This window comes from Mycolicibacterium peregrinum (assembly GCF_001665625.1).
Lineage (GTDB): Bacteria > Actinomycetota > Actinomycetes > Mycobacteriales > Mycobacteriaceae > Mycobacterium > Mycobacterium peregrinum_B.
In genome coordinates, this window is sequence record NZ_LZSY01000122.1 from 1 (window position 1) to 50,090 (window position 50,090).

Annotated in this window: 46 protein-coding genes; 37 read left to right on the forward strand and 9 right to left on the reverse strand. The window is 65.4% G+C overall.

All coding sequences use genetic code 11. The annotated features are described in order from the left end of the window. Positions 1-133 precede the first annotated feature (133 nt). From mftC to mftG, 5 genes are all read left to right on the forward strand, one after another. Positions 134-1,336 (forward strand): mycofactocin radical SAM maturase, encoded by a 1,203-nt coding sequence (mftC, locus tag A5779_RS20550; RefSeq protein WP_064885113.1) that lies wholly within the window; start codon positions 134-136, stop codon positions 1,334-1,336. A gap of 4 nt (positions 1,337-1,340) precedes the next feature. Next, on the forward strand, positions 1,341-2,525 hold the full coding sequence (gene mftD / locus A5779_RS20555; protein WP_055109998.1) for a pre-mycofactocin synthase MftD: 1,185 nt from the start codon (positions 1,341-1,343) through the stop codon (positions 2,523-2,525). A gap of 130 nt (positions 2,526-2,655) precedes the next feature. Further along, the gene (mftE, locus tag A5779_RS20560) at positions 2,656-3,399 is read left to right on the forward strand and encodes a mycofactocin biosynthesis peptidyl-dipeptidase MftE (RefSeq protein ID WP_064885115.1); all 744 of its coding nucleotides are present in this window, start codon (positions 2,656-2,658) and stop codon (positions 3,397-3,399) included. Beyond that, positions 3,396-4,808: a mycofactocin biosynthesis glycosyltransferase MftF gene (mftF, locus tag A5779_RS20565; RefSeq protein ID WP_064885117.1), complete on the forward strand. Its 1,413-nt coding sequence runs from the start codon at positions 3,396-3,398 to the stop codon at positions 4,806-4,808. Before mftE ends, mftF begins: the two co-directional genes overlap by 4 nt. 6 nt (positions 4,809-4,814) lie before the next feature. Beyond that, positions 4,815-6,233, forward strand: coding sequence for a mycofactocin dehydrogenase MftG (mftG, locus tag A5779_RS20570; protein WP_064885119.1), 1,419 nt, complete (start codon positions 4,815-4,817; stop codon positions 6,231-6,233). On the opposite strand, the gene A5779_RS20575 is transcribed toward mftG, so the two are convergent. Continuing rightward, entirely contained in the window at positions 6,163-7,794 is a 1,632-nt protein-coding gene (locus tag A5779_RS20575; RefSeq protein ID WP_064885121.1) for an MFS transporter, read from the reverse strand. The two genes, mftG and A5779_RS20575, sit on opposite strands and share 71 nt — an antisense overlap. A gap of 84 nt (positions 7,795-7,878) precedes the next feature. Here A5779_RS20575 and A5779_RS20580 point away from each other — a divergent pair, with 84 nt between their 5' ends. Continuing rightward, positions 7,879-8,508: a TetR/AcrR family transcriptional regulator gene (locus A5779_RS20580; RefSeq protein ID WP_064885123.1), complete on the forward strand. Its 630-nt coding sequence runs from the start codon at positions 7,879-7,881 to the stop codon at positions 8,506-8,508. On the opposite strand, the gene A5779_RS20585 is transcribed toward A5779_RS20580, so the two are convergent. Further along, a complete protein-coding gene (locus tag A5779_RS20585; RefSeq protein WP_064885125.1) occupies positions 8,493-9,746 on the reverse strand; it encodes a cytochrome P450 in 1,254 nt (417 codons plus the stop codon). The two genes, A5779_RS20580 and A5779_RS20585, sit on opposite strands and share 16 nt — an antisense overlap. A 106-nt stretch (positions 9,747-9,852) precedes the next feature. On the opposite strand from A5779_RS20585, the gene A5779_RS20590 reads away from it, so the two are divergent. After that, positions 9,853-11,466, forward strand: a complete 1,614-nt coding sequence (locus A5779_RS20590) for a carboxylesterase/lipase family protein (RefSeq protein WP_064885127.1) — start codon at positions 9,853-9,855, stop codon at positions 11,464-11,466. A gap of 5 nt (positions 11,467-11,471) precedes the next feature. After that, on the forward strand, positions 11,472-11,825 hold the full coding sequence (locus A5779_RS20595; RefSeq protein ID WP_064885178.1) for a nuclear transport factor 2 family protein: 354 nt from the start codon (positions 11,472-11,474) through the stop codon (positions 11,823-11,825). A 62-nt stretch (positions 11,826-11,887) separates the two neighbouring features. Here A5779_RS20595 and A5779_RS20600 read toward each other — a convergent pair whose 3' ends face one another. Continuing rightward, positions 11,888-12,376 carry a hotdog fold domain-containing protein gene (locus A5779_RS20600; RefSeq protein ID WP_064885129.1) on the reverse strand — a complete coding sequence of 163 codons (489 nt, stop codon included), beginning with the start codon at positions 12,374-12,376 and terminating at the stop codon, positions 11,888-11,890. Between the two features lie 502 nt (positions 12,377-12,878). On the opposite strand from A5779_RS20600, the gene rpsJ reads away from it, so the two are divergent. Genes rpsJ through rpsQ form a run of 11 tightly spaced genes read left to right on the forward strand, consistent with a single transcriptional unit; the run spans position 12,879 to position 18,236 of the window. Beyond that, positions 12,879-13,184: a 30S ribosomal protein S10 gene (gene rpsJ, locus A5779_RS20605; RefSeq protein WP_003883485.1), complete on the forward strand. Its 306-nt coding sequence runs from the start codon at positions 12,879-12,881 to the stop codon at positions 13,182-13,184. 14 nt (positions 13,185-13,198) lie between these two features. Then, a complete protein-coding gene (gene rplC, locus A5779_RS20610) occupies positions 13,199-13,849 on the forward strand; it encodes a 50S ribosomal protein L3 (RefSeq protein ID WP_064885131.1) in 651 nt (216 codons plus the stop codon). After that, positions 13,849-14,514 carry a 50S ribosomal protein L4 gene (gene rplD, locus A5779_RS20615; protein ID WP_064885133.1) on the forward strand — a complete coding sequence of 222 codons (666 nt, stop codon included), beginning with the start codon at positions 13,849-13,851 and terminating at the stop codon, positions 14,512-14,514. The genes rplC and rplD overlap by 1 nt, the downstream gene beginning before the upstream one ends. Beyond that, a complete protein-coding gene (gene rplW, locus A5779_RS20620) occupies positions 14,514-14,816 on the forward strand; it encodes a 50S ribosomal protein L23 (RefSeq protein WP_064885135.1) in 303 nt (100 codons plus the stop codon). The genes rplD and rplW overlap by 1 nt, the downstream gene beginning before the upstream one ends. 28 nt (positions 14,817-14,844) lie before the next feature. Beyond that, positions 14,845-15,681: a 50S ribosomal protein L2 gene (gene rplB, locus A5779_RS20625; RefSeq protein WP_044516133.1), complete on the forward strand. Its 837-nt coding sequence runs from the start codon at positions 14,845-14,847 to the stop codon at positions 15,679-15,681. Between the two features lie 21 nt (positions 15,682-15,702). Beyond that, positions 15,703-15,984, forward strand: a complete 282-nt coding sequence (rpsS, locus tag A5779_RS20630; RefSeq protein WP_003883480.1) for a 30S ribosomal protein S19 — start codon at positions 15,703-15,705, stop codon at positions 15,982-15,984. Further along, positions 15,981-16,454 (forward strand): 50S ribosomal protein L22, encoded by a 474-nt coding sequence (rplV, locus tag A5779_RS20635; protein ID WP_064885137.1) that lies wholly within the window; start codon positions 15,981-15,983, stop codon positions 16,452-16,454. Before rpsS ends, rplV begins: the two co-directional genes overlap by 4 nt. Then, positions 16,454-17,287, forward strand: a complete 834-nt coding sequence (gene rpsC, locus A5779_RS20640) for a 30S ribosomal protein S3 (RefSeq protein ID WP_055109980.1) — start codon at positions 16,454-16,456, stop codon at positions 17,285-17,287. Before rplV ends, rpsC begins: the two co-directional genes overlap by 1 nt. A 3-nt stretch (positions 17,288-17,290) precedes the next feature. Beyond that, positions 17,291-17,707, forward strand: coding sequence for a 50S ribosomal protein L16 (gene rplP / locus A5779_RS20645; protein ID WP_019348878.1), 417 nt, complete (start codon positions 17,291-17,293; stop codon positions 17,705-17,707). Then, positions 17,707-17,940: a 50S ribosomal protein L29 gene (gene rpmC / locus A5779_RS20650; RefSeq protein WP_055109978.1), complete on the forward strand. Its 234-nt coding sequence runs from the start codon at positions 17,707-17,709 to the stop codon at positions 17,938-17,940. The genes rplP and rpmC overlap by 1 nt, the downstream gene beginning before the upstream one ends. Continuing rightward, positions 17,940-18,236: a 30S ribosomal protein S17 gene (gene rpsQ, locus A5779_RS20655; protein WP_055109976.1), complete on the forward strand. Its 297-nt coding sequence runs from the start codon at positions 17,940-17,942 to the stop codon at positions 18,234-18,236. The genes rpmC and rpsQ overlap by 1 nt, the downstream gene beginning before the upstream one ends. 78 nt (positions 18,237-18,314) lie before the next feature. Here rpsQ and A5779_RS20660 read toward each other — a convergent pair whose 3' ends face one another. Further along, complete coding sequence (locus A5779_RS20660) at positions 18,315-18,959, reverse strand: fasciclin domain-containing protein (protein WP_064885139.1); 645 nt, start codon at positions 18,957-18,959, stop codon at positions 18,315-18,317. A 132-nt stretch (positions 18,960-19,091) separates the two neighbouring features. Between A5779_RS20660 and A5779_RS20665 the strand changes: the two genes are divergently transcribed. From A5779_RS20665 to A5779_RS20695, 7 genes are all read left to right on the forward strand, one after another. Then, complete coding sequence (locus A5779_RS20665; protein WP_064885141.1) at positions 19,092-20,807, forward strand: cytochrome c biogenesis protein DipZ; 1,716 nt, start codon at positions 19,092-19,094, stop codon at positions 20,805-20,807. Positions 20,808-20,849: 42 nt separating this feature from the next. Further along, positions 20,850-21,413: an ECF RNA polymerase sigma factor SigK gene (gene sigK / locus A5779_RS20670; protein WP_064885180.1), complete on the forward strand. Its 564-nt coding sequence runs from the start codon at positions 20,850-20,852 to the stop codon at positions 21,411-21,413. Continuing rightward, positions 21,410-22,096: an anti-sigma factor gene (locus tag A5779_RS20675; protein WP_064885143.1), complete on the forward strand. Its 687-nt coding sequence runs from the start codon at positions 21,410-21,412 to the stop codon at positions 22,094-22,096. The genes sigK and A5779_RS20675 overlap by 4 nt, the downstream gene beginning before the upstream one ends. A gap of 311 nt (positions 22,097-22,407) precedes the next feature. Beyond that, complete coding sequence (locus A5779_RS20680) at positions 22,408-24,336, forward strand: cellulose biosynthesis cyclic di-GMP-binding regulatory protein BcsB (RefSeq protein ID WP_236734830.1); 1,929 nt, start codon at positions 22,408-22,410, stop codon at positions 24,334-24,336. Then, positions 24,306-25,856: a hypothetical protein gene (locus A5779_RS20685; RefSeq protein ID WP_064885145.1), complete on the forward strand. Its 1,551-nt coding sequence runs from the start codon at positions 24,306-24,308 to the stop codon at positions 25,854-25,856. Before A5779_RS20680 ends, A5779_RS20685 begins: the two co-directional genes overlap by 31 nt. Continuing rightward, a complete protein-coding gene (locus tag A5779_RS20690) occupies positions 25,853-27,343 on the forward strand; it encodes a glycosyltransferase (protein WP_064885148.1) in 1,491 nt (496 codons plus the stop codon). Before A5779_RS20685 ends, A5779_RS20690 begins: the two co-directional genes overlap by 4 nt. Then, entirely contained in the window at positions 27,343-29,031 is a 1,689-nt protein-coding gene (locus A5779_RS20695) for an ArnT family glycosyltransferase (protein ID WP_064885150.1), read from the forward strand. The genes A5779_RS20690 and A5779_RS20695 overlap by 1 nt, the downstream gene beginning before the upstream one ends. 12 nt (positions 29,032-29,043) lie before the next feature. Here the strand turns inward: A5779_RS20695 and A5779_RS20700 are convergent, their stop codons facing one another. Continuing rightward, a complete protein-coding gene (locus A5779_RS20700) occupies positions 29,044-30,237 on the reverse strand; it encodes a lipase family protein (RefSeq protein ID WP_064885152.1) in 1,194 nt (397 codons plus the stop codon). A gap of 120 nt (positions 30,238-30,357) precedes the next feature. Between A5779_RS20700 and A5779_RS20705 the strand changes: the two genes are divergently transcribed. Continuing rightward, positions 30,358-31,512, forward strand: a complete 1,155-nt coding sequence (locus A5779_RS20705) for a glycosyl hydrolase family 28-related protein (RefSeq protein WP_165609808.1) — start codon at positions 30,358-30,360, stop codon at positions 31,510-31,512. Positions 31,513-31,654: 142 nt separating this feature from the next. Here A5779_RS20705 and A5779_RS20710 read toward each other — a convergent pair whose 3' ends face one another. Next, positions 31,655-34,015 (reverse strand): arylsulfatase, encoded by a 2,361-nt coding sequence (locus tag A5779_RS20710; RefSeq protein WP_064885156.1) that lies wholly within the window; start codon positions 34,013-34,015, stop codon positions 31,655-31,657. Between the two features lie 501 nt (positions 34,016-34,516). Between A5779_RS20710 and A5779_RS20715 the strand changes: the two genes are divergently transcribed. Beyond that, positions 34,517-35,563 (forward strand): NAD(P)-dependent alcohol dehydrogenase, encoded by a 1,047-nt coding sequence (locus A5779_RS20715; RefSeq protein ID WP_064885158.1) that lies wholly within the window; start codon positions 34,517-34,519, stop codon positions 35,561-35,563. Between the two features lie 2 nt (positions 35,564-35,565). On the opposite strand, the gene A5779_RS20720 is transcribed toward A5779_RS20715, so the two are convergent. Beyond that, complete coding sequence (locus A5779_RS20720) at positions 35,566-37,035, reverse strand: DUF1254 domain-containing protein (protein ID WP_165609809.1); 1,470 nt, start codon at positions 37,033-37,035, stop codon at positions 35,566-35,568. A gap of 324 nt (positions 37,036-37,359) precedes the next feature. On the opposite strand from A5779_RS20720, the gene A5779_RS20725 reads away from it, so the two are divergent. From A5779_RS20725 to A5779_RS20750, 6 genes are all read left to right on the forward strand, one after another. Continuing rightward, positions 37,360-39,000: a DUF1254 domain-containing protein gene (locus A5779_RS20725; RefSeq protein ID WP_236734831.1), complete on the forward strand. Its 1,641-nt coding sequence runs from the start codon at positions 37,360-37,362 to the stop codon at positions 38,998-39,000. A 140-nt stretch (positions 39,001-39,140) separates the two neighbouring features. Then, positions 39,141-41,732, forward strand: a complete 2,592-nt coding sequence (locus A5779_RS20730) for a helix-turn-helix transcriptional regulator (RefSeq protein WP_131811667.1) — start codon at positions 39,141-39,143, stop codon at positions 41,730-41,732. Positions 41,733-41,741: 9 nt separating this feature from the next. After that, positions 41,742-42,266: an NUDIX hydrolase gene (locus tag A5779_RS20735; protein ID WP_064885164.1), complete on the forward strand. Its 525-nt coding sequence runs from the start codon at positions 41,742-41,744 to the stop codon at positions 42,264-42,266. Positions 42,267-42,321: 55 nt separating this feature from the next. Beyond that, positions 42,322-43,746: an NAD(P)/FAD-dependent oxidoreductase gene (locus tag A5779_RS20740; RefSeq protein ID WP_064885166.1), complete on the forward strand. Its 1,425-nt coding sequence runs from the start codon at positions 42,322-42,324 to the stop codon at positions 43,744-43,746. Beyond that, the gene (locus A5779_RS20745) at positions 43,743-44,072 is read left to right on the forward strand and encodes a cupin domain-containing protein (protein WP_064885168.1); all 330 of its coding nucleotides are present in this window, start codon (positions 43,743-43,745) and stop codon (positions 44,070-44,072) included. Before A5779_RS20740 ends, A5779_RS20745 begins: the two co-directional genes overlap by 4 nt. Before the next feature lie 77 nt (positions 44,073-44,149). Then, positions 44,150-44,857, forward strand: coding sequence for a TetR/AcrR family transcriptional regulator (locus tag A5779_RS20750; RefSeq protein ID WP_064885186.1), 708 nt, complete (start codon positions 44,150-44,152; stop codon positions 44,855-44,857). Positions 44,858-44,861: 4 nt separating this feature from the next. Here the strand turns inward: A5779_RS20750 and A5779_RS20755 are convergent, their stop codons facing one another. Beyond that, positions 44,862-45,563 carry a TetR/AcrR family transcriptional regulator gene (locus tag A5779_RS20755; protein ID WP_064885170.1) on the reverse strand — a complete coding sequence of 234 codons (702 nt, stop codon included), beginning with the start codon at positions 45,561-45,563 and terminating at the stop codon, positions 44,862-44,864. Positions 45,564-45,617: 54 nt separating this feature from the next. Between A5779_RS20755 and A5779_RS20760 the strand changes: the two genes are divergently transcribed. Continuing rightward, a complete protein-coding gene (locus A5779_RS20760; protein ID WP_064885172.1) occupies positions 45,618-46,283 on the forward strand; it encodes a DUF2306 domain-containing protein in 666 nt (221 codons plus the stop codon). Here the strand turns inward: A5779_RS20760 and A5779_RS20765 are convergent. Continuing rightward, on the reverse strand, positions 46,266-46,811 hold the full coding sequence (locus A5779_RS20765; RefSeq protein ID WP_064885174.1) for a TetR/AcrR family transcriptional regulator: 546 nt from the start codon (positions 46,809-46,811) through the stop codon (positions 46,266-46,268). The genes A5779_RS20760 and A5779_RS20765 overlap by 18 nt on opposite strands. 78 nt (positions 46,812-46,889) lie before the next feature. On the opposite strand from A5779_RS20765, the gene A5779_RS20770 reads away from it, so the two are divergent. Both A5779_RS20770 and A5779_RS20775 read left to right on the forward strand, forming a co-directional pair. Then, complete coding sequence (locus A5779_RS20770) at positions 46,890-48,122, forward strand: MFS transporter (protein WP_236734832.1); 1,233 nt, start codon at positions 46,890-46,892, stop codon at positions 48,120-48,122. A gap of 64 nt (positions 48,123-48,186) precedes the next feature. Beyond that, positions 48,187-50,090 (forward strand): arylsulfatase (locus tag A5779_RS20775; RefSeq protein WP_064885176.1); only part of this gene is annotated, 1,904 nt, incomplete at its 3' end.

Consider the following 50,090-nt stretch of genomic DNA (forward strand, 5'->3'; position numbering starts at 1 on the left):
GCCAGTGAGTTGACCACCTCGACGCCCGGTCCGCGTGTCGCGCGGTCGGTATCGCCGACTCCGACCAAGGCCCTTACCTGCACGCGCTGAGCGTGCTGGTGTCGTCGAAGATGCTCATCCCCGGGAATCCACAATGACTTCTGTTGCGCCCGTGCGCACGCCTGTTCCAAGGCTCGTCGAGCAGTTCGAACACGGACTCGACGCCCCCATCTGCCTGACCTGGGAGCTCACCTACGCCTGCAACCTGGCGTGTGTGCACTGCCTGTCCTCGTCGGGGAAGCGCGATCCTCGTGAACTGTCCACCCAGCAGTGCAAGGACATCATCGACGAACTAGAACGCATGCAGGTGTTCTACGTGAACATCGGCGGTGGGGAACCGACTGTGCGCCCGGACTTCTGGGAACTCGTCGATTACGCGACCGCCCACCACGTCGGCGTCAAGTTCTCGACCAACGGGGTGCGCATCACGCCCGAGGTGGCTGCGAAACTCGCTGCCAGCGACTACGTCGATGTGCAGATCTCCCTGGACGGCGCCAACGCCGAGGTCAACGACGCGGTGCGCGGCAAGGGTTCGTTCGACATGGCTGTGCGTGCACTGGAAAACCTTGCCGCCGCCGGCTTTTCGGACGCCAAGATCTCGGTGGTGGTCACCCGCCACAACGTCGATCAGCTCGACGAGTTCAAGGCGTTGGCAGATCGCTACGGTGCCACGCTGCGGATCACGCGGCTGCGCCCGTCGGGCCGTGGCGCCGATGTCTGGGATGAGCTGCACCCGACCCCGGATCAGCAGCGCCAGCTGTACAACTGGCTGGTCGCCCGCGGTGAGCGGGTGCTGACCGGTGACTCGTTCTTCCACCTGTCGGGGCTGGGTGAGCCCGGTGCACTGGCCGGGCTGAACCTGTGCGGCGCCGGCCGCGTGGTGTGCCTGATCGACCCGGTGGGCGACGTCTACGCCTGCCCGTTCGCCATCCACGACAAGTTCCTGGCCGGAAACATTCTGGAAGACACCGGTTTCGGCGCCGGATTCCAGAACGTCTGGCAGAACTCCCCGCTCTTCCGCGAACTGCGCGAGCCCCAGTCGGCCGGCGCCTGCAGCGGCTGCGGACACTACGACGCCTGCCGCGGCGGCTGCATGGCTGCCAAGTTCTTCACCGGTCTGCCGATGGACGGGCCGGATCCCGAGTGCGTCGAAGGCTGGGGTGAGCCTGCCCTCGCGGCCGAGCGCGTCAAACCCAAGCCCAGCGGTGACCACTCCCGCGGCACCAAGCAGGGCCCGGTCGCACTGAAGTTGCTGACCAAGCCGCCCGCCCGCATCTGTAACGAAAGTCCGGTGTAACCCCATGGCTCGTGATACCTGGTTCGAGACCGTCGCCATTGCCCAGCAGCGGGCGAAGAAGCGGCTGCCCAAGTCCGCCTACTCCTCGCTGATCTCTGCCAGCGAGAAGGGCGTGACGGTCTCCGACAACGTGGAGTCGTTCGCCGAGCTCGGTTTCGCGCCGCACGTGGTGGGTGCCACGGAGAAGCGTGAAATGGCGACAACGGTGATGGGGCAGGACATTTCGATGCCCGTCATCATCTCGCCGACCGGCGTGCAGGCCGTCGACCCCGACGGTGAGGTGGCCGTCGCCCGGGCCGCCGCAGCACGCGGCACGGCCATGGGACTGTCCTCCTTCGCCAGCAAGCCGATGGAGGAAGTCACCGCCGTCAACGACAAGATCTTCTTCCAGATCTACTGGCTCGGGTCGCGCGACGAGATCGCCGAGCGCGTGCAGCGGGCCAAGGACGCCGGCGCCGTCGGGCTCATCGCCACGACCGACTGGAGCTTCAGCCACGGCCGCGACTGGGGTAGCCCGAAGATCCCGGAGCGAATGGATCTGCGCACGATGCTGCGGATGTCTCCGGAGGTGCTCACCAAGCCACGCTGGCTCTGGAGCTTCGGCAAGCACCTGCGTCCGCCGGACCTGCGGGTGCCGAACCAGGGTCGCGCCGGCGAGCCGGGGCCGACGTTCTTCGAGGCCTACGGGCAGTGGATGGGTACCCCGCCCCCGACCTGGGAGGACATCGCCTGGTTGCGGGAGCAGTGGGGCGGTCCTTTCCTGCTCAAGGGAATGGTGCGGGTTGACGACGCCAAACGTGCCGTGGATGCGGGTGTTTCGGCGATCACGGTGTCCAATCACGGCGGCAACAACCTGGACGGCACGCCCGCGGCGATCCGCTGCCTGCCTGCCATCGCCGACGCGGTGGGGGATCAGGTCGAGGTTTTGCTGGACGGTGGGATCCGCCGGGGCAGCGATGTCGTGAAGGCCGTGGCGCTGGGCGCCCGGGCCGTCATGATCGGCCGCGCCTATCTGTGGGGTCTGGCCGCCAACGGCCAGGCGGGTGTCGAGAACGTGTTGGACATCCTCAGCGGCGGCATCGACTCCGCGCTGCGCGGGCTGGGCAAGTCGTCGATCCACGACCTGACGCCGGAGGACATCCTGGTTCCGGAGGGCTTCACCCGAACCCTCGGTGTGCCGCGCGCCTGACACTGACGTTCACCCTGAGGTGCAGCGTGACAGGGGTGGCGGGAGAGACGTACGTGATGTTCACGACCGGTGCCGGGAAAGCTACGGCAAATCAATTGCTGCCTGTGCTCCAACAATTGGCGCACAGTAGGTGAATTGGGCCTACCATCGGCACGTGGCTTTCCCCAGCGGGCTCGGGAACTCAACGTCGAGACAGCTACGCAGCATGTCGCCAATGTTGATCGTCCCAGTGGGCTCTACCGAGCAACATGGCCCGCACCTGCCTCTGGACACCGACACGCGCATCGCCGCCGCAGTCTCGCATGCGCTGCTCGAGCACGTCGATGACGCGTCGTCCGGTGACTGGGTGGTCGCGCCGCCTGTCCATTACGGGGCCAGCGGCGAGCACGAGGGGTTCCCCGGCACGGTGTCGATCGGCACCGCGGCCCTGCGGTTGTTGCTGCTGGAGTACGGGCGTTCCGCATTGAGTTGGACGTCGCGTCTGGTGTTCGTCAATGGTCACGGGGGGAATGTGGAGGCGCTGGCCGCTGCGGTGGCCCTGTTGCGCCAGGAGAGCCGCGACGTCGGCTGGGTCCCGTGCATCGCCGCGGGCGCCGACGCACACGCGGGGCATACCGAAACATCTGTATTGCTACATATTTCGCCCGGCGATGTCTGGGCTGACGGCCTAGCTCCCGGGAACACCGCCCCGCTGGCCGAGCTCATGCCGGCGATGCGCAGTGGCGGGATCGCGGCCGTCAGCGAAGTCGGGGTGCTGGGTGACCCGACAACCGCCACGGCTGCCGAGGGGGAGCGTATCTTTGCTGAGATGGTCAACGGCTGTGCCGGTCGGATACGGCGGTGGCAACCGGACCGGAACGGATTGCTGACATGACCGGACCGAGGCTGCCCGACGGTTTTGCCGTACAGGTGGATCGCCGTGTCAAGGTGCTGGGGGCCGGCGCGGCCCTACTCGGCGGGTCGCCGACCCGGTTGCTGCGGCTGGCGCCGACGGCGCAGACCATGCTCAACGGCGGCCGTCTCGAGGTCCACGACGCGCAGAGTGCGCAACTGGCCCGGACTTTGCTCGACGCCACGGTCGCCCATCCCCGTCCGCCCAGCGGTCCGTCCCACCGTGATGTGACGGTCATTATCCCGGTGCGCGACAACGTATCCGGTCTGCACCGGCTCATCTCGGCGTTGCGGGGCCTTCGGGTGATCGTGGTCGACGACGGCTCGGCGGTTCCGGTCTCGCAATCAGAATTCGCCGGGATGCACTGCGACGTGCAGGTGCTCCGGCACTTCCGCAGCAACGGCCCGGCGGCCGCCCGCAACACCGGCCTCGCCGCGACGGAGACCGATTTCGTCGCATTCCTCGACTCGGACGTCGTGCCGCGGCGTGGGTGGCTCGAGGCGTTGCTCGGCCACTTCTGCGACCCGGCCGTGGCGCTGGTCGCACCCCGCATCGTCGGACTGCACACCGCCGACAATGTGGTGGCCAGGTACGAGGCGGTGCGTTCGTCCCTGGACCTCGGGGTGCGCGAGGCACCGGTGGTGCCCTATGGCCCGGTGTCCTACGTACCCAGCGCGGCGATCATCTGCCGGCGCGCGGCGCTGGCCGCGGTGGGCGGCTTCGACGAGACCATGCAGTCCGGTGAGGATGTCGATCTGTGCTGGCGCCTGGTCGAAACCGGGTCCCGCCTGCGTTATGAGCCCATCGCGCTGGTTGCCCACGATCACCGGACAGACCTGCGAGAGTGGTTCAACCGCAAGGCTTTCTACGGCACTTCGGCAGCTCCGTTGACGGTCCGCCATCCAGGTAAGACGGCCCCTGTGGTGATCTCCGGGTGGACGCTGATGGTCTGGCTGCTGCTCGCGATGGGGTCGTGTTTCGGGTACCTGGGCTCGGTGGTGATCGCGATCTTCACCGGCCGGCGCATCGCGCGGTCCCTCAGTACGGTCGATACCGAACCCACCGAGGTCGCCGCAGTGACCGCGCGGGGGCTGTGGTCGGCGGCTCTGCAGCTGTGTTCGGCGATCTGTCGGCATTACTGGCCGGTCGCCCTCGTCGCCGCCCTGATGTTCCGGCGGGCCAGACACGCGGTCCTGGTGGCCGCGGTGCTGGACGGCGTGGTCGACTGGGCGACCCGACGCGGCAATGCCGACGAAGACACCAAGCCCGTCGGCCTGCTGACCCACATCCTGCTCAAGCGTCTGGACGATCTCGCCTACGGGATCGGCCTGTGGACCGGTGTGGTGCGTGAACGTCAGCTGGGCGCGCTCAAGCCACAGCTTCGGAGCTAACCCGAGTTGGAGCGAGACGTCCTGATCGTCGGTGCCGGAAGCGCCGGATCAATTCTGGCTGAACGGCTTTCCGTTGATCCAAGCTGCCATGTCACGGTCGTGGAAGCCGGTCCGGAGCCTAGTGACCCTCGGGTGGCGGCGCAGATCACCGATGCGCTGCGCCTGCCGATCGGGGCGGCGAGTTCGGTGGTCCGTCACTATGCCTCGGTACTGACCGAACACCCGCCCCGGCACGCCGAGATCATCCGGGGATCGGTGGTGGGTGGCTCCGGTGCGGTCAATGGCGGTTATTTCTGCCGGGGGCTGCCAGGAGACTTCGACCGGTGGGCCGTGCCGGGGTGGGGCTGGGACGATGTACTGCCGCACTTCCGTGCCATCGAGACGGATCTGGATTTCGACACCTCCCTGCATGGCGATGCCGGGCCGATCACCGTCCGGCGGGTCCGCGAATTTGACGGTTGCACAGCATCTTTCGTCGACGCAGCGATAGGTACCGGATTCGGCTGGATCGATGACCTCAATGGGTCCACCGCTGCGGCGGCACTCCCGGCGGGGGTCGGTGCCGTTCCGCTGAACATCAACGGCGGCAACAGGGTTGGTCCGGGTGGTGCCTATCTGCAACCCGCGCTGGGGCGGCCCAATCTCCAGCTGGTGACCGACACCCGGGTCCACCGCGTGCTGTTCCGCGCGAACCAGGCCGTCGGAGTGCAGTGCGAAGACGGCTCTGTGCTCGGTGCCGATCGAATTGTGCTGTGTTCTGGAGCAATTGGATCAGCCCACCTGCTGCTGCTGTCGGGCATCGGGCCGGCGGCAGAGCTCGAAGCGCTCGGCATCGAGGTGGTTTCCGATCTGCCGGTCGGCATGCACACTGTGGACCATCCGGAATGGGTACTGCCGGTCTCGTGGACGCCGACTCACGACCTGCCGCCGCTGGAGGCTGTGCTGACCACCGACGACGGCATCGAAGTGCGTCCCTACACCGCAGGTTTTTCGGCCATGGTGCACGGGCCGGGGCACGATCCTGCCGAACTTCCGCACCTCGGGGTGGCGCTGATGCGCCCGCACTCACGGGGCCGGGTCGGGTTGGCATCGGCCGACCCGACGGTGGCACCGGTGATCGAGCATCGGTATGACACGGTGGCAGAGGATGTCGACGCTTTGCGCCGTGGCGCGGAACTGGCTCGTGAATTGGTCAGTAACACAGCAGAAGTCGGTGAGGCTTCGTGGTCGACATCGCAGCATCTGGCCGGTACGGCGCCGATGGGCACCGGCGTGCAGGCAGTGCTGGATCCGACCTGCCGGGTGCTGGGCGTCGAGAATCTGTGGGTGGTCGACGGGTCGATCATGCCGGCCATCACCAGCCGCGGCCCGCACGCGACCATTGCCATGATCGGTCATCGGGCTGCGGAGTTCCTGGCGACCTGAGCCGCCGGATCACTCGGAGCTGCTCACCGTCGCGGCCCGGAGCCCAGATCCCGACGAACACCGCCGCCACCGCCAGGACCGCTGCCATCACCAGCAGGGCCGAGTTCGTCGCTTCCAGGAATGCCTGCTTGGCCAGCCCGCCTACGGCTGTGCCCTGCGGACCCAGTTGCCCGGCCACGGTGAGTGCCTCGGCCAGTGAGCTGAGGATGTGCTCGCGTACTTCGGCGGGTAGTCCGGTCAACTTGGACCCCAGGTGATTCTGATACTGGGCGGCCAGGATCGAGCCGGCCACCGCGATGCCCAGGGCGGCACCGACTTCCCGAGTGGTGTCGTTGACCGCGGAGGCCACGCCTTGTTTCTCGTCGGGAACGGCTCCCATGATGGCCGAAGTCGTTGGTGCGGTACACAATCCCATACCAGTGCTCATGATTAACAGGGGCCAGGCGTAGTCGAGATAGGTGGAGTCCACTTCGAGCAGCCGCATGCACATCAGCCCGACCGCGATCATCAGTAGCCCGATCGACACGCACAGGCGCAATCCCAGTCGTGGCAGGTAGAGGTGGGTGGTGGTGCTCAGGAGGAGTAGCGGAAGTATCAACGGGCACAGGGCGATTGCCGTCTGAATCGGGCTGTACCCCATGACGAGTTGGATGTACTGCATGCTGACGAAGAAATAGCCGAAGTTTGCGAAGAACAGGAACGTCACTCCCACCGCGCCGGTGGCGAAGTCGGGTTTCCTGAACAGCCGGACATCGAGCAGCGGGTGCCGGCTCTTGAGCTGCGCGCCGGTGAACGCCGCCGCCAGGGCGATTCCACCGGTCATGCAGCCCCACACCATCGGGTGAGTCCAACCCCGCACCGGGGCCTCGAGCACCCCGAGCACGAAGGCCGCTACCGCCGTGCCGATGAGCAGCGCGCCGATCCAGTCCAGCGGTGTCGCGTCCTCATCCCGGGAGGAGGACACGGTGCAGGTCAGGATGAACAGCCCGACACCGGCGACGGCGAAGGTTGTGAAGATGGACTGCCATCCCCAGAAGTGCAGCAACCCACCGGTGATCAGGAAGCCGAAGACGGCGCCCGATCCGACGACGCCGGCCCAGATCCCAACTGCCTTGTTGCGCTCGGATTTCGGAAATGCCGCGGTGAGTAGGGACAGGGTCGCCGGCATGATGAAGGCGGCGCCGGCCCCGGCCACCGCACGGGAAATGATCAGGTGTAAGGGATCGTCGAAAAGCAGGGGTGCCGCCGAGGCCAGGACGAAGACCACGAGGCCGGTCAGCAGCGCGCCGCGGCGGCCATAGCGGTCGCCGATCGCCCCGGCCGGGAGCAGCAGGCAGGCCAGCACCAGGGTGTAACCGTCGATCACCCAGGTGAGTTGTGCCTGGGTGGCGGCGGTCAGTCGGGCGATGTCGGGCAGCGCGGCGTTCAGGGCCACCATCGAGGCGATCACGATGGAGACGTCCATGCAGGCGACCGCGAGCAGCCAGTATCGCTTCCGGATCGACAGATAGGACAGGCCGGGATCTATATCCTGGCCAGAATCGACGAGGGTGTCAGACATGCTGCGCCTCCTCCGTCGGTGAAGTTTCGAGACTATCAGTCTCGTAGCGAGACGGTAAGTCTGTTTTTATGGAGGTGTTGGCGCATGACCGCCGAAAGCAGTGACCCGCGTCCGGCCCGATCCCGGGCCCGGTTGCTCGAGGCGGCGACGACGCTGTTGCGGTCGGGCGGTCCCAGTGCGGTGACGGTGGACGCGGTCACCAGGGCCGCGAATGTGGCCAGGGCAACGCTGTACCGACACTTCCCGAGCGGAAATGACTTGCTGGCAGCGGCATTTCGCGCACTCATCCCGGCCGCGCCGATGCCGCCGGCGGACGGCACGCTCCGCGATCGGCTGATCGCCCTGGTTCAGGCGCAGGCCGACTTGATCGCCGAGGCGCCGATCAGCATCACCGCGATGTCCTGGCTGGCACTGGGTGGCGACATGGAGCAATTGCCCTGGCGGTCGGGTGACAGCCCGGAGGTGCGGACCCTGCGTGAGCGAGTGGCCGAGCAGTACGCGCTGCCGTTCGAGGCGATTTTCGACAGTCCCGAGGCGGTCGACGAACTCGGCGAGGTGGATCGGACGCAGGCCGCCGCGCTACTGCTGGGGCCGATCGTGTTGGGTAAGCTCAGCACGCTGGCCGAGTTCGATTACACCAGTTGCGTGCAGTCCGCGGTGGATGGCTTCCTGGCCACCCACCGGCGGACCGAGCAGGCTCAGCGCAGCGAGTAACGAATCGGCAGGTGCTTGAGCCCACCGACGAACGTGGTCGCGGAAAGCTCTGGCGTCCCGGCCAATTCGATGGAATCCAGCCGACTGAGCAGCTCGGTGAACAAGCTGTTCATCTCCATCCTGGCCAGCGCAGCGCCCAGGCAGAAGTGCACGCCGTATCCGAATGCCAGGTGCTTGTTCGGATCCCGCCCGACGTCGAAGCGATGCGGGTTGTCGAAGATCTCTTCGTCACGATTGCCGGAAACGTAGGCCAGGTAGACGGATTCGCCCTTGGCGATCGGTACACCGCGCACGGTGGTGTCGGCGGTGGCGGTGCGCATGAACTCCTTGACCGGGGTGGACCACCGGATCATCTCTTCGACCGCGGTGCCCATCAGATCGGGTTGCGCCTTCAGTCTGGCCAGCTGGTCGGGGTTCTCGATGAGTGCATGGAGTCCGCCGGAGATCGCGTCCTTGGTGGTGTCGTGCCCCGCGCTGGCGACGATCACGTAATACGACGCGGTGTCGACGTCGGACAGCGGTACCCCGTCGATGGTGCCGTTGGCGATCGCCGACGCCAGGTCCGCGGTCGGGTTGGCGCGGCGGGACGCGGTGAGCGTCGAGAAGTAGGCGAAGAAGTCCATCAGTACGGCGAGCTGGTCTTCCAGTGAGCCCCCCTCGCGCTTGTACTCGTCGTCGTCGCCGCCGAACATCTCCTGGGTCAGCATGTGCATGCGGGCGAAGTCCTCTTCGGGGAGCCCGAGCAGGGACATGATCACGTAGAGCGGGAAGTCGACGGCGATCGCGGTGACGAAATCGCACTCGGGCCCGATATCGCGCATCTTGTCGACATACCGCTTGGCGAGCTCGTCCACCCGGACCTTGAGGTCACGCATTGCCTTGGGGCGGAACCAATCTGCCCCGATCGCCCGGACCTTGCGGTGGTGCGGGTCGTCCATGTGGATCAGTGTGCGCAGGCCCATGCCGGCCTCGAGCTGTTGCTTGGCGAGATCGTCGGCGGCCGCGGTGGCCAGCAGGGGCCGGGGCTCGCTGATGAACAGCTCGTTGTCCCGCTCGATGGCCATGATGTCGGCGTGCTTGGTGATGGCCCAGAACGGCCGGTAGGGCCGATTGTCGACCCAGGCCACCGGGTTGTTGGCGCGCAGGTGGGTCAGCGCGGTGTGCAGGCGTGCATCGTCGGCGTAAGCCGTCGGATCGGCGAGCACCTTCGCGGCGTCATCCATTGTCGGCGCGCTCATACAGACTCCTCACTGGCAGAACTTGACGGGTGTCAATTGCCACCATATGTGATCGGCGCCACGTAAGGGAGTCGATTATGCCGATCGGCCCCGTACGCTCGCAGCCATGCGGTCCGGGCGTCGCGTCGTCGCGTTGCTGGCAGTGTTGGCCATGCTGGTGGGAGGCTGTGCCCGAGGTGGCGGCCGGGCGGCGACGCCCAGCCGTTCAGCTGACCCTCCGCCCGGCCTGGTGCAAGGGCCGGACCCGGCAGTGGTCCGGACCGCGGCCGGAACCTTGCGCGGCACAGTGGTATCCGACCATCGGTTGTTCGCCGGGGTGCCGTACGCCGCCGCGCCGGTGGGCGCCATGCGATTCGCGGCACCGGTCCCCACGCCGGGTTGGCCGGGTGAGCGCGACGCCACCCGCCCGGGCCCGCGGTGCATCCAGGACCCCGATTCCGATCCCGAACGCGGAGCCAACACGGCCGAGGACTGCCTGAACCTGAACGTGTGGACGCCGCCGGTCTCGGAGGAGAAGCGTCCCGTCATGGTCTGGATCCACGGCGGCGCGTTCGCCGGCGGCAGCAGTGGCATCTACGACGCGGGACGACTGGCCGCGCGCGGCGACATCGTCGTGGTGACGATCAACTACCGCCTCGGCACACTGGGCTTCCTGGCCCACCCTGCCCTGGGCGTCGGTGGGGACGTCGGCAACTACGGTCTGGCCGACCAGCAGGCGGCGCTCCGCTGGGTGCGCGACAACATCGCCGACTTCGGCGGCGATCCGGAAAAGGTCACCGTCGCCGGTGAATCCGCGGGCGGCATGTCGGTGTGTGACCACCTGGTGTCGCCGGGCTCGGCGGGATTGTTCCGAGCCGCGATCCTGATGAGCGCACCGTGCCAGGCTCAGGCCGACCTCGCCTCCGCGGCTCGCCGATCGCTCGATTACGCGGCCGCTGCCGGATGTCCCGATCCTGCGGTGGCGGCCACCTGCCTGCGGGCCCTGCCGGTGGACAGCCTGCGGAAACCGGTGTGGTTCTTCAATATCGGCAGTGACGAGCTGACCGGTCCGGTCACCGGGTCGACTGTGATTCCGCAGGCCCCGCTGGCGGCGTTCGCATCGGATCGGGCCGAACCGGTGCCGGTGCTCATCGGCACCACCCGCGATGAGTTCACGCTCTTCGTGGCGTTGCGCTACCTGCGTCTGGGGCAGCGCTATGTCGCGGGGGATTACCCGCGGCTGCTGTCCGAGACGTTCGGTGCCGATGCCGCGGCCGTCGGCGCACACTACCCCGTCGACCGGTACGGCGGTGTGGCGCAGGCATATTCGGCGGCGGTCACCGACGGCGAATTCGCCTGCGTGTCGGAGCGGATGGCCGGTGAGCTCTCGCGCACCGGACCGGTCTACGCCTACGAGTTCAACGATCGCTCTGCCCCGGCGCCGGAGGTCATGCGAACGCTGCCCTTCCCGGTCGGAGCCAGTCACTCGCTGGAGCTTCGCTACCTGTTCGACGTCGGCGGGGCGCCGCCGTTGGACCCGGCGCAGCAGCGACTTTCGGACCAGATGATCGACTACTGGAGCGCTTTCGTGCGCACCGGCGAGCCGGCGGTCGAGGGGCAGCCCGATTGGCCTGAATTCGACGGCGGCCGAATTTCGTTGCAGGCCGACGGTAGTCGCGTCGACAATGGTTACGCACAGGAGCATCAATGCCCGTTCTGGGCCGGTCTGAGGGAGAAGTGAACTCGATGGCGACACCGGATCCGCAGGCGTTCGCCGAGGAATGGGTGCGTGCGTGGAACGCGCACGACGTGGACGCGGTACTCGCCCACTTCCACGACGATGTGTTGTTCAGTTCGCCGGTAGCGGCGCGCCTCTTTCCCGAGACCGGGGGTGTGGTGCGGGGCAAGGACTCGTTGCGCCACTACTGGACGACGGCGCTGGCCGGCATGCCGGATCTGCAGTTCGAGGTGCTGGCGACCTACCGCGGCGAATCGGCCTTGGTGATCCATTACCGCAATCAGAACGGCGGGCTGGTCAACGAGGTGCTGCTGTTCGACGGTGTACTCGTGCGCGAGGGGCACGGCACCTATCTGGACTAACGCGACTGTGCGCTCAGATCGCGGTTTCGGCGCAAATCGCGATCTGAGTGCACGCTCAGCGCCTAGGCCGGCGTCACCCAGGAGGTGATGTCGGCGTGCACCACCTCGACGCCGTGGCGGTCGGTGATGCTGACCGGCACCACGATGTCGGTGCCTTCGGTGATGCTGCCGAAATCCGGGGGCGTCAGCTCGGCGCGGGCCCGCAGCGAGGTGGTGGCCTTGGCGAGGTACTGCACGTTCATGGCCTTGGGGATCCAGCGGTGCGTTGTCGGCACAGTGGCCTCCATCAGCATGCCCATCGCCATCTCGGCGGCATTGCACGACGCGATGGCGTGCACGGTGTGCAGATGGTTGTAGACGTAGAACCACTTCGGCACCGTCACCTCGGCCAGCCCCGGTTCCATCCGGACGACGTGGGGGAGGATCGACGCGAAGTAGGGCACCCGGGCCATGGCTGCGGCGGAGAAGGCCCAGCTGCCTCCGGGAAGCGGTGACAGCTTCTTCCATGCTCTATAGGTAGCGCTGGGTGTCCTCACGGGAGACTGCGTCATGCGCCATACCTTACTCAGAAGTAAGTTCGGTCGAGCGGTCCGCAGCGCGATCTTCTTCCGCCGCGGCGCCACCTGCGCGGACAGGGCCGGCCGGCGGGTGTCCGAGGTCGGAAAACACTGGGAAATCCGCGAGTTGGAGGCTCGATGCGTCTGGCCGCATCGACGGGCCCCGACCTGCTCGATCGCGGATTTGGAGCACGCCCGGATCTAAGGCATACTGTTCGGGTTGCCTTGAGCCGGGTATTCCTGGCCGGGCATCCGACCCGCGCCCCCACGGGCGCATCCGGTCCCAACATTAGATCGCGACTGATTTTCAGGGCGAGAAAATGTGCGCGAAGGCGACACGCCCGACCGCGGGGGCCGGTGGACCACAGACAGGTAAACAGCGGCGGCAAATACTCGGCGCACCCGCGCCGGGGACCAGGCCCGACGGGTTTCGGTGGGTTTTCCCATCGAGGCTTCGATACGGCCGGCCGATGTACGAAGTAGAGGTAGGAGAAGCGTGGCGGGACAGAAGATCCGCATCAGGCTCAAGGCCTACGACCATGAGGCCATTGATGCCTCGGCGCGCAAGATCGTCGAGACGGTCACCCGTACCGGTGCCAGTGTGGTGGGCCCCGTGCCGCTGCCGACCGAGAAGAACGTGTACTGCGTGATTCGGTCGCCGCACAAGTACAAGGACTCGCGGGAGCATTTCGAAATGCGTACCCACAAGCGACTGATCGACATCCTCGACCCGACGCCGAAGACGGTTGACGCGCTCATGCGTATCGATCTGCCGGCCAGTGTCGACGTCAACATCCAGTAGGAGACCCGAGAAAAATGGCTAGAAAAGGCATTTTGGGCACCAAGCTGGGCATGACGCAGGTGTTCGATGAGAACAACAAAGTCGTCCCGGTGACGGTCGTCAAGGCCGGCCCCAACGTGGTGACCCTTATCCGTACCCCCGAGCGCGACGGCTACAGCGCCGTGCAGCTTGCTTATGGCGAGATCAGCCCGCGCAAGGTCAACAAGCCCGTCAGCGGTCAGTTCGCCGCCGCGGGTGTCAACCCGCGCCGCCACCTGGCTGAGCTCCGGGTCGACGAGGCTGCTGCCGCCGAGTATGAGGTGGGCCAGGAGCTGACCGCCGAGATCTTCGCCGACGGTGCTTACGTCGACGTGACCGGCACCAGCAAGGGCAAGGGCTTCGCCGGCACCATGAAGCGTCACGGCTTCGCCGGCCAGGGCGCCTCGCACGGCGCCCAGGCAGTGCACCGCCGCCCCGGCTCCATCGGTGGCTGCGCCACCCCGGGCCGCGTGTTCAAGGGCACCCGGATGTCGGGCCGCATGGGCCACGACCGGGTGACCACGCAGAACCTCAAGGTTCACAAGGTCGATGCCGAGAACGGCGTGCTGTTGATCAAGGGCGCCATCCCCGGACGCAACGGTGGTCTGGTGGTTGTCCGCAGCGCAATCAAGCGAGGCGAGAAGTAATGACTCTCAAAATTGATGTGAAGACGCCGGCAGGCAAGAAGGACGGCTCCGTGGAGCTGCCCGCCGCGCTGTTCGACGTCGAGCCGAACATCGCTCTGATGCACCAGGTCGTCAACGCACAGTTGGCCGCCAAGCGCCAGGGCACGCATGCCACCAAGACGCGGGCCATGGTGTCCGGTGGTGGCAAGAAGCCGTACCGCCAGAAGGGCACCGGCCGCGCCCGCCAGGGTTCGACCCGCGCACCGCAGTTCACCGGTGGTGGCGTCGTCCACGGCCCGCAGCCGCGCGACTACAGCCAGCGGACCCCGAAGAAGATGATCGCCGCCGCTCTGCGCGGTGCGCTCTCGGACCGGGCCCGCAACGAGCGCATCCACGCGATCACCGAGCTCGTCGAGGGTCAGACCCCGTCGACCAAGAGCGCCAAGGCGTTCCTGGGCTCGCTGGTTGCCGAGAACACGGCCAAAAACAAGAAGGTGCTCGTCATCATCGGTCGCACCGATGAGGTCGGCGCCCGCAGCGTTCGCAACCTGCCTGGTGTGCACGTGATCTCGCCGGATCAGCTGAACACCTACGACGTGCTCAACGCCGACGACCTGGTGTTCTCGGTCGAGGCGCTGAACGCCTACATCGAGGCCAACACGAAGAAAGAGGAGGTGTCGGCCTGATGGCTACCGTGACCGACCCCCGCGACATCATCTTGGCCCCGGTCATCTCGGAGAAGTCGTACGGGCTGATCGAGGACAACGTGTACACGTTCGTCGTGCACCCGGACTCCAACAAGACGCAGATCAAGATCGCCATCGAGAAGATCTTCGACGTCAAGGTGAGCTCGGTGAACACCGCCAACCGGCAGGGCAAGCGCAAGCGCACCCGCTCGGGCTTCGGTAAGCGCAAGGACACCAAGCGCGCCATCGTGACCCTGGCCGCCGGCAGCAAGCCGATCGAGCTTTTCGGAGCCCCGGCGTAACGCCGGGAACTAAGAGGATTTAACTGATATGGGAATTCGCAAGTACAAGCCGACGACCCCGGGTCGTCGCGGTTCGAGCGTCTCCGATTTCGCCGAGATCACTCGCTCGACTCCGGAGAAGTCGCTCATCCGTCCGCTGCACGGCACCGGTGGGCGTAACGCGCACGGCCGCATCACCACCCGGCACAAGGGTGGCGGCCACAAGCGTGCTTACCGCCTCATCGACTTCCGTCGCCATGACAAGGACGGCGTCAACGCCAAGGTCGCTCACATCGAGTACGACCCCAACCGCACCGCGAACATCGCGCTGCTGCACTACCTGGACGGCGAGAAGCGCTACATCATCGCGCCGCAGGGTCTGAAGCAGGGCGACGTCATCGAGCAGGGGCCGAACGCCGACATCAAGCCCGGCAACAACCTGCCGCTGCGCAACATCCCTGCCGGCACCGTGATCCACGCTGTGGAGCTGCGGCCCGGTGGCGGTGCCAAGCTCGCCCGCTCGGCCGGCGTGAGCATCCAGCTGCTGGGTAAGGAAGGTACCTACGCCTCGCTGCGTATGCCGTCCGGTGAGATCCGTCGTGTCGACGTGCGCTGCCGCGCAACCGTCGGCGAGGTGGGCAACGCCGAGCAGGCCAACATCAACTGGGGCAAGGCCGGCCGTATGCGGTGGAAGGGCAAGCGCCCGACCGTCCGTGGTGTCGTCATGAACCCGGTTGACCACCCGCATGGTGGTGGTGAAGGCAAGACCTCCGGTGGCCGCCACCCGGTCAGCCCGTGGGGCAAGCCCGAGGGCCGCACCCGCAAGCCCAACAAGCCGAGCGACAAGCTCATCGTCCGTCGCCGGCGCACCGGCAAGAAGCGCTAGGCCGCGGAAGGAGTAGCAGCGATGCCTCGTAGTCTCAAAAAGGGTCCGTTCGTCGACGACCATCTGCTCAAGAAGGTCGACGTTCAGAACGAGAAAAACACCAAGCAGGTCATCAAGACCTGGTCGCGTCGGTCGACCATCCTCCCCGACTTCATCGGGCACACCTTTGCGGTGCATGACGGCCGCAAGCATGTCCCGGTGTTCGTCACCGAGGCGATGGTCGGGCACAAGCTCGGCGAATTCGCCCCGACGCGCACCTTCAAGGGTCACATCAAGGACGACCGGAAGAGCAAGCGGCGATGAGTACCACAGTCAGCAATGTCATCGAATACCCGTCGGCAACCGCCAGGGCGCGCTTCGTGCGCGTCTCGGCGAGCAAGGCCCGCCGTGTCATCGATCTGGTCCGCGGCAAGAGCGTCGAGGAAGCCCTCGACATCTTGCGGTGGGCGCCGCAGGGTGCCAGCGAGCCGGTCGCCAAGGTGATCGCCAGCGCTGCGGCCAACGCGCAGAACAACGACGGCCTGGACCCGACGACGCTGGTGGTTGCGACCATCACCGCCGACGAGGGTCCGACCGCCAAGCGCATCCGTCCGCGTGCCCAGGGGCGCGCGTTCCGGATCCGCAAGCGGACCAGCCACATCACGGTGATCGTTGAGAGCCGTCCGCCCAAGCAAAAGGGTGCGGCCGCCGCATCCGCGCGCAGCCGTCGTGCGCAGGGCAGCAAGGCTGCTGCTGCGAAGGGCACGGCCGAGACGAAGGGAGGCTCGGAGTAGTGGGCCAGAAGATCAATCCCCACGGTTTCCGGCTCGGTATCACCACCGAGTGGAAGTCCCGCTGGTACGCCGACAAGCAGTACAAGGACTACGTGAAGGAAGACGTCGCCATCCGGCGTCTGCTGGCCACTGGTCTTGAGCGTGCAGGCATCGCCGACGTGGAGATCGAGCGCACCCGCGACCGGGTTCGCGTTGACATCCACACCGCGCGTCCCGGCATCGTCATCGGTCGCCGCGGCACCGAGGCCGACCGCATCCGTGCCGACCTGGAGAAGCTGACCGGCAAGCAGGTTCAGCTCAACATCCTCGAGGTGAAGAACCCTGAGTCGACGGCACAGCTCGTTGCCCAGGGTGTTGCCGAGCAGCTGAGCAACCGTGTGGCGTTCCGCCGCGCGATGCGCAAGGCGATCCAGTCGGCGATGCGTCAGCCCAACGTAAAGGGCATCCGGGTGCAGTGCTCGGGCCGCCTCGGTGGTGCTGAGATGAGCCGCTCGGAGTTCTACCGCGAGGGTCGGGTTCCGCTGCACACGCTGCGCGCGGACATCGACTACGGCCTGTACGAGGCCAAGACCACCTTCGGCCGGATCGGCGTGAAGGTGTGGATCTACAAGGGCGACATCGTCGGTGGTAAGCGTGAGCTGACCGCCGCCGCACCGGCCAGCGACCGGCCGCGTCGTGAGCGTCCGTCGGGCACCCGGCCGCGTCGTAGCGGTTCCTCGGGCACCACGGCGACGAGCACCGAAGCCGGCCGCGCCGCCACCGGAGATGCGCCCGCCGCTACTGAGGTTGTCGCTGCTGAGGCAGCGCCGGCCGCTGAGAGCACGGAGAGCTAAACCATGCTGATTCCCCGTAAGGTCAAGCACCGCAAGCAGCACCACCCGCGCCAGCGTGGCATCGCCAGCGGTGGCACGTCGGTGAGCTTCGGTGACTACGGCATCCAGGCCCTCGGCCACGCCTACATCACCAACCGGCAGATCGAGTCCGCTCGTATCGCCATCAACCGGCACATCAAGCGTGGCGGCAAGGTGTGGATCAACATCTTCCCGGACCGTCCGCTGACCAAGAAGCCCGCCGAGACCCGCATGGGTTCCGGTAAGGGTTCGCCGGAGTGGTGGGTCGCCAACGTCAAGCCGGGCCGCATTTTGTTCGAGATCAGCTACCCGGACGAGAAGATCGCCAAGGAAGCACTGACTCGCGCAATCCACAAGCTGCCGATCAAGGCACGCATCGTGAGTCGAGAGGAGCAGTTCTGATGGCAGTGGGAACTACGCCTGGTGAGCTGCGTGAACTGTCCGACACCGAGTTGACGGCGAAGCTGCGCGAGTCCAAGGAAGAGCTGTTCAACCTGCGCTTCCAGATGGCGACCGGTCAGCTGGCCAACAACCGTCGGCTGCGCGTCGTGCGCCAGGAGATTGCACGGGTTTACACCGTGCTGCGTGAACGTGAGTTGGGTCTGGCTTCCGGACCCGTTGGTGAGGATTCGTAATGGCAGAGACCAAGGGCCCCAAGCACACCCCGGCCACCGAGAAGCCGCGCGGCCGTCGTAAGACCGCCATCGGCTACGTGGTGAGCGACAAGATGCAGAAGACCATCGTGGTCGAGCTGGAAGATCGTAAGAGCCACCCGCTCTACGGCAAGATCATCCGGACCACCAAGAAGGTCAAGGCGCACGACGAGAACGGCGACGCCGGTATCGGCGACCGCGTCTCGTTGATGGAGACTCGGCCGACGTCGGCCACCAAGCGGTGGCGGCTGGTCGAGGTTCTCGAGAAGGCGAAGTAGCGAAAGCTCAACTCGCCGCGCGAGCAGACGCCAAAAGTGCCCCAAGCCTTCGGGTTTGGGGCACTTTCGTGTGTGGGGTCAGCCGGCGGGCGGCATCAGCACCGTGTCGATGAGGTAGACGGTGGCGTTGGCGGTGTGGACTCCGCCGCACACCACGGATGCGTCGTTGACTTTCAGTGCGTCACCCGAGCCGGTCACCGTCACGGGTGCGCCCTGCACGCTTGGCCGGCTGCCGACGACCTTGGCCGGGCTGGCCTGCCCCGGTACGACGTGATAGGTCAGGATGTTGGTCAGCATCGCGGAGTCCGTCTTCAACACCTCGATGGTGGCCGGGTCGATCTTGGCGAATGCGTCATCAGTGGGCGCGAAGACGGTGAACTCACCTCCGTTGAGGGTGTCCACCAGGTTCACGTTCGGATTCAGCTTTCCCGACAGCGCCGCGGTGAGCGTCGTCAGCAGCGGGTTGTTCGACGCGGCGACGGTGACCGGATCCTGTGCCATCCCCATCACCGACCCGGGGCCCGACGGCACCTTTTCCGCGTAGGACGCGCAGCCCGGGCCCACCAGGTCTGATGCCGGGTCGGCGGCCATGGCGGGCGCACTGGTGGCCTCCGGTGTCGCGGGTGCGGACCGCGCGGTGTCGCTTGAGCAGGCGGGCAGCGCGAACATGACGGCGGCTGACATCCCCGCCACCGCGGCCAACTTGTATTGAGAAATCAACATTTTCCGACTCCTGTGGCTGATTGACGGTGACCCCCGTCACTTTCTCGGTCACTGGGTATTCGGAGCGGGCCCGCATTCGGATGGGTGTCGATTTCGACCAATCCGGCACAGCGTCGGTGCCGAATACCCGGCATGTACACCTTGGTGCTCATCGGATTCCTCGGCGGACTCATCACCGGCATCTCGCCGTGCATCCTGCCGGTATTGCCCGTGATCTTCTTCTCCGGAGCGCAGAGCGCCCGTGTCACCGAGTCGGACGGCACGACAGTCGTTGCGACGAAGCCGACACTGGCCGAGACGCTGCGCCCCTATCGGGTGATCGCCGGCCTGGTGCTGAGTTTCAGCGTGGTGACCCTGGCGGGCTCGGCGCTACTGCAGCTGTTGCACCTACCTCAGGACGCACTCCGCTGGGCGGGCCTTGTCGCACTGACACTGATCGGGCTTGGCCTGATCTTCCCGCGCTTCGAGCAGCTGCTGGAGAAACCGTTCAGCTGGATCCCGCAGAAGCAGTTCGGCTCGGGCAGTAGCGGTTTCGGACTGGGTCTCGCGCTCGGCGTGCTCTATGTGCCGTGCGCGGGACCCGTGCTCGCAGCGATCGTCGTTGCCGGCGCCACCGGCTCGATCGGTGCCGATACCGTTGCATTGACCCTGTCGTTCGCCGTCGGTGCCGCGCTTCCCCTACTCGCCTTCGCGCTCGCCGGGCGTCGGGTTGCCGAGCGGGTCAATGCCTTCCGCCGTCAGCAGCGCAAGATCCGGCTGATCGGAGGAGTGGTGATGCTGGTTTTCGCGGTGGCGTTGGCCACCGACGTGCCTGCGAAGCTGCAGCGGGCGATCCCGGATTACACCAGCGGGTTACAGGACCGGGTCGCCACCGCAGGTGAGGTCCAAGACCGGCTGAGCCCGACCGCAGGAGGGGAACTGTCGAATTGCCCAGAAGGCGCGGAAGAACTCCAGAACTGCGGTGCTGCACCGGAGATCACCGGCATCACCGGTTGGCTCAACACCCCTGACGGCGCACCTGTCGACCTCAAGTCCTTGCGCGGCAAGGTGGTACTCATCGACTTCTGGGCGTACTCGTGCATCAACTGCCAGCGAGCGATTCCCCACGTCGTCGACTGGTACGACAGATACAAGGACTCCGGTCTGACGGTGGTCGGCGTCCACACCCCGGAATACGCCTTCGAGCGGGTACCCGGCAATGTGGCCAAGGGTGCGGCGGACTTGGGTATCACCTACCCGGTCGCCCTGGACAACTCGTACTCCACCTGGACGAACTACCACAATCGCTACTGGCCGGCCGAGTACCTCATCGATGCGAATGGCGTTGTGCGGCACGTGAAGTTCGGTGAGGGTGGCTACGACACGACCGAGCGGCTGATTCGCGAGTTGCTCATGGACGCGAAGAACGCCGCGTTGCCCGCGCCGGTGAACTCGCCCGACACGACGCCGACGTCGGCACTCACCCCTGAGACGTACCTCGGAGTCGGCAAGGAGATCAACTACGCCGGTGGTGGCACGTACGACGAGGGCGACGCGGTGTTCGGCTACCCGACGAGTCTGCCTGCCGACTCGTTCGCGCTGGATGGGCCGTGGCACCTGGACTACCAGGGCGCGACCGCCCAAAGCTCAGATTCGGCCATCAAGCTCAATTACCAGGCCAAGCAGGTCTATCTCGTCGTGGGTGGGACCGGCGCCGTGACCGTGCTTCGCGGCGGCGAGACTACGACGGTGCCGGTGAGCGGCCCGCCCACCCTGCACCAGATCGTCGACGATCGTGAAGCGCATCGTGGCGAGATCGAGTTGCGGTTGAGTCAAGGGCTGCAGGCTTTCTCGTTCACCTACGGGTGACCGGCGATGACCACCGTCTATTCGGCGCTAGGCTACCGGTCGATGGCACGTACGCCGGAGGTGAGTAACGTCCTCGACGCGCAGCTGCGTCGGGTGGCCCGAGGCGACGCCGAGGCGTTCGCCGGGCTGTACGACGCCACGAGCGCCCGGGTATACGGATTGGTGATCCGCATCCTGCGGGATCCTGGATACAGCGAGGAAACCACGCAGGATGTCTACGCCCAGGTGTGGCGCTCTGCCGCCGACTATGACCCGGAGCAAGGGTCTGCGCTGGCGTGGCTCATGACCTTGGCGCATCGCCGCGCGGTGGACCGGGTGCGGGCCGAGGTGGCCTCTAGCCGGCGCGAGGCGCGTTACGTCGCGGCGAGCGCAGAGCCCGACACCGACGTGGTCGCCGACTCGGCCATCCGGTCTGACGAGCAGCGGCAGGTGGCCGACTGTCTGGGATCACTGACGGACCTGCAGCGGCAGGCCATCGAGCTGGCGTACTACGACGGCCTGACCTATCCACAGGTGTCCGAACGGCTGTCGGTCAGCCTGGGCACCGTCAAAACCCGGATGCGCGACGGGCTCCGCAGGCTTCGTGATTGTCTGGGGGTGGCATGACCAGCGACTCCGAGCTGCCAGACCTGGCCACGGCCTACGCACTGGATGCGGTTACCGACGCCGAGCGCGCCGACATCGAGCGCCGGTTGGCCGAGTCTCCCGCTGAGATCGCCGAGGCGTTCCGCGCGGAGGTTCGTGCGGTGCACGAGACGATGGCAGAGGCCTCGACTGCGACCGCTGTGACCCCGCCGGTGTGGCTCCGACAGCAGGCACTTGCGGTCTCACGCGGTGCTCGACCCGACCGTTTCGGTTGGCGCAAAGGAATATTGGCTACCGCCGCTGCGGTGGTGGTCGCCGCGGGCGGCTTCGGAGCGGGGTTGGCGCTGCGCCCGGCGAATGCGCCGACCCCCGCCGAGCAGGTGCTTGCAGCGGGCGATGTCCGCACGGTGACCGGACAACTCCGTGTCGGTGGTACTGCGACGTTCATGTACTCACGCGATGAGCGGACGGGTGTGTTGGTGATGAACAATGTCGCGCCGCCGCCGCCCGGCATGGTCTATCAGATGTGGCTCATGACCGATCAGGGGCCGCAGTCGGCGGGCACGATGGGAAGCATGGCTCCCTCGATGACTGCCATGGTGCGCGACATCGGGAACTCGAGCGCGTTGGCATTCACCATGGAGCCCGGCGGCGGGTCGCCGAAGCCGACGGGGGAGATGGTGGCCAGGCTTTCGCTCGCGTGAGGTCGACGCGAGGTGAGCGATGCGGCAGAGCCATGCGTTTCGGTGCCGTCTGCCGAAGGTCTTGATTGGCCTATCAGAAATTGCCGCGTCCGCAAAAAGGTCGCAGCGGTTTCGCGATGCAGCCGCAGACAAATCCGCCCGGTGGGCGAATTCGCGATGATCGTTGGTTGCCGAGAGGTAAACGCAGCGGATTCCCGGGCCGTTTTTTGCCATGCGATCCGGTCAATATCCGGGCTACGTCGCGAACAGGTTGGGATAACGATTGCGGTAAAGGTGGGCGTCTTCGCGACGCCCAATCTAAACTGACGCGGGTGACTTCCCGCATATTGTCCCTGCTTGCGGCAACGGCGCTCATCGCAGGAACCGCGGTTGGTCCCGGGGTCGCTGCAGCCGCTCCGGAAGACGACCCGTCGCTGGTGAGTTCCCCGACATTGAACCTGCGAACACTCGGTGCGAATCCGGATATCGCGTTATACGGAATTCAGGGTTCGCAGACGCTGACAATTCCGGTGCCGCGCGGTCTGATTCCCGCCGAGCTGGTTGCCACGGTGCAACTTCCGGTCAATACCCGCGGCGGCACTCTCGAGGTCAGCCAGGACCAGCGGGTGTTGTCGCGTGTGCCGCTGCCGCCGGATCAATCACCGATCACGATTCCTCTGGGCGGCGCCCGGGTGGTGGAAAACGCTGTGACGGTGCAGCTGACCGCCTACCTCACCGTGCCCGACGGGTATTGCGTGTACGACCCGACCAATCCGTTACGGTTGATCAACAGTGATGTTCGGTTCACCGGTACCGAACAGCCCCCGACGGTGATCGCCGACTTCCTTCCGCCGGTGCTGGGCAAGCTCACGCTGTTCGTCCCACCGAATCCGTCGCAATCCGAATCAGACGCCGCAATCCGGATCGCGACGTCAGTCGTGGCCCGGTACGGTCTGCAACGTCCTGCCGTCGACATCGTCACCACCGACGGCGGCCCGGTCGCACCGCCGCAGCCGATGGAGCGGCAAGTCATCGTGCGCGAGGGGGACGCGCCCGGATTGAGTCTGCAGGGGCCCAATGCAGTACCGGCCCTGCTCATTTCAGGTCCTGCCGGAGAGGTCACCAACCAGGCCCGGTTGCTGTCGAGTGACATCTCGAGGCTCGCCGTGCAGTCGAAGGCCGTGGTGGGACCGCTGTCCAACACTCCGCAGCTGCCGTCGGACCACACCACCATCCGTCAGCTCGGTCAGCCTGGGGTCAACGCCACGTCGCTGGTCAATCCCCGGGTCACGGTTCCGCTGGATCAGACCCGGCTGGGCCGCGCGGTGCATGATGTCCGCGTTCATCTGCAGGGTTCCTACACCCCGTTGCCTGCGAGCATCGCAGGGCAGGTGGTGGTCAGCATCGGGGGACAGACCGTAGACCGCTGGCCAACGGAGGCCAACGGCCGCATCGACAAGTGGGTCGACATACCCGACCGGCACCTGCAGCGCTACACCAATCTGGACATCGCGATAGACGCGGCGGGCAACACCGGCCGGTGCGGCGAGTTCCAGCCGATCACCCTGACCATCGACGGCGAGACCCCGGTCGAGAGCAAACAGGCCAAACCTCCTGTCCCGGCAGGCTTCCAGTCGTTGCCACAGGCGTTGATGCCGCGGGTGGCGGTCGGGATGGACCTGGGTTTCGCCAACTTGCATCGGGCGGTGCAGATTCTGACTGGGCTGCAGCGGCTGAGCTCGCGTCCGTTCGATGCCGAGGTCCGCTCGCTGGCCGACGCCGTCGCCTCACCCAACCCCGCTGTGCTGATCAGCGCTGACGGCTGGAACGACGAGCGCATCTCGCTTCCCGTCGCGGTCGATGCCGACGGCGTGATCACGGTCGAAAACGTTGACGGGTCGGGTAACTCGTCGACGTTGACGCTGGATCCCACGGTCGGCTTCGGATCGCTGCAGACCGTCTACACCGGTGGACGCTCGGTGCTGGTCGCCACGTCCAGCAAGGCGCCCCAGGAACTGGACCGGCTCCTGGGCTGGCTGGACGGTGACACGGCACGGTGGTCGGGGCTGTCCGGCAACGCCGCACTCGCGATGCCGGGTCGAGCGCCGTTCGCTCTGACCACTCCGGCCGCCCAGCAGGAAAGTGCCACGGCCGCCGAGCACAAGTCACTGCGGCTGCGAGTCGGCGTCGCGGCGGTGGTGCTGGCGGCCCTGGCAGCCGGGTTGGTTGCATGGCGTGGGCGGTCCCGGGGTACATCGTGACGACGACGGTCCAGGGCACCGGTAATGCCTGGGACCGGCTGGTGCACTGGTGGTTCGGTCTACCTCAGGCGGTCCGTCTGGTGGCGCGCTGGGCACTCATCGGCGTGCTCACGTTGGTGGCGTTTCGGCAGAGTCTGCGGAACCTGGTCGAGACCACCCTGGCGGGAGGTCTCATCGGCTATGTCTGGATGGTCCCGATCGCCGCCGCCCTGGCGGCGTGGGGAACCGACGTCCGGCGCCGAACCGAACTGCCGATTCATGATCGGCAGACAGACGTCATCGTCGGCGTGATCGGGCTCGGTCTGGCGCTCATGGTGCAGGGCGTCCTACTGAAGCGCTACTCCGAGTTTTTCCACCTGATGCGGCTGGATCTCTTGGCGCTGTGGCTCTTCATGCTCAGCAGCAGCTTGGTTCTGTTCGGCGTGCGGCCGGTCACCCGGTTCGGGTGGGCCTGGGTGCTGTTGTCGCTGATATCCGCCTTGCCGTATCAAGTTGTCGTCATTGCGCTGGGCGGTGGCAACTTCGCGGCCGGAGTCGGGACCCTGCTGATCGCCGCCGCGGCCACCGCCATCGCGGTGGGGCGCACGCGCAAACGTGCGGTGGTCGGTGCGCTCGCTTCCTTCGCGTTCGGTTTCGTCATCCTGTTCGTGCTGGACAAATTGTGGCCGCATGCGCCGGTCATCGTGTATCAGATGGTGCCGTCGCTCGCGTCGATCGTTGCCGTGGGCCTGCTTGCGTTTCTCCATGCGCGCCGGGGCCGACCAAAGCTTCTGCTCGACCGCAAGGTGGAACCTCTTGCCGCCAGACAGATCTGGGCGGCAATTCCGCTTGTGGTGGCGGTGGCGGTTGCGCTCGCGTTCATGCCGTTGCCGCAGCAGCAGAGCGCCACGGTGATCAGTCGCAGCGCCCCTTATGACCTGACGCCGGGGATGCGGCTGGCGGCACCTCCTGGTTGGTCGGTCACCGGCGAGCAGCGGTACACCGGGGTAAAGCGGTATTACGGCGACGAAGCCGTACTCATCCGCCAGCGGATGACCGCAGATGTCGGGGATCCCCGGTTCGACAAGTTGTCGGCGCGGCGAAACCTGATGGTGGACAGCATTGTCAGCGAGTTGCCGTTCTCGTTCGACGCGTACCCCGGACAGGTGCTCTACGACACCACCGGGACCCGGCTCAGCAGACCGCAGCCGGTCGATCTCGGCCACGGGGTGACGGGGGAGTTGTTCTCCGCGATCGACGACCGCCTCCTGGTGAGCTGGGACGTACTGCGTTTCGCCTGGGGCGAGGAGGATGAGGATCAGATCGTCGACATCTTCGCGGTGGACAACCATCTCCCCGACGCACCGTTCCCCAATCCGCAGCGGGGATTGGTTTCCACGCTGCGCAACCTGTTCACCGTGCTGTTCCGTGGGAATTCCGTCTTGGTGCAACGCAAGCCGGCCTACAAAGACGCGGAGCTGCTCACCGAGTTCGGCCGTGCCCTGGTGGCCGCACAGTTCGTGAAAGGGGCCGGCCAATGACTTCCGACGGCACATTCGACCCCGAGACCGTCACGGCCGAGCAGCGCGATTACGCGCTCGACCGAGCGATCAACGGTTTGCGCGAAGACGATCCCATACATTCGGCGTCCAAACCGTTGACCGGCTGGCAGAAGCCGGTGCTGTGGGGCCTGCTGGCGATTGTGATCGCCTTCGGCATCTGGCGGCCCCTGCAGACCACCGTGACACTCATCGGGTTGTGCACGCTGGCATATCTTTTGACGCTCGGCGACCGGGTGCTGATCTTCAAGCGCGGGTTGGCATCGCGGCCGATCGTGATCCCCGACGACGTGGCGCGCGCAATTCCCGATGAAGACCTGCCGCCGTACACGATCCTGGTGCCGGCCTACAACGAGCCGGAAGTGGTAGCCGACCTCATCGCGGCGATGGATGCGCTGGAGTACCCAAGAGACCGCCTCCAGGTGCTGCTGCTGCTCGAAGCCGACGACCAGATCACGATCGACGCGGCGAAGGCCTGCGGCGAATCCGACGTCATCACAATCCTTTTGGTGCCCCCTGCCGAGCCCCGCACCAAACCCAAGGCGTGCAACTACGGTCTGCATTTCGCCACCGGCGACATCGTCACGATCTTCGATGCGGAGGATCTGCCCGAGCCGCTGCAGCTGCGTCGTGTGGTGGCGGCCTTCCGGGACCTGCCCGACGACGTGGCATGCGTTCAAGCCAAGTTGGTGTACCACAACGGCCATCAGAATCTGCTGACAGCCTGGTTCACCGCCGAGTACGCGCTGTGGTTCGGCTATCTGCTGCCGGGCATGATGGTGAGCACCTCGCCGATACCCTTGGGCGGCACCTCCAATCACCTTCGCCGTGACATCCTGCAAAGAATCGGCGCGTGGGATCCGTTCAACGTCACCGAAGATGCGGACCTCGGCCTGCGCATCGCCTCGCACGGCTATCACACCGCGGTGATCGACTCGTACACGCTGGAAGAGGCCAACAGTGATGCGATCAACTGGATCCGCCAGCGCTCTCGGTGGTACAAGGGCTATCTGCAGACCTGGCTGGTACACACCCGCGAGCCGGTGAAGCTGTACCGCACGTTGGGACTGCGCTCGTTCATCCGGTTCAACCTGGTGCTGGCCGGTACCCCGATCATCGCGGTGCTCAACCTGCTGTTCTGGTTCATCACCGTGTTGTGGTTCCTGGGGCAGCCGGCTGTCGTCGGCTCGGTGTTCCCTGCGCTGATCTACTTCCCGGCGTTGTTCGCCATGATCATCGGCAACTTCACCGTGATGTATATGAACATGATCGCCCTGCGCGAGGACGATCGATCTGATCTGCTACTCGCCGCCCTCAGCGTCCCGCTGTTCTGGCTGATGATGAGCATCGCGGCGGCCAAGGGTGCCTACCAGATGATCCGGCAGCCGTCGTTCTGGGAGAAGACCTTTCACGGGTTGGCCGAGCGTCCTGAGGACAAGGCCGCTCACGAGCAGATGGCCTCGACGTGATGTCAGCGGCGGCCGGACGGTCGGATTTCAGACTGAAGCTGACGATCTTCTTCGCGATGCTCTTCGTCTACCTTGCGGTCGGACATTGGCTGCAGGTCCAGCACGGGTTCATCATGGGCGACACGCTGTCACGTGTGGTGGCCACCCAGTCGGTGCTGTTCAGTCGTGATCCTCACCTGGCTGCCCTCGGGTTCATCTTTACCCCGGTGGCCGCCATGGTGCAGATACCGGCGGTCGCGCTGGGCGCGGTGTGGCCCGATATCGCCGGCAAGGCGTTCGCCGGCACGATCATGTCGGCGACCTTCATGGCCGGTGCCGCAGTCCAGATGCTCAGTATGGGCACTGATCGCGGTCTGCCCCGGGCATATTCGGTAACGCTGACCCTGTTGTTCGCTCTCAACCCGATGATCATCTTCTACGGATCCAACGGGATGAGCGAAGCTCCGTTCATCTTCTTCATGACCTGGGCCGTGCGGCGGCTCATCTTGTGGATGGTCGACGACGACGTGCATCACCTCGTCGCAGCGGGCGGTATCGCGATGGGGCTGGCCTACCTGACCCGCTACGACGCGGCGGCCTGTGTCGCGGCAGCCGGATTCCTGGTCGGCATCACGACATATCTTCGGGCCAAACCGCCGCCCCGGTTGCGGCGCGCGATTCTGGACATGTTGATCGTTGCGGGCCCCGGGTTTCTGGCGTTCCTGGGCTGGGCGGCGGCCGGCTGGCTGATCACGGGTGAGGCTTTCGCACAGTTCACCTCGCAGTACGGCAACACGGCGATTCTTGAGCAATCCGGGCAGACGGCCCCGAATCTCTTCGACGGCCTGATCTTCGCCGCGATGTGCATCATGCTGCTGGCACCGACCATGTTGCCGCTGGCGTTGTGGGCGGTGATGCAGCGGTGGGGACGCCCGAATTGGCAGATGTTGATCGTCCCCCTGGCGTTGTTCGGTGCGGTGTTGGCATTCCAGTCGTACAGCTACGCCTCGGGATCGACGTTCCCGTTCCTGCGTTTCTTCATCATCGCGATACCGCTGTGCGTGACCATGGCGATGCTCGGCGTTCCGGACGGGGTCTTCAGGACACCCACGCGGCGGGGTAGGTACGCACCGGTCCAGACCGCTGAACCGGTGCCCAGATCCAGGTCCGCCGCGCCCTACATCGCCGTCGCCGCGACGGTCGCCGTCGGCATTCCGGTGACGATGCTCGGGATGGCCGAACCGAAGTTCGCGCCGCAAGAATACGGACTCGGTGCTGTACTGAATCCGGACCCGTACAACGTGACCGACCGCAAGGCCATCGAGCACCAGATCGCCCGGACGTTCGGGACGGAACGCAAGATCGCCCAGTATCTGGAGAACCTCGATCTGCCGGACAGCTCGGTGATCACCGATACCGTGTACGGGTTCGGCATTCTGGCGGCGTCGAGCCGGCCGCGGGTTTTCGTGATCCCGTCAGATCCGGACTTCACCGAGTTGCTCAATGATCCGACCGCCAACGGCGTGAAGTATCTGCTGGCGGTGCCCGCCACGGGCCGAGGCACCTCCGATGCGCTCAATGTGCGCTACCCGACGCTGTACGACACTGGTGCCGAGGTTGCGACGCTCGAGTTGGAGATCCCCAATGACGGTGACGGCCAGCCGGATTGGCGTCTCTACCGGGTCAACGAGCAGGTTCCGAGGCGTTAGCCGCGCCGTGGATCAGCCCGGATGGGCAGCGAGGAACGCGGGGCAGTCGTTGGCTGCCGGAACCGATTTCATCCGATCATTGAGCCATCCCACGGCCGCCACGGGTTCGACCGCTTCGCGGGGCTTGTCGGGCCAGAAGGCTATCTGGATACCGTCGCCCATCTTGCAGGCTGCAGTGAGCGCGCGCTCGGTCGAGGCGGCGGGGATCACTGAGTCCTGACCGGCATAGATGACGTACATCGGTGCCGCGGTCGGGCCTTGCGGCAGGTTGGTCTTCTGGAGGTAGCCGCGCAACGTCTTCACTGCCTCAGGACCGGCGGGGCGCAGATCATCAGCGCTCAGCTTGTCGGCCAGCGACCTTCGTTGCGGAATGTCATTGCAGCTGAGCAGGGCATCCCAATTCTCTTGCGCGGCGCCCCGGCGGTAGTCGTCGAGCTCGAAGTCGTAGTAGTACTGATCCTTCAACGCTGCCAGGTACGCGATGTAGGCCAGCTTCTGGTCGGTGTTGAGTGTGCCGGCCGTGGCGCCATCTACGAGCACGTCGATGTTCGCCATCGGCGCCAAGGAAGCGGTGGCGACGAGATTGAGGTCGTAACCGTAGTTGTCGATGAGTTCATTTGCCGCCCAAGAGGCCTGGCCGCCCTCCCTGGCGCCCAGCGCAGCCCATGAGGTGGATGTGTTGGGCACTATTGTTCTTGCGGCCCGCACCGCATCGATCATGTTGTAACCGGCCGTGGTCGAGTCCAGATACGGGTGGAAGTCATATTCGTCAGGCTGGGACGGCTTTCCCAGGCCTTGGTAGTCGGGGACGGCGACCACGTAGCCGGCCTTCAGCAGCGCCTCCACTGTCGATGCCTCGCCCCGCAGATCCGGCGACAGCGATGGGGCGCAATCCGCGGAAGTGCCGGCGGTCCGGTGTGCCAGCGCCACAATCGGAAAGCCATCCTTGGGCACATCGCCCTTCGGTACGAATACCGTCCCGGTCACGTGCGAGACCGCGTCGTTCACACCGTTACGCGACGCGTATGTGATCACCTTCGCCTCTGAGCTTGCTTCCTGCAATGCCGGAACGACGTTGTCCAGTGGCGCCTGGGACAGGACATGACCGGCGTCGTCGGGGCGCTCGGTCGCAGCCTGATTCGACGAGCCACTGCAGGCGGTGAGGACGGCGAGAGCAACTGACAGCAATACCGCGACTCGAACCATCTGACGTCCCCTGATTGGTGATCCGCATTTGGTGGGCACACTCCATCTTTTCACCGATGCTCGGCGGATCTGGCCGGATAGCCGATGGAAATAGCCGACATCGGCAATAGATTGGGAACCATGTCTGTGATCGATGTGACGTCGTACGGGGCCACCGGGGATGGACAGACCGACGACCATGCGGCGGTCATGACGGCCATTCGGCAGGCCGTCGATGCCGGTGGCGGCACGGTGTTCTTCCCGGCCGGGGTGTATGCGCTGTCGGATTCCATCGGCAATGGTGTCGACGGCTTTTCTCAGGTCTGCCTGCTCGGCGACGGTGAACGTGCCGCTCGCTTGCGCGTGATAGCCGATGTGCCACCGATCAGCGGGCACTGGATCGAGAGCCGGATCGAGAACCTGAAGATCGACGCGAACGATCAGGGTGCACCGGGATTCGACGTCGATCTCGACAAGAGCTATATCAGGCACTGCTGGGTCACGGGATGGACCGACTACGGGATGCGGCTCAACGCCACCACCGAAGGCTTGCTGAACTGGATCGACGACAACTTCATAGAACAGAGCACGGGTTACGGCATCCACACCACCTACCGGTTCTACGACTCGTGGATCGTGAACAACAACATCGGGTCGACGGGGCCCAACCTGTCGGTCGAGGCCGGTCCCGTGCGCATTCTCGCCAATCACCTCGACGGAGCGCCGCAGAACAACATCGAGCTGCGCGGCAACAAGCAGCTGACCATCATCGGCAACATCTGTGAGGGTGCCCGCAAGGAGGCCATCGTCTTCACGATGCCGTCATGGCTGGAGTCGGATGACGAACAGATCGCCATCGTCGGCAACAACATCACCAACGGTGGCAAAGGCGCACCCGGCGAGTATCCCGCCATCGGGATCTATTCGGTCGACGCCGAGCATCGGACCAAGGGGTTCAACGTCACCGGCAACTACATTGCGAACACCGACGAGGGCGCGGGCTGGAGCTACGCGGTGGATGCGCAGTATGTCGACGATATTGCGATATGCGGAAACCAGTGGGACAACAACGGATACAGCGTTGCTGCGATTCGGGCCGAGGGGAGAAACGTCGGGATTGCGGGCAACACGTCGGGTAATCGGGAACCACCGTCGGGACGCGCGGTCATCAGGCTGTCCGGCGACAGCACACTCGAGAGCGGGCCGCCGGTCGAGTACGTCTACCTGTTGGCTTCAGGCTCGGCCGCGGCCACGCTGCCCACTGCCGTTGACAACACCCGCCGTTATACGGTCTAGAACATCTCAGGTGTGGGCGCGACACTCCGAGCTTCGGAGGGGCAGCGTATCGACTCCGAAGCCCAGCTGACGCTCGCCGACGGTATGGCCGTCACGGTGATCTCGGACGGGATCAATTGGTGGACCATATGACTGCCGGCGGCTAATCCAATTTCGTCGCCAGTTTCAGCCGGTCCATGCCAGAGGGTTCGTCGTAGTCGCCGAACTTGAATGTCACCGATTCGAACTTCCCGGTGAACGGGAAGGGCGCCCGGTCGGCATAGTCTTCGCACACCGGTGAAACGTTGTCCATACCGACGTCGAAGCATTCGGTCCCGCAACGCTGAGGGACCTGGCGCTCGACACGGGTCTGCGCCACCTGAGTGCCGTCGACCGAGACCGTCACGGATGCTGGGCATCCGGGTTGCGGACTGTCCGGCTGGAAGTCGACGACGATGGTGTGCTTGCCGGGAGCGAGTGGTTCCTCGGCCGTCGCGTCGTAACGCTCGAGGCCGAAATAGTTGTAGTGGTAACGGACTCTGCCCTCCCACAAGAACAGCGCGAAGCCCGCGGCATCGCCACCGAGTGCCGCCAGCACACCCTCGGCGCCGCCGTCGGGAATCTCGACGGGCACGGTGATTTCGTGGGGGACGCCGACCATTTTCGGTGCGGAACCTTCCGGTAGCCGGATCATGCCCGGGTGAAAGGTGACCTCTTTGCGACCGGTGAAGAAGCTGGGCCGCAGGGTGACGTCGAGACGTTCTGCGAAGCGATCGTCGATCGGCAGCACGTTGTACTTGGCCGCTTCGGCCAGGAACATGTCTTGCAGCTCAGCGAGTTTGGCGGGCTCCTGCTCGGCGAGGTCCACCGATTGACTGAAGTCCTCGCCGATGTTGTACAGCTCCCATTTATCGTCGTCGTAGGAGAAGGTGCCTGAGGTTTCCCAGGGCAGCCGGCCGTGGCGGACAGAGGCGATCCAACCGTCGTGATACATCGCGCGGTTGCCCATCATCTCGAAATATTGTTTGTCGTGACTGCTTTTGGCGGCACCGTCGGCGAATGAGTAGACGAAGCTGGTTCCTTCGATGGGTCGTTGGATATACCCGTTGACCTCGACGGGTTCACGGACGCCGACGATCTCCAAAAGGGTTGGTAGAACATCGATCACATGGTGGAACTGGGACCGCACCGCTCCATGGTCGGAGATCTTCTCGGGCCAGGAGATGACCATGCTGTTGCGGGTCCCGCCGAAGTGCGAGGCCACCTGCTTGGTCCACTGGAACGGGGTGTCCCCGGCATGCGCCCAACCGACCGCATAGTGCGGCGAGGTGCCCGGCAGTCCCCACTTGTCGATGAACGGCAGGGACTCCTCGATGGTCGGCTGCTGGCCGTTGAGGCTCATGATCTCGTTGGGCGTGCCGATCAGCGAACCCTCGCCAGAGGATCCGTTGTCGCCGATGATGTAGATGACGATGGTGTTGTCGAGTTCGCCGATCGCCTCGATGGCGTCGACGACCCGGCCCACTTCGTAGTCGGCGTGTTCGAGGAAGTCGGCGAAGTTCTCGGCCTGACGCGCGAACAGCGCCTGATGTTCGGCCGGCTGACTTTCCCATGACGGGATCTGTTCGGGCCGTTCGGTGAGTTTGGTACCCGCCGGAATGATGCCCATGTCCAACTGGTTCTGGTGCACGATCTTGCGGTACTCGTCCCAGCCCATGTCGAAGCGGCCCTTGTTGCGGCCGCGCCAGTCCAGCGGGGGCTGGTGTGGCGCATGCCCGGCACCGGTGGACAGGTAACCGAAGAAGGGCCGATCCGGTGCGATCGTCTTCTGTGCCTGGATCCAGGCGATGGCATCGTCGGCCAGATCGCGCTGCAGCTGATAGCCGTCCTCGGCGCGCGCGGGTGGCTCGACGGGAGTGGTGTTGCGGATCAGTGACGGATAGAACTGGTCGGTCTCTCCGGAGATGAAGCCGTAGAAATAGTCGAAGCCTTGATTGGTGGGCCAGTTGTCGAACGGTCCTGCCGGGCTGGTCTGGTTGTCGGGGACGTTGTGGTTCTTGCCCCACCAGGCGCAGGTGTAGCCGGCTTGTTTGAGCAGCTCGCCCATGGTCGCGCAGCTCTTGGGGATGATGCCGCAGTAGCCGGGGTAACCGGTGGCCATCTCCTGGATGACGCCGGTGGCCACCGAGTGGTGGTTACGCCCGGTCAGCAGCGCCGCTCGCGTCGGAGAGCACAACGCGGTGGTGTGGAACTGGTTGTAGAACAGGCCCCGCTTGTGCAGCCGTTCGGCGGTTGGCATTCGGACCAGACCGCCGTTGACACTCGGCCAGCCGAAGCCGATGTCATCGAGCAGGACGAGCAGGATGTTGGGGGAGCCCGTGGGGGCCTGCCGAACGGGCGGGAAATCCGGCGTCGAATCCTGTGCGTACAGGTTGATGGTGGCGTTGGGGAACGTCCACTCCGGCTCGGGCAGGTGATAGCGGTCGAGGTGCAGTGGGAATTCGGAACTGCGGTCGTCAGCCATGGGATCGATCGTGCCACGGGGCTTGCTGAGATGCCACGAAGTTGCGTGAATAGCCTTGTGTCCAAGTGTAATTGGACACAAAGTCATGACCGGAAGTGGCTCCGGGGCTTGGGCCTTTGTCGGTCACTACTGTACGCGCCCGGCGGATGGCATTCGCCGGCGGCGATCGGTGATCGTCTCACCCGAAATGGGTGGGGCACTCGAACGAGGTGGGATCCAAGGCAGATTCAGCATTCTGTATTGCAGAGCCGGTTTCGTTCGATTTCAGTGCTGATTTCGAGGTCACGCCTGGAACACACCGCTGCGGGCATGAATACATCAGGCCGAGTTTTGACGGCAAAGACCGTGTTGGCGCAACGCGCACGTGCAAACATGGTCAGTGGGTTGTGACGTCAGTTTGGCCGGGGCCGTTTTGATTTCGCCGGGCCGGCAGCCTGGACGATCACAACTGCACCCGTAAAAGTGCACCCGTAAAAGCCAACTAGGAAAGCGGGCACGCAGATGAAGGCTTTGCGAATCATGGACTGGAAGAGTGAACCGGAGTTGGTCGAGGTGGCCAAACCCCAGCCCGGCCCGGGACAGGTGGTCATCAAAGTCGGCGGGGCCGGAGCGTGCCATTCCGACCTGCACGTCATGCACGATTTCGAGCCGGGCATGATGCCTTGGACCATGCCGTTCACGCTGGGCCACGAGAACGCCGGCTGGGTCGACTCCGTCGGTGCCGGAGTGACCACTGTCGCGGAGGGCGACGCCGTCGCCGTCTATGGTCCGTGGGGCTGTGGGAAGTGTGAGCGATGCCGGGTCGGCGTGGAGAGCTATTGCGAGAACCAGGCCGCGGCCCCGGTGGTCAACGGTGGTGGTGGTCTCGGCCTGGATGGTGGGATGGCCGAGTACCTGCTGATTCCGTTCGAGCGGTTGCTGGTTCCGCTGCCGGATGGCATGGAACCCGCCACCGCCGCGCCGCTCACCGATGCCGGGCTGACCCCGTATCACGCCATCCGCCGGTCGTGGCACAAGATGACGCCGACCTCCACGGTCGTGGTCATCGGCGTTGGCGGCCTCGGGCATGTGGGGCTGCAACTGGTCAAGGCGACGACCGGGGCCCGGGTCATCGCCGTCGACAACCGCAAAGAGGCGCTGGAGTTGGCCACCTCGATGGGCGCGGATCACGTTCTGCCATCCGATGACAAAGCCGCGGGGGCCATCAAGGACCTTACCTCCGGCCATGGAGCCGATGTTGTGCTTGACTTCGTCGGGGCCACTCCCACAATGGAATTGGCCCGCGCCGCGGCGCGGGCGCTCAGTGACGTCACCATCGTGGGGCTCGCCGGTGGCAACGTGCCGCTGTCGTTCTTCACCCAGCCATACGAGGTCAGCATCCAGACCACCTACTGGGGCGCACATCCCGAACTCGTCGAACTGCTCGATCTCGCTGCCAGGGGGCAGGTGCACGTCGAGACGACCACCTACCCACTTGACCAGGCTCTGCAGGCTTATCACGACCTCAAGGACGGAAAGGTACGTGGGCGCGCAGTCGTGGTGCCGTGAGGCTATTGCTTGACGAAGTCGCCGGGCTTGTATTTGTGGTCGAAGAACTCCTGCTTGGGTCCGTACCAGCGGATCAGGCTGAACCAACCGCGGCCGGGGACTGTCTTGAGCCAGTTCTTGGCCCCCTCGGGGGGATTGGGCCCGACGTGGAAGGTGACGGAACCGTCGCCGTTGAACTCCAGATCGTTCATCGAGTTCAGTGACGGATAGGTCTGGCCGGGCGCGTCGACACCCGAGGCCGATTCGGCGTCGTACACCGTGACCGACCAGAGGATGTTCGCCGGAGGGTCGGCCGGCAGGTCGATGGTGTAGGTGTTGTCGCCGCGCAGATAGTCACCGTTGCTGTCCTTGTAGGCAGCACCATATTTCGCGCCCATGCCGACGATCGAGGACATCATCCCGCTGCTGATCGAGTAGGCGTTGATGAACATGTGCGCCTTGGCGTTGACGTCGGTGTGCCCCGTTGTCCGGTCGCGCCACTGCTCGTCGAGCACGGTGTGCCAGAAGTCGTCGAGCTCGGTCTTGGCGTGTGCCACCCAGTGCCGGTCGTCCCACCACAGCCCATCTTGTTCCTGATCGAAATGCGCCGCGATGTTCTTGGCCATCTTCCAGGCGGTCTGCGCGCCGAACCCGAGCAGTTCGTGCTGTCGGTCGGTGGGGGCGAACTTGCGGCCTTTGGCGATACCCAGTGCGGCCAGCGTGCCGTGCATGTAGGGATCGACGGAATCGACGCGCTCCCCTTGGATCAGTTCGCTGAGCATGTCGTAGTAGCTGGCGTCGTGTGCGAACAGCGCATTGGCCGGCAGGTCGGAGACGTGCCGGAATTCCATCGGTTTCGCCTGGCCCTTGAGCGGCCGGACAACCAGGCCTTCGACCGCCTTGATTCCAGGTGACAGATCATCGACGGACTGGAAGAAGCCCCGCTGGAAGATGAAAACGCCGTTGGTGGGGCATTCGTAGACGAAGTACTCCTGCGGGTCGACACCGAGTTCGGCCACATTCTGCCCGGAAGGCACGACGAGGTACTTGCCACCGTTGCCCTTGTCGGGACCGGGGATGCCGATGTCACCGAGGTACTGCACGTCGCCGATCTTGGGGCCCGTGAGCGGGCGGTGCCAGAAATCGTCCATCAGCCCCTGGATCTTCGACGGCGCTTCGAGGACCAGGGGGCCGGTTTCCTCCAGGTCGGCGAATCCCATGCAGTAGATGACATCCGAGTTGGGCGTGGTGATCACGGTATTGGGCTTGAGGCGCTTCTCGTAGACCGACATGACGTTGTAGCCGGTGCCGGCGACCTCGCCCAGACCCTTCTTCATCGCGTACATGTTGACCGCAGGCAATGCCCACAAATAGGCCTGCACCGCGCGCTGGAAATACAGTTCCTCGTTCAGCGCCTGCGCGGCGTCGGCGCTGGGATAGCCGCCGTCGAATTCGGCGTCGGCGATGGACTTGAAGCGGTCGGAGCCTGTCATTTCGGTCTGCGTTCCTTCCTCGCGGGAACACGCCGCGATGGCGACTCCCGCGCCGACAGAGACTGCGGTCAACCCCCCCATCTGAAGTGCTGCCCTCCGGGTCAACTCCAAGGCCATGCCATGCACCTTCGGTCAGACGAACGGGGTCGATTTTCAATGTACCCGTGTGAGTTTCGGCGAACCGTCTGATCTGCGCGGTCAATCTCGTTGAGCCAGTGGAGGCAAGCACGAAGGAACTTAGATCGCCGTATTGTCTTGTCGCCCTCGCCCAAAACGGGTGAGGCGCTTCAAATTGATGGATTCCATTGGCGGAAGCACATTCACGTGTTTGGAAAGCACTGTCGTCAGTGGAGCATCAAGCTATGGTCGAGGCGAAACGACCTGCTCTCCGAGATCTGCACAGAACCGGGAAGGAACTGTAGAGGCATGGACGTGCAAATGACCAGGCGTGGTGTGCTGCGTAACGCGGGTATTGCGGCTGCTACCGCCGGTTTCGCCACCGCGATCGCCGCCTGCTCGACCGACAAGGGCTCGAACGACGCAAACACGACGTCGACCGGCGAGAACACCTCGGCCGCGCCCAACGCACCCGCCCAACCCGAGAAGTTGACTCAGCCTGCGAGCGGCGTCGGAATGTTTCCCGGTTACGCGCAGACCATCGCTCAGTTTGCCTACGTCTGGGGCTGGCCGATGGTCAACATGCTCAACCGGCGGACCCAGATCACCCAGGCCCCGCAACCCGGTTTTCTCAACGGTGTCCTGCCGGTTGCTCCGCAGGGTCGGCTGGGCATGCTGGCCGACTACATCGACCCGGCCGAGACGTTCGTCACCTGCCCCAATCAGGACGTGGTGTACGGACTGGCGTATTTCTCTCTCGACGATCAACCGGTGATCGCCCAGGTCCCCGACTTCGGCGATCGGTTCTGGGTATATGCGCTCTACGACGCCCGCACCGACCAGTTCGGTGAACTCGGCAAGCCATACGCCACCAAGCCCGGCTTCTATCTCCTGGCGGGGCCCAACTGGAAGGGGGAAACCCCTGACGGAGTACAAGCGGTGATCAGGAGTTCGACGTCATTGGCGAACGCGGTTCCCCGGGTATTCATGGACGACACCCCGGAGGACCACGCCGCGATTCAGTCGGTGATCAACCAGGTCGATTTCTATCCGCTCAGCGACTTCGACGGCAAGATGAAGTCCACCGAGTGGGCCAAATCTCCCACCATTCCCGGACCGCCGGCCGAAGCCGGTGGCGGCGAGACGAAATGGGTGGTACCGGAGAAATTCTTCGACCAATTCGGCACGATCCTGGATCAGGTTGCCCCGCTGCCCGGCGAAGAAGCGCTCTACGCGCAGTTCCGCGCCGTGCTCGATTCGGCAAATCAAAATCCCGAGATCAAGAAGACCCTGGTCGACACTGCCGTCGCCACCGAACGTGACGTCATAGGTCCATTCTTCCAATGGGCTCACAACGGGCGCCCCGCAGGCAACGGCTGGAATCGCTCCACCAACAACGCCCAGTTCGGCCTCGACTACTTCGACCGGACGGGAACGGCAAGGTCGAACATGTTCGACAACCGGCCCACGGAAACGCAGTACTTCTACACCGACAACGATGCCACGGGCGCACCGATGGTCGGCGCGAAGACATACAAAGTGACGTTCCCGGCCGGTCAAGAGCCGCCGGTGAAGGGATTCTGGTCGCTGACGCTGTACAACGACAAGCACTTGTTCCACCCCAACGACCTCAAGCGGTATTCACTGGGCACTAAGAACAAGAACCTCAAGCGCAATCCCGACGGGACCTTGACGCTGTACGCCGGAGCGAAATCGCCTGGGCCGGAAAACGAATCGAACTGGCTTCCTGCTCCGGACGGCCCGTTCTCCCTCTACATCCGAGCCTATTGGGGCGAACCCGCCATCACCGATGGCACCTGGAAGCCGCCTGCCATCGAAGTAGTCTGATTCCGGCGGTTTCGTGGGAATGCTCGACACCTTCCCGTTCTGGTTCAACATCGTCACTCCGTAGCTGGGACAATGGTGTGCTGCTCTGTCGCGCACTGGGCAGCACACCGTGCCGGCAACAGTGATCGACAGGAATCAACGTGCAGCCCTCCGGAACATCGTCGATGCAGCCGGTGCCGTGGTTTCTCGCCACGACACCGTCGTCGAGCCCGGGGATGTTGCCGCGTCAGGCGATCGGCCGCACGCTGGATGAGCACACCGCTGGGAGACGCGCCGTCCTCGTCGCCGCTCCCTCTGGGTTCGGCAAGACCGTCGCTGTCGCACAGTGGACCCTCGGGCGTCAACGGGCCGAACCGGGCTCGGTGGCATGGCTGACACTGACGGAGCGGATCAACGACCGCAGCGATGTGCTGCGCGGCATGTTGACTGCACTGCTCAACAGCGCACGCGACGCGGGAGACAGCTCGCTGGGCCGGTCCTTGTCGGGGGCATTCGATTCGGCGACCTACGACGTGGCAGTTGCCGCGCTCATGGCCATCGATCCGGGCCGGAACGTGACCATCGTGATCGACGACTTTCAGTTCGCCCGGTCGGTATGGGGTGACGACGATGTGGTGGAACTGGTCGAGAACGGTCCGCAGTGGTTGCGGTTCGTCCTGATCACGACCGACCCGGTGAGCCCCGTCTGGGCGCGGCTGCGGGTGCACGACAAGGTTGCCGTAATCGGTTCGGCCGACCTGTCCTTCACCCGCGACGATGTGCAGGTTCTCCTCGAACGACGCGACACGTCGTCACGGTCCGAGGACATCGACCGCATCATGACGGAGAGCGGCGGCTGGCCAGGTGCGGTGCGACTCATGCTGGTCAGCGGTGACGAGGCCGCGGCGTTCTCCGACGATGTCGACCTGACCGATTACATCGGCACCGCGGTGCTGGCGCGGATGCGGCCGGACCTGGCCGAATTCGCGTTGAAGGCCACCGTGTGCCCACGGGTGGACGAGCGACTGGCCCGGGTACTCACGGATCGCCCGGACAGCGGGGGGCTGCTCAACGATTGCGTCGCCGCCGGATTGTTCCTCGAACGAATCGGATCAGGAGAAAGCGCTGTCTTTCAATGGCATTCGATCTTTGTCAAGCATTGCCAGGAGATCCTGAGGCGGCGCGGGCCCGAGGAGTGGTTACGGCTCAACCGGCTCGCAGCGGCCGAGCTGGCACAGCGCTACCCGTTGGAGGCGGTCGAACATGCGATCCGGGGTGAGGACCGCGTCGGATACGACATCGTCGCCGAAAGCTGGCTCGAGCTCCTGCTGCAATCTCGTTCTGGTGCACTCGATCTGGCGTGCGTGCGACTCGCCGAAGCCTTCGGTGAGAGCCCGGAGGTCCTGATGATCCGGTCCAGCTGCAGAGCCATGGCCGGCGACGACGTCACGGCGGCGCTGTTGTTCAACCGGGCCGCGGGGATGTCGCAGTCGGAGCAGGCGCCGGGACGACTCGACCTCATCGCCGATCTCACGCAGCTCCTGATCTCTGACGACCGCGAAGCGATGGACCGTGCGGCGGGACGCGTCGAGGTCGCGTTGTCAGACCGCGATCTGGTCGCGCCGCGCATCTATGCGTGCGCGCTGTTCGTACTGGGCTGGGCGGATTCGCGGATGCGACGCAGTCCAACCCGTGGTTCGGAGTATCTGGAGGCTGCGGTGCACGAGTGCGCAGCCCTCCGGCTGCCCGAGCTTGCTCACCGCGCCCGGCAGAGCCTTGCCTTCGCGCTGGCCCACTCGGGCGAATTGGGCCGTGCACAGCAGGCGCTGCACCTGGCGGTGTCATCCGACGAGTCCACTCCTGAGTTGTGGCTGTCGCACGACGGCGACGGTATCGAACGCTTCACGGCAGGCTGGATTCACTTCTGGCATGGTGAGCTGGCCCTGGCCGTCGAGGATTTGGTGCCATCGAGCGGTACCGTCGGCGTCGGCTACCCCGACACGTCACGGATGTTCCTGGCCTTCAGTGCGGCGACCCTGCGCGACAACGCTGTGCTCGCCGTCGCCGAGGCCGCCGTGGCCCGCATGCCCGATGCCGATACCCACGGTGTGCCGTGGGTCAGCTACAAGGCGGCGAGCCGTGCCCGCCTCGCCGAAGCGCGTGGCGATCGTGACCTCGCGCTGGAGCTTGCCGCGAGTGTGGTTGGTTCTCAACATGTTCCGATGGTGTCGGCAGTCATGGCAGGGATGTGCCGTCGTCTCGGTGAGCTCGACCTGGCTGGTCGGCTGGCCCAGCAGGCGCTCGAGCCGCAGGTACCCGGGTACATCGCCGCCTACGCGCTCTACACGCTGGCGTTGTTGTCCTGGCAGCACGGTCAGGCTGAGCAGGCCCACAAGCGGATGGAAGAGATGTTGACCGAGGCGTGCCCGGAGCACGTGCGCTACCAGTTCGTCGACAACCCCGATGCGGCGTGCCAAGAACTGCTGGCGGCTCACCGCTCGTACACCGCGTACCCCGATTTCGTCGAGCAAGCCCTGCTGGCGAGCGAGCATCGCCGGTCGGATTCTGGCGTGGCCGGCCTGACACCGCGTGAGCGGGAGATCCTGGCTTACCTGCGCACGCCGATGACGATGCAGGAGATCGCCGGGAAGATGGCGATCTCGGTGAACACGCTCAAGACCCACCAACGCGCCATCTACCGCAAACTGGGTGCGACCAACCGCCGGGAGGCCATCAACCGGGCGGCCCGCTAGCGTGAAGCCGTGACCGACGAACTCGTCTCCGTATATGACGCCGACGGCAATGCGGTTGGTGCGGAGCCCCGTTCACGGGTGTACGCCGAGGGGCTCTGGCACGCGAGCGCCGGCGTGCTCGTTCGTTCGACGGACGGCACCCGGATTTACGTGCACCGGCGCACCATGACCAAGGCGGTGTTCGCCGGAATGCACGATTGCCTGGCCGGCGGCGTCGTCGACCCGGGGGAGACGCCGCTGCAGGCCGCAACCCGAGAACTGGCCGAGGAACTCGGCATCAGCGGCCCACCGTTGACGGCACTGGCGTCGACGGCCTGGGACGGGCAATGGGCGGGTAAACCCATGCGCTGTCACCTGTATGCGTTCGAGGCGCGCTGGGACGGCCCCATCCGCCATCAACCCGAAGAGATCGTGGACGGATGGTGGTGGACCGATGGGGAACTCGCCGCGCACCTGGCCGATCCGGCCTGGCCGTTCGTGCCCGACACGCGGGTGTTGATCCCGCAGCTGCTGCGCTTACGTCAACACCGTTGAGGTAGTGCGGGAAATCCTTCTTACTGGTGTCACATCACCCGTCGAGGAAGAACCCGTGCAAACCGCATTTGAACGAAACGCTCCTGCTGTGAGCCTCGTTGATCACTCACTGGCCAACACCGTATTGCAGCCGTTCTGGCTCGACGACATGCCGGATCAGCCCAACTACCCGGTACTGACCAGCGCGTCGTCGCACTACGACCTCGTCGTGGTCGGCGGTGGGTACACCGGGCTGTGGTCGGCGTTGCTGGCCAAGCAACGGAACCCCGGTATCCGGGTTGCCGTCGTCGAAGGGCAGACGATCGGTTGGGCGGCATCGGGGCGCAACGGCGGGTTCGTCGAGTCCTCGCTCACCCACGGCGTCGAGAACGGCCGCAGCCGATGGCCCGACGAGATCGACGTTCTCGACCGGCTCGGCGTGGAGAATCTCGACGCCATCGAGAAGACTGTTGATGCGCTGGATCTGGACTGCGACTTCGAACGGACCGGGTCGATCGCGGTCGCGGTTGAGCCGTACCAGGCCGCCGAACTGGCCGACGCCGCGCTGCGGCCGGATCAGGTGTACTTCGATCAGCGGGCCATCCGCGACGAGGTGAACTCACCCACATACCTGGCCGGGGTGTGGTCGAAGGATGCTGCCGCGCTGGTCCATCCCGCCAAGCTCGCGAGTGAACTCGCCCGTGCCGCAGGTGCACTCGGCGTGGACATCTATGAGTACAGCAAGGTGCTGGGGCTCGATCAGAATCGTCGCGGCGGATCACTGTCGGTGCGCACCGAGCGCGCGTCTGTGCATGCCGACCGAGTCATCCTGGCGACGAACGGCTTTCCGTCGCTGCTCAAGCGCTACCGCTACCACACAGTGCCGGTCTACGACTATGCGTTGATGACCGAACCGCTGACCGATTCCCAGCTGGCCGAAATCGGTTGGAGCAACCGGCAGGGCATCAGCGACATGTCGAACCAGTTCCACTACTACCGGTTGTCCAAGGACAACCGCATCCTGTGGGGCGGGTACGACGCGATCTATCACTTCGGTGGACGGATCCGGCCTCAGTACGAGGACCGCGACGCCACTTATCGGCGCCTCGCCGGTCACTTCTTCACGACGTTCCCGCAACTTGAGGACGTCAGCTTCAGCCACCGCTGGGCCGGCGTGATCGACACCTCGACGCGGTTCTGCGCGTTCTTCGGCTCCGCCTATGGCGACCGCGTCGGATACGCCGCCGGTTTCACCGGGCTCGGTGTGGCGGCAACGCGTTTCGCGGCTGAGGTCATGCTCGACCGCTTCACCGGTAAGCCGACTCCGCGCACCGAGCTCGAAATGGTCAGGTCCATGCCCCTGCCGTTCCCGCCGGAACCGTTGGCATCGGCCGGGATTCAGGCCACGCGCTGGTCGCTGGACCGCGCCGATCATCGCCAGGGCCGTCGCAACGTCCTGCTGAAGGCACTCGATTCCGTGGGGCTTGGGTTCGACTCGTGAACATCCCGGTCAACATCGCAGCCCTGGCACTGGAGCACGCCCCGCTTCCTGACGAGTTGGTCGTGGACGGAACGCCGACGACAGGGCATCGCGACCTGACCACGCTGTCGGACGTGACGATCGGGGTCTGGGAACACACGCCAGGGGTTTCCCGCGACGTGGAAGCAGACGAGGTGTTCGTCGTTCTCAGCGGTGATGCGACCGTCGCCTTCGACGACGGTTCCCCGGCTGTCGATCTGCGTCCGGGCAGTCTGGTCAGGTTGCACGAAGGGCAACGCACCATCTGGACGGTCCGCGAGACGCTGCGAAAAGTCTTCGTCGCATAGTGTTCCTGCGCGTCAGGCGCGACGACGTCGCACAATGGCACGAGGGCGTTGACGTAAGCGCGAAGAAGGCAGTGCCGATGGGCAGAACGTTGAAGTCTGAATCGCCGAAGCGACGGCGGCGGCAGACGAAGCAGGGCGTGGTGTTGTCCGAGGAGCTCATCGTCGAGGCCGCTCTGCGCGTGTTGCAGTACCACGGTGCCGCCGGTCTGACGGTCAGGCGCCTCGGTCTCGCGTTGGGAGCTGATCCGACCGCGCTGTACCGCTACTTCCGCGGTATCGAGGACGTGGTGCTCGCCATCACCGACGAGTTGCTGCGACGCGTGGCCGAAGGGTGGGAACCGACGGGGCAGTGGCGGGACGACATGCGGGAACTCGGGCTGCGCGTGCACCGCGTCTACCTGGAATATCCGCAGGCCGGGGTGCTTGCCGCGAGCCGGGTGACCGGCGGTGCCCACGAGATCCAGATCATCGAGACGGTTCTGGGGCTACTGAGGTCGGCCGGGTTCCCCGAGCGGGAAGCTGTCGACGTGTATCACGCCTTCATCGACCAGATGCTGGGGTTCGCGGCGCTCGACGCCGCCTTCGAGGCCTTGCCGGCCGAACACCGCGAGCGAGACGACGAGACGTGGCGCGACACCTACTCGCAATTGCCGGCCGAGACGCACCCGAACATCGCCGCCACCAGCCGCCTTCTCGATGAGTCGATGCGGCGGAGCGGGTGTGAATCGGCCCTGGAGCTCTTGCTGGACGGCATCTCGCTGCGACTGGACCGCTTGCGCGCCTAGCCGGTCAGCCCGCTTTCGCGGCGATGCCGTCCAGCAATTGATCCAGCCCCGAACGGAATTCGGTCATCTGGTCGTCGTCGGGCTGATCGAGTGCGCCGGCGTCGATCGCGGCTGCCAATGCCGGAAACTGGGCCGGGGTCACCAACCGGCGGAGCAGGGCCGGGTACTCGCTTTCATCGACGTCGCCGGCCTCGATGGCCAATGCCGCCGACCCGCGGGTGAATATCAGCACGGCGAGGACCGCGGTCAGCTTTTCGCGTTCTGCCAGTGCCGTGCCGGACAGGGCGGCCAGCCCGGCGTCCAGCCACGCGAGCTGGCCGGGATCCGCCGGCAGGCCGCCGGACGCGGCCTGCAGGATCCATGGATGGCGGTGGTAGACACGCCATAGTCCTTCTGCCCAATTCGTCAGTGCGCCACGCCAATCCGTGCCGTCGGGGGCCGAAGGCGGTGAGCCGGGCCCGGCGGCGAGCATGAACGTCACCAGCTCGTCCTTGTTGGCCACGTGGCGATACAACGACATGGTGCCGCACCCGAGCCGCTCGGCCAGCCGCGCCATCGACAGGGCGGCGAGCCCGTCGGTGTCGGCGAGTTCGATGGCAGCGGCAACGATCGCGTCCCGGGTGAGTCCACGCGCCCGCCGCGGCGCCGCGTCAGGTTCCCAGAGCAGGCGCAACACGCGGGGGAGCGGGGTGTCGGGGCCGGTCATCAACGCTCAGAGTAATCAGTGACATCCGGATGCGTATGCCATACCCTAATGCGTATGGCATACGCATCAAAGCGCTCCACCCGGCTGTCGGCGGCGCTGGCGGTCGTGGTCGTGGGGTTTCTCGCGTATTCGCTGCCCCCTTACCTCTCCGGTGGCACGCGGGTGCAGTCCACATTCGGGCTGCACTACCCGCTGCTGGTCGCGCACGTCCTGCTCGCGAGCGTGGCGATGGTGTGCGCGGTCGCGCAGATCTGGCCGGGCCTGCGCCGTCGACATCCGGTGCTGCACCGGCGTACGGGACGTGTCTACGTCGCGACGGCCATCCCGGCGGCCGTCTGCGCGGTGGTGATCGGGGCGGCGACTCCGTTCGGCCCCATCCTGGCGCTCAGCAACGTGACGCTGGGAGCGCTTTGGCTCTGGTTCACCGTCGACGGATTCGTCGCGGCGCGGCAACGCCGGTTCGCCGCCCATCGGCGACAGATGCTGCGCAGCGCCACGCTGGCACTGTCGATCATCACCAACAGGATCTGGGCGCCCGTGGTGTACCTGAGTTTCCAGCCGTTGCGCGACAGTGTCTTCGGTGGCGACGAAGACCGATATATGTGGTTGGTCGCGGGGGTGGTCGGATGGCTGGGCTGGACGATTCCGCTTTTGCTGCTGCAGGCGTGGCTGCGACGGCAACCGGCTCAGGTCACCGCTCGGTCATCGAGTGGCGTCTGAGTTCGCCGTGATCCGATCGATGATTGCCAACAAACCGTCGTCCGGCGCGGCCTCTGTCACGTGGCCGCCCAGTGCGCGGTGCAGCGCGCTGTAATACAGACCGTCGCCGATCAGCTTTACCGCGCGGGCCACATCGAGGTCGCCGAGCGCGTCGTGCAGGAGGTTCAACCAGTCCGCCGAGACCGTCTCGATGACCGAGCGGGCGTGGTTGTCGCCTGCCTGCTGCAATCGCGACACCGCCACCAGGGTTCGATCGAGCGGCGTGCCGGCGTAATGCGATGACCGGATGTAGTACCGGGCCGGCCCGTCGGGAGCCGTCCGCATCTGTGCGACGTCGTCGGCCGCCAACGTCAGCAGTCGGTCGCACAGCGCGTCGGCGAGCCGGTCCTTCGACGGAAAGTGGTAAAGCAGACCGCCTTTCGATACGCCCGCTTTTGCGGCCACCGCGTCGAGGGTGGCATAGCGCTCGCCTTCGACGGCAAGTACATCCTCGTAGGCATCGAGGATGCGGTCCCGCGACGAAGCCATTCCGAGAGCTTACGACAACGCTGTGGAACTGTACCGTCTGGACGGTATAGTTTGGCCGGGTCACGTCGGTCGAGTCACATGGAGAAGCTGGTCATGCGGGTGTATCGCGACGTGCTCCGGGCGCCGGGGGTACTGAACGTGACGGCTTCACAGCTGTTCGCCCGCCTGCCGCTGGGCATGCTCAATCTGGCGATCCTGCTGCACGTCCAGTCCCAGACCGGGTCCTACGCACTGGCCGGCGCCGCGGTGGCATGCCTCAGTATCGGGGAAGCGCTGGCGATGCCTCTCACCGCGCGCCTTGCCGGCCGTGCCATGGTGTTGACCCTGATCGTTGCGGCCCTGACGAACAGCGCCGCCATGCTGGCGTTGGCATTCGCCGGTGGCGCCCCGTCACTGGTGCTGATGCTTGGGTTCCTCGTCGGCGCATCTGTACCGCCGCTGATGCCGGTGGTCCGAGCGCTCTACCCGCAGCTGGTGCCGAGCGACGGGGTCCGGGCGTTGTTCGCGTTCGACACCACCGCACAGGAACTGATCTGGGTTGCCGGCCCAGTTGCCACGACCTTCCTCGCCTCTGCGCTGTCGACCGCGATCCCGCTGGTGGCGTCCGCGGTCGTCACCGTGGTCGGCACCGGGTGGTTTCTGCTGGGCGCCAGGCAACTTCGGCCGCGCACGGGCAAAGGTGCATCCGCATTCGGCCGGGTGATCGCCAACCGGACGGTCATCCTCGCCATGGCCACCAGCCTTGCGCTGGTCGCCTCCTTCATGGCCTTGGAAGTCGGCATCGTCGCTGCCCTCGGACGCACCGGCGTCACCGCCGGTCTCGCGATCGCGGTGGCCAGCGTGGGATCTCTCATCGGCGGCTTGGTGTTCGGGCACCGGCGATTTGGGCTCGCCGGGCTTGTGACGGCATTGGGAATCGTGGCCGCCGGAACGGCCGTGTTCGGCCTCGTCGACAACCTCGCGCTGCAGTTCTGCGCTCTGTTCGTATCGGGACTGGGGTTTGCGCCGGCGATGTCCGCGTTGTACCTCACGGTGTCGCGGGAGATCGAAGAGCACTCGGCGGCCGAGGCGTTCGGTTGGCTCAACAGTGCGGCACTGGTGGGCGGGGCGGCGGGTACCGCCGTTGCCGGCGTGGCCGCCGACGCGCACGGCGCATCTGGGGCCGTAGTGGTGTCGGCGGTGCTGGCGACCCTGGCCGCCTGCAGTCCCATCGTGGCTCGGATGGCCGGTCCGCTAAGAGGTCTCAGCGATGAACCGGATACCGCAATTTGCCGGTCGGCTCCGTCAGTTTCCCCGATAAACACCAGCTAGCAGGTGTAACCTCCTGCGCGATCAGTCTTACCGGTGCCGAATCGCCAACCGGAGTGAGGTCGCCATGGCTACCGCTTTCAACTCAGCGTTCAACTCACAGTTCAACGGCAAGATCGAACTGGACATCCGGGATTCCGAACCGGACTGGGGCCCCTTCGCGGCGCCCACTGCCGTCGAGGACGCGCCGAACGTGCTGTATCTGGTGTGGGACGACACCGGCATCGCGACGTGGGACTGCTTCGGTGGCTTGGTCGACATGCCCGCGATGAGCCGCATCGCCCAACGCGGAGTGCGGTTGTCGCAGTTCCACACGACTGCGCTGTGCTCGCCGACCCGCGCCTCGCTTCTCACCGGACGTAATGCCACGACGGTCGGGATGGCCACCATCGAGGAGTTCACCGACGGATTCCCCAACTGCAACGGGAGAATTCCGTACGAGACCGCCCTACTGCCGGAGGTGCTCGCCGAGAACGGATACAACACCTACTGCGTCGGCAAGTGGCATCTGACACCGCTGGAGGAGTCGAACCTCGCTGCCACCAAACGACATTGGCCGTGTTCGCGAGGGTTCGAACGGTTCTACGGATTCATGGGCGGCGAGACCGATCAGTGGTATCCGGACCTGGTGTACGACAACCATCCGGTCGATCCGCCCGCGACTCCTGAGGAGGGCTACCACCTCTCGCAGGACCTGGCCGACAAGACCATCGAGTTCATCCGGGACGCCAAGGTGATCGCTCCGGACAAACCGTGGTTCACCTACCTGTGTCCGGGGGCCGGCCACGCCCCGCATCATGTGTTCAAGGAGTGGGCCGACCGCTATGCCGGGCGGTTCGACATGGGTTACGAGGCCTACCGCGACATCGTGCTGGAGAACCAGAAGCGGCTCGGCATCGTGCCGCCCGACACCGAGCTGTCGCCGATCAACCCCTATGCGGATGTGAAGGGGCCCAACGGAGAACCTTGGCCCGCGCAGGACACCGTCCGGCCGTGGGAGTCGTTGTCGGACGACGAGAAGCGGTTGTTCGCCCGGATGGCAGAGGTGTTCGCCGGGTTCCTGTCCTACACCGACGCCCAGATCGGCCGCGTGTTGGACTTCCTCGAGGAGACAGGGCAACTCGACAACACGATCATCGTGGTGATCTCCGACAACGGGGCCAGTGGAGAGGGCGGGCCGAACGGCTCGGTCAACGAGACGAAGTTCTTCAACGGCTACATCGACACCGCTGAGGAAGGGCTGAGGTTCATCGATCGGCTGGGATCGCCCGAGACCTACAACCACTACCCGATCGGCTGGGCGATGGCGTTCAACACGCCCTACAAGCTGTTCAAGCGCTACGCCTCGCACGAGGGCGGAATCGCCGATACCGCAATCATCTCCTGGCCCAACGGTATTGGCTCCCACGGCGCAGTGCGTGACAACTACATCAATGTCTGCGACATCACCCCGACCGTCTATGACCTGCTCGACATCACACCGCCGGCGACTGTGCGCGGGGTTCCGCAGAAACCGCTCGACGGCGTGAGTTTCAAAGTGGCACTGGATAACCCGGACGCGCCGACAGGCAAGGAAACCCAGTTCTACACCATGCTCGGCACCCGGGGCATCTGGCACAAAGGGTGGTTCGCCAACACCGTGCATGCCGCGACCCCGTCGGGCTGGTCCCACTTCGACGCCGACCGCTGGGAGCTCTTCCACATCGAGGCCGACCGGAGCCAGTGTCACGACCTGGCCGAGGAACAGCCGGACAAACTCGCCGAGCTCACCGCGTTGTGGTTCGGCGAGGCCGACAAGTACAACGGGCTGCCCCTGGCCGACCTCAACATCCTCGAGACCATGACCCGCTGGCGGCCGTACCTGGTCGGCGAGCGGACGAGATACACCTACTACCCGCACACCGCCGAGGTCGGGTTGGGTGCGGCCGCCGAACTGCGCGGGCAGTCGTTCACGGTGACTTCGGCGAGCAC

Coding starts and splice junctions, on each gene's coding strand:
- A5779_RS20760 (WP_064885172.1), top strand. CDS start 45,618: ATGGCATACGCATCAAAGCGCTCCACCCGGCTGTCGGCGGCGCTGGCG.
- A5779_RS20710 (WP_064885156.1), bottom strand. CDS start 34,015: ATGGCTGACGACCGCAGTTCCGAATTCCCACTGCACCTCGACCGCTAT.
- A5779_RS20660 (WP_064885139.1), bottom strand. CDS start 18,959: ATGTTGATTTCTCAATACAAGTTGGCCGCGGTGGCGGGGATGTCAGCC.
- A5779_RS20685 (WP_064885145.1), top strand. CDS start 24,306: ATGGCGTGGGCGGTCCCGGGGTACATCGTGACGACGACGGTCCAGGGC.
- rplW (WP_064885135.1), top strand. CDS start 14,514: ATGGCTACCGTGACCGACCCCCGCGACATCATCTTGGCCCCGGTCATC.
- A5779_RS20585 (WP_064885125.1), bottom strand. CDS start 9,746: ATGAGCGCGCCGACAATGGATGACGCCGCGAAGGTGCTCGCCGATCCG.
- A5779_RS20695 (WP_064885150.1), top strand. CDS start 27,343: ATGTCAGCGGCGGCCGGACGGTCGGATTTCAGACTGAAGCTGACGATC.
- A5779_RS20580 (WP_064885123.1), top strand. CDS start 7,879: ATGACCGCCGAAAGCAGTGACCCGCGTCCGGCCCGATCCCGGGCCCGG.
- rplC (WP_064885131.1), top strand. CDS start 13,199: ATGGCTAGAAAAGGCATTTTGGGCACCAAGCTGGGCATGACGCAGGTG.
- rplB (WP_044516133.1), top strand. CDS start 14,845: ATGGGAATTCGCAAGTACAAGCCGACGACCCCGGGTCGTCGCGGTTCG.
- A5779_RS20665 (WP_064885141.1), top strand. CDS start 19,092: ATGTACACCTTGGTGCTCATCGGATTCCTCGGCGGACTCATCACCGGC.
- A5779_RS20675 (WP_064885143.1), top strand. CDS start 21,410: ATGACCAGCGACTCCGAGCTGCCAGACCTGGCCACGGCCTACGCACTG.
- A5779_RS20750 (WP_064885186.1), top strand. CDS start 44,150: ATGGGCAGAACGTTGAAGTCTGAATCGCCGAAGCGACGGCGGCGGCAG.
- mftC (WP_064885113.1), top strand. CDS start 134: ATGACTTCTGTTGCGCCCGTGCGCACGCCTGTTCCAAGGCTCGTCGAG.
- A5779_RS20690 (WP_064885148.1), top strand. CDS start 25,853: ATGACTTCCGACGGCACATTCGACCCCGAGACCGTCACGGCCGAGCAG.
- A5779_RS20705 (WP_165609808.1), top strand. CDS start 30,358: ATGTCTGTGATCGATGTGACGTCGTACGGGGCCACCGGGGATGGACAG.
- mftD (WP_055109998.1), top strand. CDS start 1,341: ATGGCTCGTGATACCTGGTTCGAGACCGTCGCCATTGCCCAGCAGCGG.
- A5779_RS20720 (WP_165609809.1), bottom strand. CDS start 37,035: ATGACAGGCTCCGACCGCTTCAAGTCCATCGCCGACGCCGAATTCGAC.
- rplV (WP_064885137.1), top strand. CDS start 15,981: ATGAGTACCACAGTCAGCAATGTCATCGAATACCCGTCGGCAACCGCC.
- mftF (WP_064885117.1), top strand. CDS start 3,396: ATGACCGGACCGAGGCTGCCCGACGGTTTTGCCGTACAGGTGGATCGC.
- rpsS (WP_003883480.1), top strand. CDS start 15,703: ATGCCTCGTAGTCTCAAAAAGGGTCCGTTCGTCGACGACCATCTGCTC.
- A5779_RS20595 (WP_064885178.1), top strand. CDS start 11,472: ATGGCGACACCGGATCCGCAGGCGTTCGCCGAGGAATGGGTGCGTGCG.
- A5779_RS20700 (WP_064885152.1), bottom strand. CDS start 30,237: ATGGTTCGAGTCGCGGTATTGCTGTCAGTTGCTCTCGCCGTCCTCACC.
- A5779_RS20770 (WP_236734832.1), top strand. CDS start 46,890: ATGGAGAAGCTGGTCATGCGGGTGTATCGCGACGTGCTCCGGGCGCCG.
- A5779_RS20755 (WP_064885170.1), bottom strand. CDS start 45,563: ATGACCGGCCCCGACACCCCGCTCCCCCGCGTGTTGCGCCTGCTCTGG.
- sigK (WP_064885180.1), top strand. CDS start 20,850: ATGGCACGTACGCCGGAGGTGAGTAACGTCCTCGACGCGCAGCTGCGT.
- rpmC (WP_055109978.1), top strand. CDS start 17,707: ATGGCAGTGGGAACTACGCCTGGTGAGCTGCGTGAACTGTCCGACACC.
- A5779_RS20765 (WP_064885174.1), bottom strand. CDS start 46,811: ATGGCTTCGTCGCGGGACCGCATCCTCGATGCCTACGAGGATGTACTT.
- rplP (WP_019348878.1), top strand. CDS start 17,291: ATGCTGATTCCCCGTAAGGTCAAGCACCGCAAGCAGCACCACCCGCGC.
- A5779_RS20590 (WP_064885127.1), top strand. CDS start 9,853: ATGCGGTCCGGGCGTCGCGTCGTCGCGTTGCTGGCAGTGTTGGCCATG.
- rpsQ (WP_055109976.1), top strand. CDS start 17,940: ATGGCAGAGACCAAGGGCCCCAAGCACACCCCGGCCACCGAGAAGCCG.
- A5779_RS20715 (WP_064885158.1), top strand. CDS start 34,517: ATGAAGGCTTTGCGAATCATGGACTGGAAGAGTGAACCGGAGTTGGTC.
- rplD (WP_064885133.1), top strand. CDS start 13,849: ATGACTCTCAAAATTGATGTGAAGACGCCGGCAGGCAAGAAGGACGGC.
- A5779_RS20600 (WP_064885129.1), bottom strand. CDS start 12,376: ATGACGCAGTCTCCCGTGAGGACACCCAGCGCTACCTATAGAGCATGG.
- A5779_RS20575 (WP_064885121.1), bottom strand. CDS start 7,794: ATGTCTGACACCCTCGTCGATTCTGGCCAGGATATAGATCCCGGCCTG.